Here is a 56,121-nt window from a genome sequence, read left to right on the forward strand (position 1 = left end):
CGCGTGCGGCCGGCCGTGCCGTGCGGCGGGCCGTGCCGTGCGCCGTGCCGTGCCGTGCGGCGGGCCGTGCCGTGCGCCGTGCCGTGCCGTGCGGCGGGCCGTGCCGTGCCGTGCGCCGTGCCGTGCCGTGCGGCGGGCCGTGCCCGGGCGACGCGGGCCGTACCCGCGGCGGGCCGCAGGGTCAGCCGGCGAGGACCACCACGAGCGTGCGGGGACCGTGGACGCCCTCCACCCGGTGCAGCTCGATGTCGCTCGTGGCCGACGGTCCGCTGATCAGGGTCAGCGGACGGTGCGGGTCGAGCCGGCCGATCAGCTCGGGCACCGTCTGCACCACCTGATCGGCGAGCACCACGCACACGTGCAGGTCGGGCACCAGCGAGATGGCCCGGCGGCCCTGGCCGGCCGAGCCGTCGAGCGCGATGGTGCCGGTCTCGGCCGCGGCCACGGTGCACCCGGTGAGCACGCCGTCGAAGGCGTCGAGGTCGTAAGGGGTCAGGTCGCCGGGATCGGTGACCGCACCCGGCGGGACCCACTCCGCCGGCAGACCGGGCGGCACCACGAACCGGGCCCCGGCCGGAACCGCCGACGCGACGGTCGCGGCCACCGCGTCGGCGGCGCACCGCAGCACGGTCGCCTTGTAGTCGACCAGCCGGTCGGTCAGTAGCTCGAGGAGCTCGGCCGAGCCGGGGGAGTGCTCGCCCCGCGGGCGGTAGTCGCGCGGAACGTCCACAGTGGACCGCACGGATCCCAGCGCTTCACGCACCCGTGCCAGCACCGTCTCCCGACCGGACTCAGGCATCGGTGTCTCCTCCGGAGGAGGTGCGGCGCCACCACTGGCGGAACGTCTCCTTCGGCGGCACCGGCGCGTCTCGGCTGGCGGTCCACGCCGACAGCGGCGGCGGCAGCGCGCGGATGCGGCCGCGCCGTCCGAGGAGGCGTCCGCCGCGGGCCGCGCGGCCCGCGGCGCCGAAAAGGCCGGGGGACTTCATGACCCAGCCGGCCGCGGCCATCGCGACCGCCTCGGCCGTCGGCAGCTTCTTCTCCTCCACGACCCGCGACCGCAGGTGCACCAACAGGTTCGGGATGTCGATGCGCACCGGGCAGGCGTCGAAGCAGGCGCCGCAGAGCGACGACGCGTACGGCAGCGTCGGGTTGTCGGCGACGCCGGTCAGCTGGGGACTGAGGACCGCGCCGATCGGTCCCGGATAGACCGACCCGTACGCGTGGCCGCCGGTGCGCTCGTACACCGGGCACACGTTGAGGCAGGCGCTGCACCGGATGCAGTGCAGCGCCTCGCGCCCGACCTCGTCGGCCAGCGTGGCCGTGCGACCGTTGTCGAGCAGCACGAGGTGGAACTCCTGCGGCCCGTCGCCCGGCGTGACACCGCTCCACATCGACGTGTACGGGTTCATCCGCTCGCCGGTCGACGAGCGGGGGAGCAGTTGCAGGAACACACTGAGGTCGTCCCACGTCGGCACGATCTTCTCGATGCCCATCACCGTGATGAGCGTCCGCGGCAACGTCAGGCACATGCGCCCGTTGCCCTCGGACTCGACCACCGCGAGCGTCCCGGTCTCGGCGACCGCGAAGTTGGCTCCCGACACCGCGACCCGCGCGGCGAGGAACCGGCGCCGCAGGTGCGCGCGGGCGGCCATCGCGAGCCGGCGCGGCTCGTCGGTGAGGTCGGCCGGTGCGTCACCCATCTCGCGCTGGAAGATCTCCTTGATCTCCGACCGGTTGCGGTGGATCGCCGGCACGAGAATGTGCGACGGCCGGTCGTGTCCCAGTTGGACGATCAGCTCGGCGAGGTCGGTCTCGACCGCGGAGATCCCGGCCTCTTCCAGCGCCTCGTTCAGCCCGATCTCCTGCGTCGCCATCGACTTGACCTTCACGACCTCGCGGGCGCCGGTCGCCCGCACGAGCGAGGTGACGATCCGGTTCGCGGCGACGGAGTCGGTTGCCCAGTGCACCGTCCCGCCGCGCGCGGTGACCTCGCGCTCCAGCCGCTCCAGGTGCACGTCCAACGAAGCCATCGTGGCGCGCTTGATCGCCGCGCCGGCGAGGCGCAGCTCCTCCCAGTCGGGGACCTCGCCGACCACCTCGGCGCGCTTGCCGCGGATGGTGCGGGTGGCGTGGCCGAGGTTCTTCCGCAGCTGCGGGTTGTCCAGCGCCACGCGCGCGGCCGCGGGGAACGTCTGCGACCCGCTGAGCGCGCCGACGCCGCGCGGTGCGGTGGGGAGCCCGAGGTAGGTCTTCATGGGACGCTCGCAAGGATCTCGGCGAGGTGGACTGGCTTCGTGCCGGTGCGCAGCCGCGACAGCCCGCCGCCGATGTGCATGAGGCACGACGAGTCGCCCGCGCACACCGCCTCGGCGCGGGTCGACAGCACGTTGCTCATCTTGTCGGCCAGCATCGCGGTGGACGTGTCGGCGTTCTTCACCGCGAACGTTCCGCCGAACCCGCAGCACTGGTCGGCGTCGGGCAGCTCGACGAGGTCGATGCCGCCGACGTTGCGCAGCAGCCGCAGCGGCTTGTCGCCGACCCGCAGCATGCGCAGCGAGTGGCAGGTCGGGTGGTAGGTGACCCGGTGCGGGTAGTACGCGCCGACGTCGTCGACGCCGAGCACGTCGACCAGGAACTCCGACAGCTCGTACGTGCGAGCGGCCACCGACGCGGCCCGCGACGCGAGCCCGCGTGAGCCGGCCCGCGACGCCACGGCGGAGTGCTGGTGCCGCACCGAGCCGACGCAGGATCCGGACGGCGCCACGATCGCGTCGTACGGGTCGAACACCGCGGCGTGGTGCTTGATCAACGGGACGGCCGCCCGCTGGTACCCGGTGTTGACGTGCATCTGGCCGCAGCAGGTCTGGTCGGCCGGGAACACCACCTCGTGGCCGAGGCGGCGCAGCAGGGTGGTGGTGGCTTTGCCGACGTCCGGGAACAGCGCGTCGACCAGGCAGGTCACGAAGAGTGCGATACGCACGGGGCGACCATACGCCACGTGGGGCGGCTGAAGCGATCTTGGCGGCGGGTCCCCAAGGTGAGTCTTGACTCGTGACCGCAAGCGGAACTAGCGTGCCTGTCTACTGGTTTGAATCGATTCACAGCCATCCCGCCAGACTATGTGAAACGATTCATTCTCGCCAGGTGCCGTGCCGACCAGGGAGGAGCCGCCGTGGAGCCGTCCGGTGCACTGCTCGCGCTGCGCGCGGTCCAGAAGAGCTTCGGCGCCGTGGCCGCGCTGCGCGACGGGCGCCTCGACCTGTACCCCGGCGAGGCCCATGCCCTGGTGGGCGAGAACGGCGCCGGCAAGTCGACGCTCGTGCGGATCCTGGCCGGGGTGCACCCGCCCGACGCCGGAACGATGACCCTCGACGGCAGGCCGCTCGTACTCACCGGACCGGCCGACGCGCGCGCCGCCGGCATCGCGGTGATCTACCAGGAACCGACGCTGTTCCCCGACCTGTCGGTGGCCGAGAACATCTTCATCGGCCGGCAGCCGCAGAGGTCCTGGAAGCGCATCGACACCGCGGCGATGCGGCGCAGGGCCGACGAACTGTTCGCGCGGCTCGGGGTCCGCCTCGATCCCGACCGCCCCGCGCGCGGCCTCTCGATCGCCGACCAGCAGCTGGTCGAGATCGCCAAAGCGCTGTCGTTCGACGCGCGGATCCTCGTCATGGACGAGCCGACCGCCGCCCTCAGCGGCGTCGAGGTCGAGCGGCTGTTCGCGGTGACGCGGTCGCTGCGCGACGCCGGCGCCGCCGTCCTGTTCATCTCGCACCGCTTCGACGAGGTCTTCGCGCTGTGCCAACGCATCACCGTGATGCGCGACGGCGCGTGGGTCTCCACCGACCGCACGGAGGAGACGAGCGTCGACGGCGTCGTGCGGCGCATGGTCGGCCGCGAGATCTCGGCGCTGTTCCCGCGGGTCGAGCACGTCGTCGGCGACACTGCTGTCGACACCGCCATCGAGGTGCGCCACCTCACCAGCGCCGGCGTCTTCGACGACGTCAGCTTCACCGTGCGCGCCGGCGAGATCGTGGCGCTCGCCGGGCTCGTCGGCGCCGGGCGCAGCGAGGTCGTCCGCGCGATGTTCGGGGTCGACCGGTACGACAGCGGCGAGGTGCTGGTGGCCGGCCGCCGCCTGCCGCCGGGCCGTCCCGACGCCGCGATCGCCGCCGGGCTCGCGCTCGTTCCCGAGGACCGGCGTCAGCAGGGCCTGGTGATGGACCTCTCCGTCGAGCGCAACGCGACGCTGGTGCGCCGCTGGAAGCTGAGCCGCTTCGGGCTCCTCGGGTTCGGTGCCGAGCGCCGCAGCGCGCAGACCTGGACGCAACGGCTGCAGGTCAAGGCGGAGCGGCTCGGTAACGACGTGTCCACGCTGTCGGGTGGGAACCAGCAGAAGGTGGTGCTGGCCAAGTGGCTGGCCACCGAGCCGTCGGTGCTGATCGTCGACGAGCCAACCCGCGGCATCGACGTCGGCACCAAGGCCGAGGTGCACCGGCTGCTGTCCGAGCAGGCCGCCCGCGGCGTCGCGGTGCTGATGGTCTCCAGCGAGCTGCCCGAGGTGCTGGGGATGGCCGACCGTGTGCTGGTGATGCACGAGGGCCGGCTGGTCGGCGACATCCCGCGCGAGAGCGCCGACGAGGAGTCGGTGATGTTCGCGGCGACGGGCTCGACCTCATGACGGCTCCCACGGGCGTGGTGCACCGGTTCTTCGTGGTGCGCGAGCTCGGCATCGGGTTGGCGCTGGTGCTGCTCGTCGCGGTCACCGCGATCGTCACGCCGCGGTTCCTGTCGGCACAGAGCATCAAGGACCTGCTGCTGGGCTCGACGATCCTGGCCGTGCTCGCGGTGGGGCAGGCGATCGTCGTCATCACCCGCAACGTCGACCTGTCGGTCGGTTCGGTGCTCGGCCTCTCGGCGTTCGCCACCGGCACGCTGTTCGTGAACGCGCCCGGCACGCCGATCCCGGTCGCCATCCTCGTCGGCATGGCGCTGGGCGCGGTGTGCGGCCTGGTCAACGGCGTGCTCATCGCGGCGGCGCGGGTGCCCGCGCTGGTGGTGACGCTCGGCACCCTGTACGCGTTCCGCGGTCTCGACTACACCTGGGCGACCGGCCGCCAGATCAACGCCGCCGACATGCCGCCGGCGTTCCTGCGCATGGGAACCGCGACGGTGCTCGGCATCCCGGTGCTCGCGTTGTTCGCGGTCGTGGTGCTGGTGGTCGCCGGGTACTACCTGCGGACGTTCCGCAGCGGGCGCGAGCTGTACGCGATCGGGTCCGAGCCCGCGGCCGCGCGGCTGTCGGGCATCCCGGTGGGGAAGCGTGTCTTCACCGCGTTCGTCGTGTCGGGCATGCTCGCCGGGCTCGCCGGTGTGCTGCACGCGGCCCGCTTCGGCACGATCGACGCCAACGCCGGCCTCGGGCAGGAGCTCGACGTGGTGGCGGCCGTCGTGGTCGGCGGCGTGGCCATCTTCGGCGGCAGCGGATCGGTGTACGGGGCGGCGCTCGGCGCCGTGCTGCTCACCACGATCGGCGCCGCGCTGCCGGTGCTCGGCGTCAACCCGTTCTGGCAACGGGCCGCGGTCGGCGCGCTGATCCTCGCCGCCATCGCGCTCGACAAGGTCCTCTCCGCGCGGATCGCGGCGCGGCTGCGGGTGAGGAGGGCACGTCGTGCGTAGGTCGGCCTGGGACATCGCGGTCGTCGTCGCGTTGCTGCTGTTCGTCGTGGTGGCCGGACAGACCATCGACGGGTTCGGCACCGCGCGGTTCTGGCGGTTCGTGGCGCTCGAGGTCGTTCCGGTGGCGGTCATCGCGTTGCCGCTCGCGCTCGTGGTCATCACCGGCGAGATCGACCTGTCGGTCGCCTCGGTGGTGGGCCTCACGTGCACGGTGTTCGGCAAGCTGTGGGCCGTCGGCGTCACCTCGCTGCCGCTGCTCATCGTGGCCTGCCTGGTGCTGGGCGCGGTTCTCGGCGCCGTGAACGGCGTGTTCGTCACGGTGTTCGGGCTGCCGTCGTTGGCCGTCACGATCGGAACGCTCGCGCTGTACCGCGGCCTCGCGTACGTCGTGCTGGGCGACAAGGCCGTCGCCGACTACCCGGTCTCCTGGACCAGCAACGCGATCGCGCCGATCCCGGGTCTCACCATCCCGTGGATGGTGCTGGTGGTGCTCGCGGTCGCGGTCGTGCTCGGCGTGGTGCTGCACGCCACCCCGATCGGCCGCGGTCTCTACGCGATCGGCAACAACGACGAGGCGTCGGCGTTCGCCGGCATCCGGGTCGCACGCACCAAGTTCTGGCTCTTCGTCCTCACCGGAGCGATGTCCGCCCTCGCCGGGGTGTTCTGGACGTTCCGCTTCGCCAGCGCCCGCGCCGACAACGCGACCGGGCTGGAACTGGCGGTGGTCGCCGCCGTCCTTCTCGGCGGCGTCTCGATCTTCGGGGGACGTGGTGGGCTGGTCGGCGTGCTCGCCGCGGTCGTCCTGCTCGCCACGATGCGCAACGCACTGCAACTGGCCGACGTACCCGCGAACACCCTCACCATCGTCACCGGAACCCTGCTCATCGCCTCGGTTGTGGGCCCCAACCTCGTCACCCTCACCCGCGACGGTCTACGCCGCCGTCGAACGAAAGCCCTTGCCCTGAAGGGAGCCTCCCCGTGAAGAAAGCCCTCACCGTCACCCTCGCCACGTTGCTCGTCGTCAGCCTGTCCGCCTGCGCCGAGGACGGCGACTCCGGATCCGACGGCGGCGGTGGTGAGACCACCAACGGCATCAAGTCCGGCCTGAAGATCGCCTTCCTGCCGAAGCAGGTGAACAACCCGTACTTCACCTCGGCCGGCACCGGCGGCAAGGCCGCGGTCGGCGAGTTCAAGGGCACCTACAGCGAGACCGGTCCGTCGGAGGCCTCCCCGTCGGCGCAGGTGAGCTACATCAACACCCTGTCGCAGCAGGACACCGACGTCATCGTCGTGTCGGCGAACGACAAGGACGCGATCTGCGGAGCGCTCACCGAGGCGAAGTCCGGCGGCACCAAGGTGGTGACGTTCGACTCCGACACCAAGCCCGAGTGCCGCGACGTCTTCGTCAACCAGGCCACCGCCGACGGCATCGCCAAGTCGCAGATCAAGCTCATCTCCGAAGCGGTCGGCGCCGAGGGCGGGAAGATCGCGATCCTGTCGGCGACGGCGAACGCCACCAACCAGAACGCCTGGATCGAGAAGATGAAGACCGAGCTCGCGAAGCCGGAGTACAGCAAGCTCCAGCTCGTGGCGACCGTCTACGGCGACGACAACGACCAGAAGTCGTTCCAGGAGGCGCAGGGTCTGCTCGCGAAGTACCCGGACCTCAAGGGCATCATCTCGCCGACCACCGTCGGCATCGCCGCGGCGGCCCGGTACCTGCAGGGCTCGACGTACAAGGGCAAGGTGGCGCTCACCGGTCTCGGCACGCCGAACCAGATGCGCGCGTTCGTGAAGGACGGCACCTGCAAGGCGTTCGCGTTGTGGAACCCGGAGGAGCTGGGCTACCTGGCCGCGTACGCGGCGGGCGCGTTGGCGTCGGGCACGATCACCGGCAAGCAGGGCGACAAGTTCACCGCCGGCAAGCTCGGTGAGTACACCGTCGGTGCCAACGGCGAGGTGCTCCTCGGCGACCCGACCACGTTCGACGCGTCGAACATCGACAAGTTCAACTTCTGAGGCTTCTGGAGCTCTGACATGAAGCGCGTCTGCTTCACGTTGCAGGTCCGGCCGGACCGGCTCGACGAGTACCGTCGGCGGCACGCGGCGGTCTGGCCGGACATGCTGCGCGCGTTGCGAGACGCGGGCTGGCACGACTATTCCCTGTTCCTGCGCGACGACGGACTCCTCGTCGGGTACCTGCTCACCGAAGACCTCGCCGCCGCACAGGCCGCGATGGACACCACCGAGGTGAACGCGCGGTGGCAGGCGGAGATGGCCGGGTTCTTCGTGGGTCTGGACGATGGCCGTCCCGACCTGGGTTTCCGGGTACTCGACGAGGTGTTCAACCTGGACGATCAGTTGGAGGCGATCGATGACTCCTGAGACCCGCACACGGGTGCTGGATGCATTGCGGCGGCAGCACGTCGAACTACCGTCGTGGGCGTTCGGAAACTCCGGCACCCGGTTCAAGGTGTTCCCGCAGGAGGGCGTGCCGCGCACCCCGCAGGAGAAGATCGCCGACGCCGCGACGGTGCACCGCTTCACGGGCGTCGCACCGAGCGTCGCGCTGCACATTCCGTGGGACAAGGTCGACGACTACACGGCGTTGTCGGCGTACGCCGCGTCGGAGGGCGTCGCGCTGGGCGCGATCAACTCGAACGTGTTCCAGGACAACGACTACAAGCTCGGCAGCGTCACCAACCCCGACGCGGGCGTGCGCCGCAAGGCCACCGACCACCTGCTCGAGTGTGTGTCCATCATGGACGCGACCGGCTCCCGCGACCTGAAGCTGTGGTTCTCCGACGGCACGAACTACCCGGGCCAGGACTCGATCCGCGGCCGGCAGGACCGGCTGGCCGCGGCGCTGAGCGAGGTCTACGACCGGCTCGGAGACGAGCAGCGGATGCTGCTGGAGTACAAGCTGTTCGAGCCGGCCTTCTACACCACCGACGTGCCCGACTGGGGCACGGCGTACGCGCACTGCGTCAGGCTGGGTGAGAAGGCCCAGGTGGTGATCGACACCGGTCACCACGCACCCGGCACCAACATCGAGTTCATCGTGGCGTTCCTGCTGCGCGAAGGGAAGCTCGGCGCGTTCGACTTCAACTCGCGCTTCTACGCCGACGACGACCTCATGGTCGGCGCCGCCGACCCGTTCCAGCTGTTCCGCATCATGTTCGAGATCGTCCAGGTGGGCGCGCTCGATCCGGACTACGGGATCGCGTTCATGCTCGACCAGTGCCACAACATCGAGGCGAAGATCCCGGCGGTGATCCGCTCGGTGATGAACGTCCAGGAGGCCACGGCCAAGGCCCTGCTCGTCGATGTCGAAGCGCTTACCTCCGCGCAGGAGTCGGGCGACGTCCTCGACGCGAACGCCGTGCTGATGGACGCCTACGACACCGATGTCCGCCCGCTGCTCCGCGACCTCCGCGAGGACATGGGCCTCGACCCGGAGCCGCTGAAGGCCTACGCGCGGTCGGGCTACGCCGAGAAGATCAGGGCCGACCGCGTCGGCGGTGAGCAGGCCGGCTGGGGTGCCTAGAGATCCCTGACGAAGAAGTGGTGGCCGTACACCTCGTCGTTGAAGCGCTCGACCTCGCGGTAGCCGGCCGTACGGTACATCGCGATCGCCTCCGGTAGGGCGCGGTTGGTCTCCAGCCGGACCGTCGTGTGGCCGTGCTCCCGCGCTGTTCCCTCGAGCTCGCGCAACAGGCGACGGCCGAGACCGAGCCCGCGGACCGCCGGCGAGACCCACATGCGCTTGATGTACGCCGGCTCGCCGGCGTGGAACAGCAGCGCGCCGCACCCGACCGGCTCGTCGTCGAGCGTGGCCACCAGGAGCAGCCCGTGCGGCGGCCGCAGGTCGGCCTCGCCGGTGGAGACGCTCCGGGCCGGGTCGAAGCCCTCCTCGAACCGCTCGGCCAGCTCGGCGTAGTAGGAGCCCAGGCAGAACCGGGCGTGCGGGTGGCCCGGGTCGGTCACGCCGACCCGCACCGTCGACGCGACCAGCAGCCGCTCGACCTCGCCCATCGCGGCGACGAGCCGGTCGCGCTCGGCCGGCGCCAGCCCGCCGAGGAGGTCCTCGGCCAGCTTGTCGGAGCGCCGGTCGAGCTCCGCGCGCTCGGCCCGGCCGCGTTCGGTGAGCCGGGCCGTGCGGACGCGCGCGTCGCCGGCACTGGCCTCGACCAGCACGAGCCCGTCGTCGGTCAGGGCGCGGAGCAGCCGGCTGAGGTACCCGGAGTCGAGCCCGAGGCGGGCGCGCAGGGTGCGGACGTCGACGCCCTCCGGGCCGATCTCCCACAGCACCCGCGCCTGGCCGAGGGGCCGGTCGAGGGCGAGGAACCGGTCGTCGAGGGCTCCGACGCGCTGGGTGACCGTGCGGTTGAACCGCCGCACGCGGGCAACAGCGTCCATTCTCTGACCTTAGTCAGAGGAATCCTTCCTGTCATGGAAGATTTCCGCGGACAGGCTCTCCTGGGCGAGCCGGCGCAGCCCGGCGATGAGCGCGTCGCCGAGGATCGTGCCGACCACGGCCCGGTACAGGACCATCTCCGGCTCCGCGGCCCGCACCAGGCCCAGGTCGACGGCGGCGACGTCCTCCGCGGCCTTCGCGTACCGGTCGATCACGTCGACCATCTCGGTGTTGCCGAGCCGGCGCAGCGCCGCGATCACCTCGGCGACCCGGCGCCGGGCCGGCGCGCCCTCGGACACCTGCCAGCCGTGGCGGCCGAGAAGCGCCTCGACCTCGGCCTCGGCCGCCGAGACCTCCGGGGCGGCGGCCGGCTCCGGCGCGTTCGGAGGCGCCGACTGCAGGGCGCGCCCGAGCGCGTGGTGCAGGTCGGGGTCGGGCTGGTCGAGGTCGTTCACCAGGTCGCGGATCGTGGCGACGGGCAGCCGGCCGACGTCGATCAGCACCCGGATCAGGCGCAGCCGTTGGAGGTGCCGCTCGTCGTAGCGGGCCTGGTTGGCGCGGACCGCCTCGCCGGCGGGGAGCAGCCCCTCCCGCAGGTAGTACTTGATCGTCGGCACCGCCACGCCGCTCCGGTCACTCAGCTCCGCAATGCGCATCGGCCACCCCTTGCGTCCCTCGGTCCGAACATGGATAGTCTAACTATCGATAGCGGATAGCACCGCTATCCATAAGGGGGATGGGAATGAAAGCGCCGGAACTGCACCGCCCGCTCGCCGTCACCGCCGTCGCCATGGCGGGGCTCGCCGCCGTCGCGGCCGCCGGGATGGTCCTCGACGACCGGCACCTGCTCGGGCTGCCGATCTGGACCAAGCCGTTCAAGTTCGCGACCTCGCTGGTGATCTACACCGGCACGCTCGCGTACCTGGTCGGCCAGCTGAAAGGACGGCCGGCCCGGCACGCCGGCTGGCTCGGCAACGTCATCGTGGCCGCGTCGTTCATCGAGATGGCGGTGATCGTCGGCCAGGTCGTGCGGGGCCGGCGCAGCCACTTCAACGTCGAGACGCCGCTCGACAGCGCGCTGTGGGGCGTCATGGCGGTCACGATCCTGATGCTGTGGATCGCCACCGCGCTGATCGGTGTCGTGCTGCTGAGGCACCACCGGGGCGACCGACCGACCGTGCTGGCCGTGCGGTACGGGCTGCTCGTCGCGCTCGCCGGCATGGCGGTCGGCTTCCTGATGACCCAGCCCACCGCCGAGCAGCGGGCCGGGTTCGCGACGGCGCCGCCGACCCTGGTCGGCTCGCACAGCGTCGGTGTGGCCGAGGGAGGCCCGGGCCTGCCGCTGGTTAGCTGGAGCACCGAGGGCGGCGACCTGCGCATCGCCCACTTCATCGGGCTGCACGCGCTGCAGGCCCTGCCGCTGCTGGCGTTCGGGTTGGCCCGCGCCGCCCGGCGGTGGCCGGCACTGCGCCCGGAGAACGTGCGGAGCCGGCTCGTCGGGGTCGGTGCGGCCGGCATCACCGGCGTCACGGCGATCACCACGTGGCAGGCGCTGCGCGGCCAGTCGATCGTGCAGCCCGACCGGCTCACCTGGGCCTCGGCCGGCCTGCTGGCTGCCGGTCTCGCCATGGGCGCGGCGGTCGCGCTCCGCCGGACCACCGCGCGAGCCCTGGCGGCCGCGCGATGACCGAGCTGGCCTTCACCCTCGCCTTCCCGCTGGCCGCGCCGTTCTGGGCGCTGATGATCGTGGCGCCCGGCTGGCGGTGGACGCGGAGGATCTGCGGCTCGCCGCTGATCGTGCTGGCGCCGCTCGTGGCGTACGCGTTCGCGGTGGCGCCGATCCTGCCCGAGTTCGCCGCCGAGATGGTCAACCCGGACCTCGACGGCGTCCGCGACCTCGTCGGCACCGCCGACGGCACCGCGCTTGTGTGGGCCCATCTCATCGCGTTCGACCTGTTCGTGGGCCGGTGGATGTACCTCGACAGCCGCGAGCGCCGGATCCCCCCGCTGCTGATGGCTCCGGTGCTCGTGCTGACGATCCTGCTCTCGCCGTTCGGCCTCGTCGCCTACCTGGCCCTGCGCACGAGGTGGCGGGGCCGCGCGGGAACGGACGCTACGGCGCCGTAGGCAGCCTTCACGTCTCGTGGCGGAAGTCCGGTTCCAGGTAGATGAGGCAGTCGTAGGGCACGGCCGCCCGCACGCGGGCCTCGGCGTCGTTGATCGTGGCGACGACGTCGCGCGCGGTGCCGGTCCCGTCGATCTCGATCTTCGCCGTGACCAGGAGCTCGTCGGGGCTCAGGTGCGAGGTGCGCAGGTGGATGACGCTCACCACGCCCGATCCGGCGACCAGGGCGGTCTCGATGCGGTCGGCCATCACCGGGTCGGCCGCCTCGCCGATGAGCAGGCTCGTGGTCTGCGTGGCGAGCACCACCGCGATGAGGATCAGCAGCACGCCGATGGCCGGCGTGCCGACCGCGTCCCAGGTGCCGTTGCCGGTGACCACCGCCATGGTGACGCCGAGGAGCGCGAACGCCAGCCCGAGCAGGGCACCGAGGTCCTCCAGCAGCACGACCACGAGCTCGGGTGCCTTGGTGCGCCGGATGAACTGCGGCCACGACAGGTCGCCGCGCCGCGCGGCCGACTCCTTCACCGCGGTGCGCAGCGAGAAGCCCTCCAGCCCGATCGACACGATCAGCACGGCGAACGCCCAGACCGGGTCTTCGAGCGGGTGCGGCTCGGCGAACTTCTCCCAGCTGGTTGCTGGAGTCGGCGAACGAGTGCACCGCCTCGGCGAGCATCGACGACGAGCCGGTGAACAGGTAGGCGACGAACTTGCTCACCGCGATGCCGACGTTGGCGCCGAGCGCCGCGAGGATCGCCCGGATGCCGCCCTGATCTTCCGCCACGGCGATCAGCTACCCCGATGCCGGCGGGCTATCCGGGCGGCGATCTCCGCGATCCGGTCGCGCAGCTCGGGCGGGTCCCGCACCTGGAAGTCGAACGGGATGCGCAGGACGAAGTCGGCCAGCGGCGCCAGGTCCCAGGCCGCCATCCGCACCAGCGTCGTGCTGTCGTCGACGGCCGTCACCACCGCCATCGTGGCCGGAATCACGCGCCGGACCCGGTCGTAGGGCGCGTACACCAGCACCGACCCGGTGACGGAGTACGGCGCCACGGCGGTGCCCTCCGACACCAGCTCCACCGGGTCCGGCGGGTCGACCAGCGTGTACCGCTGCCCGGTGAGCGCCGGGTCGACGACCCGGTCGACCCGGAACGTGCGCCAGGCGTCGCGGTCGCGGTCGCGGGCCACCAGGTACCAGCGGCGGCCGGTGTGCACGACCCGCAGCGGCTCCACCCAGCGCTGGGACACCGCGCCGTGGTTGTCGGTGTAGCCGAACCGCAGCCCCTCGGTGTGGCGGCAGCCGCGGGCCAGGGTCACCAGCACGTCGATGTCGATCCGGGGCACGTCGGGGCCGGGTAGCTGCACCGTGCCGGTCTGCACCGCGTCGACGCGCTCGCGCAACCGGGCGGGCAGCACGCCGTCCAACTTCGAGAGCGCGGCGACCGCCGCGGTCTCCACGCCCTCGACCGCGGTCGCCGTCGCGACCCGCAGCCCGACGGCGATCGCGACCGCCTCGTCGTCGTCGAGCAGCAGCGGCGGCAGCCGGCCACCTCGACCCAGGCGGTAGCCGCCGGCGACGCCGGGGTCGGCGTCGACCGGATAGCCGAGGTCGCGCAGGCGGGCGACGTCGCGCCGCAGCGTGCGGGAGGTGACGCCGAGCCGGTCGGCCAGCTCGTCGCCCGACCACCGCGCCCGCGACTGCAGCAGCGTGAGCAGCCGGAGCAGCCGCGCGGCACCTTCCACGATCGTCAGACTATGCGGACTCATACTGTCCGCGATAGCCGTTACGGTCGGTTCATGAGCGACCTGGAGATCATCAAGCAGGACCTGCTGCGCACCGCCGACTTCGCGTTCCAGCGGCTGCGGGCCCGGCTGAGCGGGCTCACCGACGAGGAGTACCTGTGGGAGCCGGCGCCGGGCTGCTGGTCGATCCGCGAGACCGGCGGCAGGTGGGTGGCCGACGGGTCGCCGATCCCGGTGAAGCCGGCGCCACTCACCACGATCGCGTGGCGGCTCGACCACCTGATCTTCGTGCTGGAAGGCGAACGCAACGCCACCTGGCTGGGCGCCACGCCGGTGGGCACGCTCGGTCGCGACGGCGCGGCGCCGTCCGCGGAGCAGGCGCTACGGGACCTGGACAGCGCGTACGACCTGTTCACGCGCAACGTTCAGGCGGCCGACGCGGCGGGACTGACCGCGCCGATGGGCGAGATCGCCGCACCGTACGGGTCCGACACCCGGGCGGCGTTCGTGCTGCACGAGCTCGACGAGCTGATCCACCACGGGTCGGAGATCGCGGCGATGCGCGACCTGTACCGGGCGCTGACCGCCGCCGCGAACCCCGTGGTCGCCGCCGTCGATGGGGAGGACTGGGCCGCCGTCGAGGCGCTGGTGCCCACACACGGTGGAACCCCGGTGGTGGCGGAGCTGGCCGTCGCCGAGCGGTGGGACGCCGTCCGGCGGCTCGCCGACCTCGGGTTCTCGGTGACCGCGTCGGGCGGCATCACCGCGCTGCACTACGCCGCGGTCCACGGCCAGCGCGAGATCGCCGAGCTGCTCGTCAAGCACGGCGCCGACCCGGCGACGAAGGACACCGAGTTCGAGCAGGACGCCGCCGGCTGGGCCGCGTACGGCGGGCACGAGGAGCTCGCGAAGTATCTTCGCGGGTAAGCTCCGCCGGTGACGCTGGAACAGACGATCGATCCTGATCACGTCGGCTTCGACGCGAAGCGGCTGGACCGCATCCGGTCGCACTTCGAGAGGTACGTCGACGACGGCCGGCTCGCCGGGTGGCACATCGTGGTCACCCGGTGCGGCCAGGTCGCGTTCTCCGGGGCGCACGGCACGCGCGACCTGTCCACCGGCGCGCCGGTCGAGGCCGACACGCTGTGGCGGATCTACTCGATGACCAAGCCGGTCACGTCGGTCGCCGCGATGATGCTGTACGAGGAGGGCCACTTCCAGCTGACCGACGAGATCAGCCGGTGGCTGCCCGAGTTCGCCGACCTGCGGGTCTACACGAAGGGCTCGCTGCAGGCGCCGTTCACCGTGCCGGCCATCGAGCCGATCCGGGTCTGGCACCTGCTGACGCACACGTCGGGGCTCACGTACGGCTTCATCCAGGAGACGGTGGTCGACGGGCTGTACCGGTCGGCCGGCTCCGACCTCAGCGGGCAGGGTGACCTCGACCTGGCCGAGTCGTGCGGGATGTGGGCCGGCCTGCCGCTGCTGTTCCAGCCCGGAACCAGGTGGGGGTACGGGGTCTCCACCGACGTCCTCGGCCGGCTCGTCGAGGTGATCAGCGGGCAGACGCTGGAGGAGTTCTTCGCCGAGCGCGTCCTCGGTCCGCTCGGCATGGACGACACCCGGTGGTGGGTCGACGAGGCCGACGCGCCGCGCGCCGCGACCCTCTACGGCGCCCACCCGCAGACGGGCCTGGCCACCCCGCTGCCGAAGCTCGGCGCGGAGGCGTTCCAGCGGCCGGCGCTGCTGTCCGGCGGCGCCGGGCTGATCTCCACCGCGGCCGACTACCACCGGTTCACGCAGATGCTGCTCCGCGAGGGCGAGCTCGACGGCGTGCGCCTCCTCGGCCCGCACACCGTGCGGTACATGACCCGCAACCACCTGCCCGGCGGCGCCGACCTGCAGACGTTCTCCTCGGGCGGCTTCGCCGAGACCACGATGGAGGGCATCGGTTTCGGGCTGGGCTTCGCGGTGATCGACAACCCGGTGCCGGGCAAGGTGCTCAGCGGCGCCGGCCAGTACTACTGGGGCGGCCTGGCCAGCACGGCGTTCTGGGTCGACCCCGTCGAGCAGCTGACGGCGATGCTCTTCACCCAGCTCGTCCCGTCGAGCCGCTGGCCCCTGCGCGCGCACCTACGCCAACTCGTGTACCAGGCGCTCATCGACTGACGGCCCGTAACACCGCTGTGGGAATCTTGCCTGGTGAACGTTCGGACGGTACGGCGGCGCTTCCTGCTGTCGCTGCGGCTCGCCCGGGAGTGGCGGCCGTCGGTGGCGTGGGCGCGGTCGCTGTTCCGCAGCGGCGCCACCAGCTTCGTCGTGCTCGCGGTGACGTTCTGGCTGCTGCCCGGCGTGTGGGCCAGCGGGGGACCGGCGGCGCTGGTCGAGCTCATGGTGGTGCTGGCGCTCATCGGCATGGCGATGCGCTGGGTGCTCCTGGGTGTGGCCGTGCTGGTCGGCGGCATCGGGGTCCTGGCCCTCGGTACGGTGCTGCAGGCGATCGTCATGTACACCGCGCTGCGGATCTCCGACGGCGTCTCGGTGAACAGCTTCGTCGACGCGTGGGTGGCGAGCTGGATCGCCGCGATCCTCGCCGCGTTGATCAACTGGCTGGCCGACGCCGGTAGCGACGACGTCTTCCTCCGCCAGACGCTGCGGCAGATGGCCCGCAGCCCGCTCGACGAGCCGCCGCAGCGCCCCGGCGTGCTGGTCATCCAGGTCGACGGCCTCAGCGAGCCGCTGCTGAGCTGGGCGTTGAAGGCCGGCAACCTGCCCAACCTCGGCCGGTGGGTGCGTGACGGCAGCCACGCGATGACCGGCTGGCACACCGGCATGCCGGCCACGACCCCGGCCAGCCAGGCCGGCATCATGCACGGCGACGCGAGCCAGGTGCCCGCGTTCCGCTGGTACGAGAAGGACACCGGCCGGCTCGTGGTCACCAACCGGCCGCGTGACGCCGCCGACGTCGAGAAGCGCATCTCGAACGGCCGCGGCCTGCTCGCCGACGGCGGGGTGAGCATCAGCAACGTGTTCTCCGGCGACGCGCCGGTCAGCCTGCTCACGTTCAGCAACGCCGCGCTCCCGGGCCGGTCGGCCCGCGGCTACCTGGCGTTCGTCGCCAGCCCGTACGGCCTGGCCCGGGCGCTGGTGCTGTCGATCGGCGAGATGCTCAAGGAGATCCAGCAGGCGCGCCGGCAGCGGCGGCGTGACGTGTACCCGCGGGTGTCGCGGCACGGGTCGTTCGTCGCGCTGCGCGCGGTGACGAACGTGGTGCTGCGCGACCTCAACGTCTCCCTGATCGCCGAGCAGATGAGCAACGGCGCTCCGGTGATCTTCTGCGACTTCGTCGACTACGACGAGGTGGCCCACCACGCCGGTCCGCTGCGCCCCGAGGCGATGCAGACCCTGGAAGGCCTCGACCGCGTGCTCGGCACCCTGCGCAAGCTCGCCGACAGCGCCGCCCGCCGGTACGAGATCGTCGTCGTGTCCGACCACGGCCAGAGCCAGGGCGCCACGTTCCGCCAGCGCTACGGCGAGACGTTCGAGGACGTGGTCACCAAGCTGGTCCACGAGGACCACGACGACGGCGACCCCAGCGCCGACGGCGGCCACAACGCCGAGGAGTGGGGCCGGGTCAACGTGCTGCTCACCGGGATGGCCCACCAGCGCAGCATCAAGGGCGCGGCGATCCGGGCCTGCGCGCCCGAGCAGCGCCGCGAGCACCTCGGCGTCGGCCGCGCCGTGCGCGAGGACCACCCGATCGTCACCGTCGCCTCGGGGAACCTGGCGATGGTCTACCTCACCGGGCATCCGCGCCGGCTGACCCTGGAGGAGCTCGACGACGGGTACCCCGACCTCGTGCGGGGCCTGGCCCGGCACCCGGGGGTCGGGTTCGTCGTGGTCGAGTCCGCGGCCGACGGTCCGGTCGCGATCGGTGAGCTGGGACGCCACCGGCTGCGCGACGGCCACGTCAGCGGGCTCGACCCGCTCTCCCGGTACGGACCGCACGCCGCCCGCGACCTGCTGGAGCACCAGCGGATCGCCCACGTCGGCGACGTGGTGGCGGTCAGCCGGCTCGACCGGGGCACCGACGAGGTGGCGGCGTTCGAGGAGCTGGTCGGCTCACACGGCGGCATCGGCGGCTGGCAGACCGAGGCCGTGCTCGTGTACCCGGCGGGCTGGCACCGCGAGCAGGAGGAGATCCACGGACCAGCGGCCGTCTACCGTCAGCTGGTCGCCTGGCTCGACGAGCTGGGGCTGCGCACCACCCCGGATCCCGAACCGGAGTCGGAGGCCGAACCGCTGTCGGTCTGATCACGGCGCTTCTGGACCATCGACGCGACCTGCGTGACGACCAGCACGAGCAGGATCACGGCGACGATGCCCTGCCACGGCTCCGGGAACACCGACCCGCCGAGCACGCCGACCGCCGCGTACGACGCCGACCACAGCAGGCACGCCGGCCAGTTCGCCACCAGGAACTGCCGCCACGGCAGCTTCACCAGCGCCGCGGCGAGCAGCACGGGGATGCGGCCGGCCGGGATCAGCCGCGACACCAGCAGCACGGTGACCGGCCGCTTCCGCAGCCGGTCGCGCACCGCCTCGGCGGCCTTCACCGGCTTCGCCGACAGGTGCAGCCGCCTGGTGACGGCCTCGCCGCCCCGCCGGCAGATCCCGAACACCACGGCGTCGCCGAGGTACGCGGCGAGCGCGGCCACGGCGACGACCAGCATGGGCGTCACCGGGTCACGGTGCAGCGCCACGACGGCGGTAGCGCTCACGACGGCCCCGGTGGGCACGACGGGCACGATCGAGCCGATCAGCACCAGCGCGAAGGTCGTCCCCAACGCCGCCAGTACGGCTCCGACAGTGTTCACGGCGTGGTTCTCACATCGTCCAGTTGAAGGCTCGAACCCGGCGGCAGCACGCGGACCCGGACCTCCGGCGCGACCTCCGCCGTGAACCGCGCGAACTCCGGGCCGGGCTCGGTGAACCGGTCGGGCCGCATGCGCGCGCAGCCGACCGGCCACAGCGTGCCCCAGTGGATCGGCACCGCCCAGCCGGGCGCGACCCGGCGGACCGCCTCGGCCGCCTCCCGGGGGCCCAGGTGGCCGGGGCCGAGCGTCCAGCTCCAGCCCCATACCGGTACCAGCGCCAGGTCGACGGGGCCCAGCTCGCTCAGGCCGTCGAACAGGCCGGTGTCGCCGGCGAACCACACCGTGCGCTTGCCGCTGACCAGGTAGCCGACCGCCTTCGCGCGCCACCTCGAGCCCGGCGACCGCCCGGCCGGGTGCACCGCCGGTACCGCGCGCACGCGCAGCCCGCCGACGGTGATCTCGTCGCCGGCGACGACCTCCCGGAGGTCGCGGTCGCCGCCGAGCTTGCCGTTGAGGAACGCGCCCGCGCCTTTCGGCACGATCAGGGTCGTGGACGCGGGGAGCCCGCGCAACGAGCCGACGTCGCAGTGGTCGGCGTGCAGGTGCGAGATCACCACCGCGTTCGGCGCCGCCATCCGGGGAGCGGGGCCGCGCCGGCGGTACAGGTGGGCGAGCCGGCTGCGCAGCACGGGGTCGGTGAGCACGGTCGTGCCCGCGTCGTCGATCGCGACGGTGGCATGACCCCACCAGGTGACCCGCATGTGTTCAAGTTTTTCATGCCGGGCCGGCCGATACACCCTGCACAGGGATGATCTTCGTGCGCCGCCGACCGCATACCGTACGTTCCGTGACCCCAGCGGACGAACTGACGGCGATGGGCGAGGCCGACCTCGCCCTGGCGCAACAGGCCATGAACAGCGACGACGTGGCCGTCCAGCAGGCCTGGCGGCGCCTGACGGCGACGCACGCCGACCGCCTCACCGGGATCCTCGACGAACACGGCTGGCCCGCCTGGGGTCCCGAAGCCGCCTACGCCGCGTGGAAGATCGCCCAACACGCCGACCGGCAGCTCGACGTCCAGCGCCGGGTGCTCGCCCTCATCGAGGACGCGGCGGAACCCGGTGTCGGCGCGCGGGAGATCGCCATGCTGCGCGACCGGGTGCTCGTCAACGAGGGCCGCGACCAGATCTACGGCACCCAGGTGGCCGGGGTCGTCGACGGCAAGCCGGTGCTCTGGCCCTGCGCGGACCCGGACGGCCTGGCCGCCCGCCGGGCCGGGGTCGGGCTCCCGCCGCCGCTCTAGCGTGAGCGGGTTCCCCAGTGGACCGTGCGCGCCTCCACGTGGAACAGGTCGTCGCGGGTGCCGAGCCACTCCGGCGCCGACGGGTCGAGCAGGGTCCGCCAGGTCGCCGCGTCGGCGTCGGTGAGCAGGCCCAGCTCGTGGAGGCGGGGCACCCGGTGCGCGAACTTGTCGGTGATCGCGGTCGGGTCGGGCGCCGGCTCCAGGAGCCAGGAGCGGCTCGTCACCGACGTGAGCCCGGCCCGCCGTAGCGCGGCGGACCAGCCGTAGGGCATCCGCACCGAGCCGGGCAGCCGGGCGCGCATCCCGTTGAACCACGCCTCGTTGGCCGCCTGCAGCCGGCCCTCGAGGCCCGGTTCGCCCACGCCGACGTCGTACGGCAGGTGACGCGCGGTCAGCCCGCCCTCGGCCAGCGCCAGCCGGCCACCCGGCCGGAGCAGCGCGGCGAGCTCGTCGACCGCGGCCTGCTGGTCGCCGAGGTGGTGCACCGACGCCGACGCCCAGACGACGTCGGCGCCGTCGGGCACGACGTCCCGCAACGGCGCCATCCCGTGGTGCAGGTCGGCCTCCACGAACTCGACCGTCCCGGCGGCCATCGCCCGGGCGCGGTCGAGCACGTCGGCCGCGCCGTCGACGCCGACGACGCGTCCCTGCGCACCGATCGCCGCGGCGAGCACCGCGGCCATGCCTCCACCACCGCACCCGACGTCGACCGCCACCCGGTCGCCGGGCGTCACGAGCACCGCGGCCACCGAGCGGTACCAGTCGGCGTCGGTGCGGGCCGCGGACGCGAGCCGGTCGGCGGCCTCCGTCCAGTCGACCTCGAAGTGATCGTCCACGCCGTCATTATCTCGACGGGAACCGGAAGCGGGGGTACGGGCAAGAACGGGGTGTCACGACCCGAACGAGAGGCCAAGGATGAGTACATCGACCGGAGTCACCGTGGATGACGCGAGCGTCATCGAGCGGTCCCGGGATGAGCCCGAGTACTTCGCCCTGCTCTTCCGTCGGCACGCCCCACTCCTGCAGCGGTACGTCACGCGACGGCTGGGGCCGCAGGCCGCCGAGGACGTCGTCAACGAGGTCTTCCTCGTGGCGTTCCGGCAGCGCCGGTCCTACGACCTCGCCCGCACCGACGCCCGTCCCTGGTTGTACGGCATCGCCACCAACCTGGTCGGCCGGCACCGGCGCGGCGAGGTCCGCGCCCTGCGGGCGCTTTCGGTCACCGGGGTCGACCCGGTCACCGAGGGGTTCGCGGACCGCAGCGACGCCCGCGTGGTCGCGTCGGCGAACAGCCGCCGTCTGGCCGCCGCACTGGCGACGCTGAAGGCGCCGTTCCGCGACGCGCTGCTGCTGGTGGCGTGGGCCGACCTGACGTACGAGGAGACGGCCGCCGCCCTGGGGGTTCCCGTGGGCACGGTGCGGTCGAGGGTGAGCCGGGCCCGAAGCACGATGCGGGCCGCGCTTGGTGGGGTCGATCCCACATCGATCGACGAGGAGCACTACCGGTGAACGAGATGCAGGCACTGCGCGACATGCGGTCCGAGGTACCGCTCGACCCTCCGTCGCGCGAGGCGGAGGCCCGGCTGGTGGCGGCCCTCCGCGACGAGCCGGCCCGCCCACGGCGCCGCTTGCGAGGGGTCGCCTGGGGCGCCGGCCTCGCGACCGGCCTGGCCGCGGCGGTCGCGGTCGGCCTGGTCCTGGCACAGGGTGGTGGCGGCGGACCCGTTACCCCGCGGCCCGGCGACAACGGGGTCGCCGCGGCCCCGTTGAAGCTCACCTCGGCGGCCCAGGTTCTCGACCTCGCCGCCAGCGCGAAGGGCCAGCCGGAACTCATACCCCGCCCCGACCAGGCCATCATGATCAAGTCGACGACGATGTACATCGCCGAAAGCCGGGACTACCGGTACCTGTACCGCACCGACCGCGCCGTGTGGTGGCCGGCCGCCCCCAACCGCGACGGGGCGATCGAGATCACGTCGCTGGAGCCGAAGTCGTTCCCGGGGGAGCCGCTGCCACCGGTGGCGCGCCAGGGGATCGGCGAGACGTCGCGGCACGTGGCGAAGTACTGCCCCGGCCGACCGGAGTTCTCGCGCACCGACTTCGCCTACGTGAGCGGCCTGCCGACCACGCCGGAGGCGATGCTGGCCTACCTGCGGACGGCCGCGGGTGGCGAGAACACCAAGAAGGGCGGGAAGCGGACCCTCGACGAGATGGCGTTCACCGCCGCCGGTGACCTCATCCGGGAGAGGTACCTGCCGCCGGCTCAGCGTGCGGCGGTGTACCGGGCGCTGGGGTCGCTGTCCGACCTGCGGCTGATCGAGGGCGCCGAGGACGCCGCCGGCCGCAAGGGTGTCGCCGTGGCCTACGACGATGCCACGACGGGCGTCCGCCGGGAGCTGGTCTTCGACCCGTCGACGTTCCTCTACCTGGGCGAGCGCGCGTTCGTCACCGACGCGGACAAGGCGGGCACCGCGGTCGGCACCCAGGTCGCGTCGACGGCGCTGCTGTCGGCCGAGGTGGTCGACACCGTGCCGGCGGTCGAGCTCGGTCCCAAGGGCGGGGAGACCTGCGGCTAGCGGGGGATGAGCGAGCGCACCACGGCCACGAACGCGTCGACGTCCGCGGCCGTGGTGCGCCAGTTCACGATCGCCGGCCGCAGCGCGACCCGGCCGTCGTACACGGTGGTGCCGGCGAAGACCCGGCCGTCGGCGAGCAGGTCGGCGCCGAGCCGGCGGTTGAGGTCGTCGAGGTCCTCCTCCGGAACGCCGGGCGGCCGGGCCCGGAAGCACACGATGCACAGCGGCACGTCGGCCAGCCGCTCCAGGTCGGGCGCCTCGTCGACCTTCGCGGCGAGCCGCTGAGCGAGGTCCAGGTGGCGCTCGACCATCTCCCGGTACCCGTTCGAGCCATACGCCGCGAGCGTGGCCCAGATCGGCATCGCCCGGCTGCGCCGCGAGGACTCCGGCCCGAACAGCCCGTAGCCGCCGCCGGCGTCGTTCGCACTGGGGAGGTACGGCGCGCCGGGCATGCCGAACGCCCGTCCCAACCGGGACGGCTCGCGGATCAGCGCGAACCCGCTCTCGTAGGGCACGTTCAGCCACTTGTGGCCGTCGGCGGCGATCGAGTCGGCCCGCTCGATGCCGTCCACCAGGTGCCGCGACCGCGGTGACACGGCCGCGAACAGCCCGAACGCGCCGTCGACGTGCAGCCAGGCGCCGTAGCGCCCGGCGAGGTCGGCGAGGTCGGCGACCGGGTCGAAGTCGCCGGCGTTGACCTCGCCGGCGTTCGCGATGATCACGGCCGGCCCGCACCCGGCCAGCCGCCGTTCGAGTGCGGCCAGGTCGACCCGCCCGACGCCGTCGCGGGCGAACACCTCGACCGTGTTCCGGCCGTGTCCGAGCATCTGCAGCGCCTTGCGGGAGCTGGAGTGCACGTAGCCGCCGGAGAGCACCGGCATCCGGGGCAGCCCGACCAGCCCGTCGTCGGTGACGTCGACGCCGTGCCGCTCGCCCCACCAGTGCGTCGCGCACGCCAGCGAGGTGAAGTTCGCGAACGTGGCGCTGCCCACCAGGGCGCCGCCCCAGCCCTCTGGCAGCCCGACGAGCTGACGCAGCCAGTCGAGCGCGACCGTCTCGACCTCGTGGGCGAGCGGGGAGCTGATCCGGGCGAACGCGTTCTGGTCGAGCAGGGCGGCGGTCCAGTCGGCGGCGAGTGCGGCGGGTGTGGCGCCGCCGGTGACGAAGTGGAAGAACCGGGGACCCGACGACGCCGTGGCCGCCGCGGTGCCGATGCCGAGCAGCCTCTCGACGGTCGGCGTTCCGCCGGCGCCGGTCTCCGGCAGCGGCCCGCCCAGCCCGTCGAGCAGCTTGAGGGCGTCGGGGTCGGCGACGGGACGGGTGGCGAGCGACGCCAGGTACGGCGCTGCGGCCTCGTGGACCGGGGCGAGCGGCTCGGCGGCGGAGGCAAGCTCGTGCAGCGGGTCGGCCATGGGTCCGATCATGCCCGGCACCCGTCGCGGCGCCACCCACCTCACCGCTCAGGGAAGGTCGGGAAATGGACAACCCCCGGGGCTGGCCGCCGGAACGGAACGTCCGTTCGAGCGGGCCGGCTGGACTAGCCGGCACCCCGGGGGTCGGGTAGCAGTCGTGGTTTCACAAGCCGCCGTGCGGCCCATTACTGCAAAAGTGGGACGGACGGGGGCTAGTGGACAGCCACCTCACGAGTCCAATAACTATACAACTTTGGACCACCTCCTTTCGCGTGTACCGCCAACTTAGCGCTCGAAGCGATCAGCGACAACGGTGATTAACGCGAGGTGAACACGGGGTAGTACCCGCGTGTGTCCCCTCCTGAAGAACCCCACCACCACATGCGCGACGAGTCGACCCTCGAACGCGCCGACCGCAACTACAACGAGCTCCTCCAGGAGCTGCGGGTAGCCCAGACCGGCGTGCAGATCCTGTTCGCCTTCCTACTCACGATCCCGTTCCAGCAGCGGTTCGGTGAGGAGGTCGGCGCCGGGCTGCGCGGGGAGTACCTGGCCACGCTGCTGGTCACCGGGATGGCCACCGCGTTCCTCATCGCGCCCGTCACCATGCACCGGCTGCTGTTCCGCCAGGGGCTGAAGCCGCAGCTCGTCACCGCGGCCGACTGGATGGCCAAGGGCGGCCTCGCCTGCCTGGCGGTCGCCGTGCTGCTGGCGGTGTTCCTGATCGTCGCGGTGGTGTCGAGTCAGAGCCTCGCGTTCTGGTTCGTCGGCGGGCTGGGCGCGCTGTTCGCGGTCACCTGGCTGATCGTCCCGATCTACGTGCGGACGAAGTACTGACGCACCGAAACGGTCACCCCGGCTGCTCCGGGTCGGGGCCGGCGCCGGTCGTCGGGCGCTCACCCGGCGCCGTCGGCTGGTCGCGCCCGAGCGGCGCCGGCGCGGAGCCGGCCGGCACCTGCGCCGGCGCGGAGCCCGCCGGCGCCGCCACCTCGGCGCGGAGCCGGGGGAGCGCGGCCGGGTGCTCCAGCCGGATCCACTCCACCAGCCGTTCCCGCACGTCGCAGCGCAGGTCCCACAGGGTCGGGGCGTCGTGCGCGCTCACCAGGGCGCGAATCCGGACGAACGAGCCCGTCGCGCCGGTGACCTGGAGCACGCACGTACGCCCGTCCCACCGCTCGTTCTCCTTCACGGACAGCTCGAGCACCGAGCGCAGCGCCTCGACCGGAACCGTCCAGTCGAGGTCGAGCTCGACGGCGCCGATGACGGCGGCCTCGGTGCGGGTCCAGTTCTGGAACGGCGTGGTGAGGAAGTACGAGGTCGGCAGGACGAGGCGGCGGTCGTCCCAGATGCGGACCACCACGTAGGTGAGCGTGATCTCCTCGACGCGGCCCCACTCGCCCTCGACGACCACGACGTCGTCGAGGTGCAGGGCCTCGCTGAACACGATCTGCATGCCGGCGAAGACGTTGCTCAGCAGGCTCTGCGCGGCCAGGCCGGCGATCACGCCGGCGATGCCGGCCGACGCCAGCACCGACGCGCCGGCGGCGCGGAACGCGGGGAACGTGAGCAGCATGGCGCCCATCGCGACGACGGCGAAGCCCGCGATCCCGATGCGCCGGATGACGCTCACCTGCGTGTGGATGCGGCGGGCGTGGCGGTTGTCGCGGACGTCGGTGCGGTAGCGCGACAGTGCCAGGTCCATGATGATCATGAGGGCGGCGGCCGCGGCCCACGCCAGCACGCCGATGTCGGCGAGGTAGAGCACATGCCGGGCGCCGCGGTGCCAGTCGGCCCTGGGCAGGCCGTTCAGGGTCGCATGCAGGGCCAGCAGGACGACACCGACGTGGGCCGGCCTGCGGGCGTGCCGGGTGACGGCGGCGGCCCACGGCGCGCGCCGGGCCGCCCTGACCAGGAGCCGGTGCAGCACCCACAGCACCGCGAAACCGGCCACCAGGATGCCCAGGCCCACGCCGATGGGCAGAAGTGCGTCGGACATCGTTCCTGACTACCCAATGAAAGGTTCCAGGCGCCAGTGGGCGTGAACTAGGACTCAGGCTTGTGATCGAGTGACGAACGCCGATAGGTTCCGCCCACGGAATCGACCTCGGGAGGCGCCGTCATGCCCTACACTCTGCCGGCGTTTCCGGTGCGGGTCCGGTGGGGCCGCGGGTTCCGGGTCGTGGTCGCGGTGCTGGCGATGCTCCTGGTCGGTACGCCGGTCACCGCCGCGCCGGCGGACACCGACGGGTACCTCGTCGTCCACTACCAGCGCCCGGCGGGTGACTACACCGGCTGGCTGCTGGAGGTCGGCGGCGTCACCTACCCGTTCGCAGGGGAGGACACCTACGGCCGGTTCGCCTGGGTCGCCAACCCCGGCGGCAGCGTCGAGATCGGCGTGGTCGACGCGAACGGGGTCACCGACCTCACCGCCGTCGTCGACACGTCGCGGTCCGCCGAGGTCTGGCTCCGGCAGGGTGACCGGGACGCGCACGCCTCCCGCGCCGCCGCGACCGGCACCGTCACCATCCACTATGGGAGGGCCTCGGGGCCGGCGTCGCCTGGACTGAGGAGTGCAGGGAGCGTAGCGACCGGAGCGACGAGGGAAGGCGGCGCCGCGGAGGCCCCGAGGCACGCGCCCGCGGGGGCGGGCGCATTGGGCACGGAGCTCGGTTGGGGTCTGCACCTGTGGGGTGACGGGGTGGCCGCGGAGGCGCGTACCGACTGGGCGGCGCCGCGCCCGCCCGACGGCACCGACGCGTTCGGCGCGTACTGGAACGTGCCGGTGGGCGACCCGGCCGCGGCGTTCAACTTCATCGTCCACAGTGGAGACATCAAGGACCCGGTGAACGACCTCACGCTGACGCCGGAGCGGCAGGGGGAGGCGTGGGTGAAGCCGGGTGACCCGGCGGTGCACCGGAGCGAGGCCGCGGCGCGGAACGAGGCCGTCCTCCACTACCGCCGCGCCGACGGCGACTACGCCGGTTGGGGCCTGCACGTGTGGGACGGCGCGGCCGGTCCCACGACCTGGACGGAGCCGCTGCCACCCGAGCGGATCGACGGTTTCGGTGCGGTGTTCCGGGTACCGTTGGCGAGCGGCGCCACCACCCTGGCATACATAGTTCACAAAGGCGACACCAAGGACCTCCCGGACGACCAGTTCCTCGACCTGGCCGGGGTCGGCTCCGAAGTGTGGATCCTGTCCGGCCAACCGAGGTACCTGCTCCCCATGTCGTTCGACGCCCCCGACACCGACATCACCCGGCAGCGCGCGGTCTGGCTCGACCGCGACACGATCGCGGTCCGCCCGGGAAACGGCACAGACCACACCGACGGTAGGCGGTACGAACTGCGCTACGACCCGGCCGGCCGGATCTCCACTGTGGACGGTCAGCTCGTCGGCGGCACCCCGATCCGGCTGCAGCCGGCCGGCGCGCTCACCGAGGCGCAGCGGCGGAAGTACCCGCACCTGTGGGCGTACACCGCGTTCAGCGTCGACCCGGCCGACCGCGACCGCGTGGTCGAGGCGCTGCGTTCGCAGCTGGTGTTCGCGGAGTACGAAGGCGGGAACCTGACGCTCGCGACCGGGGTGCAGATCCCCGGCGCGCTCGACGACGTCTACCGGCGGGCCGCCACCGAGCGGCTCGGCCCGCAGTTCCACAGTGGACGGCCGTCGCTCGCCGTGTGGGCGCCGACCGCCCGCACCGTGGAGCTCGAGCTGTTCGACACGCCGTCGGGAAGCGCCGCCGTGCGGCAGATGCGGCGCGACGACGCCACCGGCGTCTGGAAGGTCACCGGCGAGCGGGCGTGGAGCGGGAAGTACTACCGGTTCAAGGTGACCGCGTGGCAGCCGGCCGCGCAGGCAGTGGTCACGGCGAGCGTCACCGACCCGTACTCCGTCGCGCTGTCGGCGAACTCGACGCACAGCCAACTGGTCGACCTCGCCGACCCCGCGCTCGCCCCACCGGGATGGCGCGGGCTGCGCAAGCCGGCGCTGCCGGCGCGGCCGCAGATCCAGGAGGTGCACGTCCGCGACTTCTCGGTCGCCGACGACTCCGTGCCGGCCGGGCACCGCGGCACCTACCTGGCGTTCGCCGACCGCGACAGCAGGGGCATGCGGCACCTGCGGAGCCTCGCGCGGGCCGGCGCCAACTACGTGCACCTGCTGCCGGTCTTCGACATCGCGACGATCCCCGAGCGGCGCGGCGACCAGCAGCAGCCGCCCTGCGACCTCGCCGCGCTGCCGCCCGACTCCGAGCAGCAGCAGGCGTGCGTCGAACAGGTCAAGGACACCGACGGCTACAACTGGGGCTACGACCCGTTCCACTACAACGCACCGGAGGGCTCGTACGCCACGAACCCCGACGGTCCGGCGCGCACCCGGGAGCTGCGGCAGGCGGTCGCCGGGATCAACCAGGCGGGCCTGCGGGTCGTGGTCGACGTGGTCTACAACCACACGCCCGCGGCGGGCACGCACCGGTACTCGGTGCTCGACCAGATCGTGCCGGGGTACTACCAGCGGCTGCTCGACGACGGCACGGTCGCGAACTCCACGTGCTGCGCCAACACGGCACCCGAGCACATGATGATGGGCAAGCTCGTCGTCGACTCGGTGGTGCTGTGGGCCCGACAGTACAAAGTGGACGGTTTCCGGTTCGACCTCATGGGTCACCACCCGAAGGCGAACATGCTCGCGGTGCGCAAGGCCCTCGACGAGCTGACCCTCCAGCGCGACGGCGTCGACGGCAAGCGGATCCTGCTGTACGGCGAGGGCTGGGACTTCGGCGAGGTGTCCGGCAACCAGCGGTTCGAGCAGGCGACGCAGCGGAACATGGCCGGCACCGGCATCGCCACGTTCTCCGACCGGCTGCGCGACGCGGTGCGCGGCGGCGGCCCGTTCGACGCCAACCCGCGCCTGCAGGGCTTCGGGTCGGGCCTGTTCACCGACCCGAACGGCGACCCGGTCAACGGATCCGAGACCGACCAGCGCAACCGCCTCCTGCACTACCACGACGTGGTGCAGCTGGGGCTGGCCGGAAACCTGCGCGACTACCGGTTCACGGCGTCGGACGGGCGCACCGTCACCGGTGAGCAGGTCGACTACAACGGTTCCCCCGCCGGGTACACGGCCGCGCCGGCCGAGGCGGTGACCTACGTCGACGCGCACGACAACGAGATCCTGTACGACGCGTTGGCGTTCAAGCTGCCGCAGGGCACCGGCGCGGCCGACCGGGGGCGGATGCAGACGCTGTCGCTGGGTACCACCGTGCTCGGCCAGGGCACCGGGTTCGTCACCGCCGGGTCCGACCTCCTGCGGTCGAAGTCGCTCGACCGCAACTCCTACAACTCCGGTGACTGGTTCAACGCGATCCGGTGGAACTGCCGTGACGGCAACGGGTTCGGCCACGGGCTGCCGCCGGCGCCCGACAACGCCGACAAGTGGCCGTACGCGCGTCCCCTGCTCGCCGACCCGGCCCTGGTGCCAGGCTGCGGCGAGGTCACCGCGAGCGCCGAACGCTACGCCGACCTGCTCGCGGTGCGCTGGTCGTCGCCGGTGTTCGCGTTGCCGACGGCCGCCGAGGTCCAGCGGCGGCTGGCGTTCCCGCTCGCGGGCCCGTCGGCAACGCCAGGGGTGATCACGATGACGCTCGACGCGCGCGGCGTCGACCGGCGGTGGAAGAGCATCGTGGTGGTGTTCAACGCGACGCCGCGGGAGCAGACGCAGCGCGTCGAGGCCCTGGAGAGCGCCCGCGTCGCGCTGCACCCGGTGCAGGAGAGGGGCGCCGACGCGGTCGTGCGGCGGGCGCGGTTCGAGGCGGGCACGTTCACGGTGCCGGCGCGGACGGTCGCGGTATTCGTCCAAACCTGAGTTTTCTCGCAGTTTCGCCGTCAGGCTAGAGGGGCGATGACGGACGCACAGTTCGCGGTGCGGCACGCCGGCCCCTCGGGGTCGGCGCTGCTGATGCTGCTCGAAGAGGTCGCCCGCGCGGCGAACGAGGCCGACTCCGTCGAGGAGGCGGGCGGCGTCGCGCTGCACGCCGTCTGCCGGTTCACCGGCTGGCCGGCCGGCCACCTCTGCGTCCCCGAGGCCGACGACCCGACGACGCTCGTCTCCAGCGGCATCTGGGCGCTGCCGAGCGCCGGCGCGGCCGACTTCGGCGCGCTGCGCCGGGTGACCGCGAGGACCAGGTTCCCGCTGGGCGTCGGGCTGCCCGGCATGGTGGCGGTGAGCCGGACGCCGGAGTGGTCGGCCGACGTCGTGGCCGATCCCGACTTCGTCCGCTCCAAGGGCGGCGAGGACCTCGGCATCGCGTCGGCGATGGCGTTCCCGGTGCTCGGCGGTTCCGGTGTCGTCGCGGCGCTCGAGTTCTTCAGCCAGGTGCGGATGGAGCCCGACGCGGATCTGCTCCGGGTCCTCGGCACGATCGGCGCCCAGCTCGGCCGGGTGGCCGACCGGGTGCAGAGCCAGCGCGACGTGGAGGCGGGCGCCCGCCGCCTGGAGGAGATCATCGAGACCTCCGCCGAGGCGTTCGTCGAGATGGACGCCGAGGGCATGATCCGGGCCTGGAACGCCGCGGCCGAGCAGATGTTCGGGGTGCCCCGCGACCTGGCGCTCGGCCAGTCGCTGGCCGAGACGATCGTGCCGCCGGCCCTGCGCGACGCCCACCGCAGCGGGATGGCCCGGTTCCTCGCCACCGGCGTCAAGAAGGTGATCGGCACGCGGATCGAGGTGCCCGCCTGGCGGCCCGACAGCGGCGAGTTCCCGGTGGAGCTGGCGATCTGGGCCCGCCGCGACGGCGACACCTGGACGTTCAACGCGTTCCTGCACGACATCCGGGCCCGCAGGCGGGGTGAGGAGGCGCTGCGCGAGGCGCTGGAGCGGGAACGGGCCAACGCGACCCGCCTGGAGGCGCTCGACCAGGCCAAGGACGACTTCGTGGCGACCGTGTCGCACGAGCTGCGCACGCCCCTGACCAGCATGAGCGGCTACCTCGAGCTGCTGCTCGACGGCGACGCCGGCGACGTGCCGGTGCACCAGCAGCGGATGCTGCAGACGATGGCCCGCAACGCCGGCCGGCTCCGGGCGCTGATCGAGGACCTGCTCCTGGTCAACCAGATGGACGCCGGCAACCTGCACCTGGACCTCGAACCCACCGCGCTGCCGGAGCTGGTGAACCGCGTGGTCTCCGGGGTGAGCGGGCTGGCCGAGGCCCGGTCGCAGCGCATCGAGGTCGGCATCGACCCGGACCTCGACCCGGTGCTCGCCGACGCGCCGCACCTGGAGAAGGCCGCCCGCGCCCTGCTGACCAACGCGGTGAAGTTCAGCCCCGACGGCGCCGCGATCCGGGTCTTCGTCAGCCGCACCGACGGCGAGGTGGAGCTGGCCGTCGTCGACGAGGGCGTCGGCATCGAGGAGGACGACCTGCCCCGCCTCTTCGACCGGTTCTTCCGCACCAGCCAGGCCACCCGGGCCGCCGTGCAGGGTGCCGGGCTCGGGCTGACGATCGCGCGGCGGATCGTCGAGGAGCACGGCGGGTCCATCACGGTCTGCTCGAAGCTCGGCCACGGGTCGACGTTCCGGATCCGGTTGCCGCTCTCCACATGAAGAAAGGGACCCGCCTGAGCGGGTCCCTTCCTCTCTGCAAGCCTTAGGGCTGGACGCTGGGCTGCGAGCCCGCCTTCAACGGGACGCGGGCGCCGGTGTTCAGGTCGACCAGCGTGACCCACGAGCGGCCCTGGTGCTTCGCGGTCACCAGCGCCTTGCCGGCGTCGACGTAGGCGAGCTCCCGGTCGTTGCTGGCGCCGATCTGGCGGCGCTGGGTGCCGTCGGCGGCGGCCTCGGTGATCGTCATCGCGGTGCCGTCGTACGTGGTCCACGCGACCTTCGCGCCGTCGGGGCGGTACGCCGGCACCACCGCGAAGCCGTCGTCCGAGCCGCCTCCGCCGAAGCCGGCCAGCGCGCGCTCCATGCCGGTCTCGATGTTGCCGAGGCTCAGGCAGTCGTCGAAGACGCTCTCGCAGTCGCCGCCGCGGAACGCGATCCGCTTGCCGTCGGGGGCCCAGGCGATGGCGTCGTCGGTGCGCAGGCGCTCGGTGAGGGCGGTCGCGTCCGTCGTGGTCGGTGCGGTCGGCGCCGGCAGTTCCTGCTCGCGGCAGGCGGCGGGGAACAGAACCTCCGGGACCCCGTGCGGCGCGGCCGCGCGCACCCGGTAGACGCCGGGACCGCCGAGGCACGCCGGCGCCGAGTAGGCGATCCACTGGCCGTCGGGGGAGAAGGCCGCCCCGGCCGCCCGGCCCTCGGTCACCCGGTGCTGGGCGGTGCCGTCGGCGTTCATCTGCCACAGTTCGCCGGCGTGCACGTAGGCGATCGTGCGGCCGTCGGTCGACCAGCGCGGGCGGCTGTTCCGGTCGGCGGCGGTGAGCCGGGTCTCGTCGGCGCCCTTGCTGGTGTAGATCGCGCCGTCCCGGGCGTAGGCGACGGCCTTGTCGAGGGTCACGGGGGTCGCGGGGGTCTCAGCGGCCTGCGCGGGCGCGCCGACCAGGAGGGCGGTGCCACCGGCGAAGACGCCGGCGGCGGCGATGAGCGTGATGCGGAGGTTCCTGAACATCGCTTCGTTCCCCTTACGTGCGACCGGCTCGCAACCGTCCTGCTCGCCTTCGCCCAGAGCTTCGGCGCACCCCTGTGCGACCTGAAGCAAACCGCGCGGCAACTTCCGCCATCGTCGTCTGACGGGGCGTCGGAGATGGGCGTTTTGCGGTGCTATCGGCCGTTCAGTTGGCCGGGGGCGTCTGTTCGGGGCAGCGCAGGCGCAGCTCCCGGTAGCCGAACGGCGCGTCCACCAGGTGGCAGTGGTGCGGAAGGTTCGTGCCGGGGTGCGCGTAGCCGTCGAAGTAGCGGCAGGTCAGGCAGATCCGCGTGACCGGGATGCGGCCGGCCCGCTGGAGCTGGGCGATCTGGTCGGTGACCAGGTTCAGCACCTTCTCCTGCGCGGCCTCGTCGAGGTTCTGCACCTCACCCAGCAGGGCGTCGGCCCAGTTCGCCAGGTCGGGAACGGCGGCCCGGCCCTTGGCGGTCAGGAAGATCCGCACCTCGTCGGGCGCGTAGGACGGGCTGGGCCGCATCTGCACCAGCCCTTCGCGGGCCAGCGCGCCGCTCGTGGACACGGCCGTCCGCACGGTCATGCCGAGCAGGTTGGCCAGCTCGGTGAGCCGGTAGGTCTCCGCGCGCCGGGCCAGCAGAAGCAGCATCTGCTGCTGGGCGACGGTGCGCTCGACCTCGGGGTCCTCGCCCGGCGCCACGGTGTCGGTCTGCGTGGTGACCGCGACGCGGACCAGCCCGGCGGCGAGCCGGCTGGTGAGGGAGTCGGCGTCCACGGTTCCCCCCAGGAAGATCATGGCTTTGAGTGATCAACGAACTGCGAACAGTGGAAACTTTCGTCACTGTAGTTGCGTCGATGACCTGTGTCGAACCTAGGGCGTGTCCGGCAAGGATCCACCGGACACGCCCTAGCGGCGCACCCCGGTCCGCTTGTCCGACATAAGCCGACCGTCGGCGAGGGTCAGTACCCGGTCGGCGGCGGAAATCACCGCCTCGTCGTGGCTGGAGATCAGCACCACGTTCCCGGCGTAGGCGTGCGCCCGCAGGATGCCGATCACAAGCTCGATGCGGCCGCGGTCCTGGTGGCCGGTGGGCTCGTCGCCCAGCAGCAGCGGCGGATGCAGGCGCAGCGCCCGGGCCACCGCCGTGCGCTGCTGCTCGCCGCCCGAGGTCATCGACGGGTACCGGTCGGCCAGGTGCCCGATCTCGAACCTCGCCAGCAGGTCGTCGGCGGGCTCGCCGCGCTCGGCCGCGGCCGGCGGGTCGAGGAGTGCCGGCAGGTCGACGTTCTCGCGCACGCTCATCTCGTCGAGCAGGGCCAGCGCCTGGGGGACGAACGCCAGGTCGCGCCACGTCATCGCCAGCGGGTCGGAGCCGGTGGGCAGCGGCGAGTCGAACCGGACCGTGCCGGCGTCGGCCGTCTCGAAGCCGGCCATGATCGACAGCAGCGTGGTCTTGCCGGACCCGGACGGCCCGGCGGCCACGGTCAGCTCGCCCGGCGCGAGCACCAGCGAGACGTCGTCGAGCGCGGTGACCGTCTCCGACCCGCGCCGGAACCTCTTTGTGAGGTTCTCCACCACGACCGTCATGTGACCACCTGCCCGTCGCGCATCTGGATCACCTGGTCGGCCCGGCTCGCCACGGCCGGGTCGTGGGTGGCGGCGACCACCGCCACGCCGGTCTCGGCGAGGACGGCGAACGCCGCGAGCACCGAGTCGACCGTGCCGTGGTCGAGCTGGCCGGTGGGCTCGTCGGCGACCAGCACCGCCGGTGGCCCGATCGCCGCGAACCCGATCGCCGTGCGCTGCTGCTCGCCACCGGAGAGCTGGTGCGGCAGGTGGTCGGCCCGGTCGGGCAGGCCGAGGCGCTCCAGCATCGCGGTCACCTCGCCCTTGTAGCCACGCAGACCGCGCAGCCTCGCGCCCAGCTCGAGGTGCTGGCGCACCGTGAGGTACTCGAGCAGGTTGTCGGCCGGGCTCTGGAACATGTAGCCGATCCGCTTGCGCCGCATCTTCACACGGCGCCCACGCGAGAGCCGGGTGACGTCGGTGCCGTCGATCAGCACCTCGCCGTTGTCGGCGCGGTCGACGCACGCGAGCAGCCGCAGCAGCGTCGACTTCCCCGACCCCGACGGACCCACCAGCGCCGTGAACGACCCGCGCTCCAGAACGAGGTCGACCCCGCGCAGCGCCGGCACGTCGGTGGCGTCGAGGTGGTAGGCCCGCTCCACGCCCCGGCACGTCACAGCTTCAGGCGACTTCACGTAGCACCTCCGCGGGAGTGGCCCTGCCTACCCGGCGCTGGGCGTAACCGATGGCGAGCAGCGCGATGACGGCCACCGCCGCCGCCGTCACGGCCAGCACCGGATACGGAACGGCGACGACCGTACCCGGTGGCAGCGTCGTGTTGATCTCGAACTCGTCGGACACGACCGACACGATTCCGAACGCCAGCGCGGTCCCGCCGGCGAGCCCGGCCACGAGCGGCGCCGACAGCTCGACGGCGAGCGCCGCGCGATGCGACCGCGGCCGCAGTCGCATCCGGCGCAGCAACGCGTACCCGCGGCGGTGCGCCGGTGCCCGGCTCTCCAGGTACAGCAGCAGCCCCACGGCCGTGATCAGGCCGGTGAGCAGCGACAACGCGGCCAGGTAGTCGAACGTGTAGGTGACCGCCTCGAACACGGTGTCGCCGTAGAGCTCCCGCGCCACCGCGATGCGCGCCACCGGCAGCCCCGACCCGGCAAGCGCCTTGCGGATCTCCGCCGCGTCGCCGTGGATCCATAGCTGCGGCGTGCCGCGCTGCACCAGGTCGCCGGCGGTCTCCCGGGAGACCAGCATCGTGGGGTAGCTGCCCTGGCTCGCCATCAGCAGGTCGACCCGGGTGACCCGCATCGACGGGTACTCCCGCCCCACGTACGTGAGCTGCTGCTCGCCGCCCTTCAAGGGACGGGCACCGACCGCGCCACCGTCCCGGACGATCCTCATGGCCTCGTCGTCGGCAATGCCTATCGGACGGTCGTCCCACGCGGAGCGGCGGGTGAACGTCGCCGGGTCGATTACGAGGATGTCGGTCTGCACGCCACCGACCAGGACGCCGCTCACGCGCGTCACCTCGGTGGTGCTGTCCGCGAGCGACGGCGGCACGGCCGCCGGCTGCGCGAGCGTGACCACGACGTCGGCACCGACCATGAACCCGGCCTCGGCCTGCAGGGTCGCGCGCACCGAGCCGTTCACCGTGGCCCCGTACGCGGCGAACGCGATCGGCACGGCCGTGGCGCCGGCGAGCATCGCGGCGATCGCCGCCTCCCGGCTGAGCCGCCGGCCCGCCAGGAACAGCGCCGGCCGCGTCGACCCGGGATGCCTGGCCCGCCGCCGCAGCCACCGGGTGCCGAGCCGGCCACCGAACGCGGCCAGCCCGATGATCACCAGGATCGGCACGATGAGCAGCCGGCCGGGCACCTGCGCGACCGTGCCGAACCCGTCGGCCTTCACCTCGGTGCTGTCGCTCAGCAGGAACCAGGCGCCGACCCCGGCCGCCACCAGGAGCAGCTCCCACGGCAGCCGGAACAGCTGGACGCGCCGGTGCCTGGTCACCACGTCGGTGAGCCACCGCGACCGCATGCCGGCCGCGACCGCGACCACCGCGAGCGCCGCCGCCAGCGCCGCCGCGGCCGCCAGCAGCGACCGCGGCCGGGCGTCGGCGGTGAGGACCGGCGACGGCCCGACGTTGCGCACCAGCAGCAACGCCGACCACCAGCCGAGCGCCGCACCGGCCACGAGCGCCGGCAGCGCCTCCAGCAGCGCCTTGAAGCCCAGCGGAACCGGGCCCACGCCGTGCGCGGCCAGCACCGTCAGCTCCCGGCGCCGCCGCTGCACCCAGAACATGGCCGCGGCCGCGACCACCAGCAGGCCCACGGCGACGCCGGCCGCGGTGATCGCCACCACCGGCGGCACGAGGCTGCGGCGCACCAGGTCGGTGCGCGGCACGTACTGCGACATGTAGCCGATGAACGTCAGGCCCGCGTTGGTCATCGGGTCCTTCTGCAGCTCCTGCCGCATGTGCTCGACCCCGGCCGCGAGGTCGGCGGCCCGGCCGACGTCCAGCCCGGGGTCGCGCAGCAGGTAGTCGGCCTCGTGCCGGATCTGCGGGGCGCTGACCGCGAGCGCCTGGCTCATGTAGGTCGGCTCGTCCATCAGCACCAGCGGAGCGATGGGACGGTTGGAGAACTCCTGGCCGGGCTCACCCTCGTACAGCACCCGGTGGGCGCACCAGTACGGGTCGAGCGGGAAGCTGCGCAGGTCGGTGTAGATCGCCGCGACCGGCACCGTGGCGTTGCGCGCCGCCTGCGTGCCGCCGCCGGCCCCGACGGTGCTGCGGCTGTAGCCGACGATCGTGAACTGGTCGCCGACCTTCAGCCCGTTCTGCTCGGCGAAGCGGTTGGGCAGCCACACGCCGGGACCGGTGCCGCCGCTGTCGACCCGCACGTGGTCGGCGAACCCGTCCCGGGTCATGACGTTGACGGGGCCGAGGTCCTTGGTGCCGCTGGCGCCGCCGGTGGTCATCCACACGCTGTTCACCGGGTCGCCGAGCCCCTCGGGCTTCAGCGCGGCCATCTTGTTCTCCCGGTACGCGATCAGCTCGGCGGGGCTGCCGGGCGCCGCGGTGCCGGGGGGCAGCTGGCCGAACCCGAGCGTCGCGGTGACGTGCGCGCCGGCGCTCCACTGGCACGACTGGGAGATCTGGTTCGAGAGCGCGGCGTTGCGCGCGGAGGAGAGGAACAACGGGGCCGCCGCCGCGGGCAGTGTCGCGACGAAGGCGGCGGCCAGCAGCGCGAACGCTACGCCGGGACGGGTGAACAGCAGTAGCGGTGCGCGGAGCCAGGGCGTCATCGTCCTCCTATCACTGGTCTTGTAGTGACTCGCTCCTGTGCGCGCCGGCTGCGTCCGATATCAAAACGTGACCCACGCCGCGCGGTAATTGACCCCGCGCCTGCCCGGCCGTCCCGAGAGGACTATTCTGCGGACGACAGCAGAACCGCAGTTCAACGCGCCGGGTGCGGGGAAATCCCGGTGCTTGCGCGCAGGAGGCCGTTCGTGACCACCGTCGCACCAAAGCCGATCCAGACCCGGCCCTATCCGGTCCGGCGGGCCGTGAAGGGCTCGATGGTCGGCCGGTTGCTGCGCACCACCGACGCCAAGCTGATCGGCCTGATGTACCTGGTCACGTCGTTCGTCTGGTTCTTCGTGGGCGGGTTCCTGGCGCTGCTGATGCGCGCCGAGCTGGCCCGGCCCGAGCTCCAGATCTTCTCGGTCGACCAGTACAACCAGCTGTTCACGATGCACGGCACGATCATGCTGCTGTTCTTCGCGACGCCGATCGTGTTCGCCTTCGGCAACTTCGTGGTGCCACTGCAGATCGGCGCGCCCGACGTGTCGTTCCCGCGGTTGAACTCGTTCGCGTACTGGCTCTACGCGTTCGGCAGCACGCTGGCCGTGCTCGGCTTCTTCACGCCGGGCGGCGCCGCCAACTTCGGGTGGACGGCCTACACCCCGCTCTCCGACGGCACGCACTCGCCGGGCGTCGGCGCCGACATGTGGATCGTCGGTCTGGCCCTGTCGGGTCTGGGCACGATCCTCGGCGGCGTCAACATGATCACCACGATCCTCACGCTGCGGGCGCCCGGCATGACGATGTTCCGGATGCCGATCTTCACCTGGAACATCCTCATCACCAGCCTCCTGGTGATCATGGTGTTCCCGCTGCTCGCGGCCGCGCTGTTCGCGCTGGAGGCCGACCGGCGGCTCGGTGCGCACGTGTTCGCCACCGAAACCGGCGGACCCATGCTGTGGCAGCACCTGTTCTGGTTCTTCGGCCATCCCGAGGTGTACATCATCGCGTTGCCGTTCTTCGGCATCATCAGCGAGGTCATCCCGGTCTTCAGCCGCAAGCCGATCTTCGGCTACAAGGGCCTGGTCGGCGCGACGATCGCCATCGCGGGCCTGTCGCTGGCGGTGTGGGCGCACCACATGTTCGCCACCGGCCAGGTGCTCCTGCCGTTCTTCTCGTTCTTCACGTTCCTGATCGCCGTGCCCACGGGTATGAAGTTCTTCACCTGGATCGGCACGATGTGGCGCGGCCAGCTGACGTTCGAGACGCCGATGCTCTTCGCGGTCGGCTTCCTGGTGACGTTCCTCTTCGGTGGCCTGTCGGGCGTGCTGCTCGCCAGCCCGCCGATCGACTTCCACGTGTCCGACAGCTACTTCGTGGTGGCGCACTTCCACTACGTGCTCTTCGGCACGATCGTGTTCGCGGTGTTCGCCGGCGTCTACTTCTGGTTCCCGAAGATGTTCGGCCGCATGCTCGACGAGCGCCTAGGGAAGATCCACTTCTGGCTGACCATGATCGGGTTCCACACCACGTTCCTGATCCAGCACTGGCTGGGCAACCGCGGCATGCCCCGCCGGTACGCCGACTACCAGGTGGGCGACGGCTTCACCACCTGGAACATGATCTCCACCGTGGGCGCGTTCATCCTCGGCGCCTCGACGCTGCCGTTCATCTGGAACTGCTACAAGTCGTACAAGGCCGGCCGGGTCGTCGAGGTCGACGACCCGTGGGGTCACGGGATGTCGCTGGAGTGGGCCACGAGCTGCCCGCCCCCGCTGCGCAACTTCGACCGCATGCCGCGGATCCGCTCCGAGCGGCCCGCCTTCGACGCGAAGTTCCCCGAGCACGCTCCCGGCCACTCCCTGAAGAGCCCACCGCCGGGTGGTGCCAAGCCCCTGTCCTCCGAGAGCGACGGTGGTGCCACCTACGAGGAGGACACGCCGTCCCGGCACTGACGTGAAAGGCCCCCACCGAGGTGGGGGTCTTTTCGTTTCCGGGTTCGGGGTGCTCCGGCGGGCGACCGCCGATCGCCGCCGAACCTCCATGATCGTCATTTGAGGAAAGAACCTGCAGTGGGACTTCACTTTCCTTCCTCAGAACACGATCTTGAAGTGGTCGCCGGGCCCGGGCGGCGTCACCCGTCCGGTGACATCCGGTAGCCGGCCACCACCGGACCGACCGTTCACCCGAGGACCGGGACAGCCGCGGCACGGTCGTGCCGATCGCCGACGCACCTCCGAGGCGGCCAGCCCCGAGGGGCCGTATCGGTCGGTGTGGCGTGGCCCTCACGGTCGGTGTGGCGCGGCCGGTGCACCGCGTCGTTCCTCGGCGCGCAGTCGCCGACCCCGACATCCGCACCGTCAGTCGAAGTAGTTGACCTTCCCCCGTGCCCGACCGGTGAGGTCGTTGGTCCAGGTCACCACGCCGTCCGGGGAGGCGCCGAGCAGGTTGCCCCCGACCGGTGCCGACCAGCGGCTCACCACCTCGAACGGCTCCTCGACGGACGGCCGCACCGTCACCAGCAGCGGCGGCCCGTCGGGCATCGGCGCGAACGGAGCGGAGAACCCGACGTCCGGACGCGTGGTCAGGTCGACGACGCCCCCGAGGTCGTGCTGCCACCGCCGGTTGCCGGCCAGGTCGTAGGCCACCACCATCCGCCGGGAGCCGGCGGCGTCGTCGACGTACACGCCGGTGGGCGTCACCCGCGCGACGGGCGAGGCCGAGCGGACCGTGCCGCGCTCGGTGCCGGTGGTGAGATCGACCAGCGTGAGGTGGTCGCGGTCCCGGACGACCAGTGTGGTGCCCGTGACCGCCACGACCTCGGCAGTCGCCGCGGCGGGGGCCACCTGCCGCCAGCGCACCGCGCCGTCGGACCGGGCGAGAACCACCACCCCGGTCTCGCCCTGCACGACGACCGCGTCGCCCGTGGCCTGGCCCGACCGGGGCCGGCCGAGGTCGGCGGGCACCTCCACCGACCAGACCGGCGTGCGCCGGTCTCCGCCGTCGACCCCGGCCGGCGCCGCGTCGAGCGTGCACGCGGCCGCCGGCGCGACCGTGAGCAGGGCGGCGACCAGCGCGTTCGTGCGGACCCGGGGCATGGTCGCCGACCGTATCAGCGGAAGTCGATTTTCCGGATCGGGCCGGACCGGCGGCCACCCGTCCGGGTCATTATCTGAGAACTCACAGGAAACCCGGGAAGTAGACGGTGATCGACGATCGGAAGGTCTCGACCCGCGGAATGCGCTGATCATGGGGGTTGTGGAAGCCGCCGAACCGCCAAATCGTCGGTGATCTCGTTGTGGGGTGTCGCCGGAGCGTGACGGTAATTGACCCGGAGGGTGACCGTGCGTGATTCCGATGCTGGCGCGGGGGGCGGGCGTCCGCTACGCTCACCTTTCCTAGGGCACCAACCCTGGTGAACGTTTCCTCGGGAGCGAACGCAGTGAGTTTGTCGATCAAGACAGGCGCGCAGGCCGACCGCACCTTCGTCATCACCCTGCGCGGCGAGGTGGACTACACCACCGCACAACAGTTCCGCGAAGAGGTATCCGCGCTGCTGGCCGCCGGCGAGTTCAAGGTGCTCGTCGTCGACCTGAAAGAGGTCTCGTTCCTCGACTCCACGGGAGTCGGCACGCTGGTCGTGGCGAGCCGCATCTGCGCCGACTTCGGCGTACGCATGCTGCTCCGCGACGTCAACCCGTTCATCGCGCGGCTGTTCTCGGTGCTCGGGGTGTCCGACGTTCTCGGGGTACCTGCTCCGGCGGGCGTCGTCGCCCAGCGCCGGCTACCCGGCCAGGTGGTTCCTGGCCAGGCAGCCATCCAACCGGTCTAGCACCGGATCACGCGTCGCCTCGGGCCGGTCCGCCGGCCTGAGGCCTTCTCTTTCCGGCCGCCCGCGCCGCGCCCACCGTCGGTGCCCGCGCCGCGCCCGCGGCCAGCACCGGGGGCCGGCTCAGGACCGCACGATCGGGGTGCCCACCAGGGTCACTCCCGCGTCGCGGAGCTGGTCGAGTGCCGTCGACACCGTCGCCTCCGCCACCCCGGCGGTGTGGTCGAGCAGCACCGTGGTCGCGAAGCCCTCCCGGGCCGCGTCGAGTGCCGTGGCGCGCACGCAGTGGTCGGTGGCGATGCCCACCACGTCGACCTCGGTGACCCCGCGCTCGCGCAGCCACGAGGCCAGCCTCTGCGAGCCGTTGAAGCCCTCGAACCCCGAGTACGCGGCGGCGTGCTCGCCCTTGGTGAACACGGCCTCCACCCGGTCGGTCGACAGCGCCGGGTGGAACTCCACCCCGCCGGTGCCGACCACGCAGTGCACCGGCCACGAGTCCACGAAGTCGGGCGGGTTGCCGAAGTGGGCGCCCGGGTCGACGTGGTAGTCCTTCGTCGCCACCACGTGGTCGTACGAGCCCATCAGCGACGACACCGACGAAGCCACCGACGCGCCGCCGGCCACGGCCAGCGAGCCGCCCTCGCAGAAGTCGTTCTGTACGTCCACCACGATCAGTGCGCGGGTCATCTCACGAACCTCCTGAGGGCACAACCGTCACGGGAACCGCCGGGTCGCCAGCCGACAGCTTGAGACCTTCCCACGGAATCGAGATCAGATTCTGCCGCAGCAGTTCCCTCGACTCCGCGAGCGTCGGCAGGTCCTGGAACTCGCCGGCGCGGATGAACGACCGTTGCAGGGCGCGGTCGTGGGTCATCGGGGTCGGCGTGCACTGCGCCGCCACGACCTCCTCGACGGCCGTGCCGGTCGGCTTGTGCCGCCGGACGGCGGTCTTCCGCCCGCCGACCGTCGCCTTGTTCTCCGACCGCTTCACCACCGCCCTGCCGGCGACCTCGACCAGCTTGTACACCAGCCCGGCCGTGGGGGCGCCGGAGCCGGTGACCACCGCCGTGCCGGCGCCGTACCCGTCGACGGGCTCGGCGGCCAGCGCCGCGATCGCGTACTCGTCGAGGTCGCCCGACACGATGATCTTCGTTTCGGTGGCGCCGAGCGAGTCGAGGAGCTCGCGCGCGTGCCCGGCCAGCACCGACAGGTCGCCCGAGTCGATGCGCACCGCGCCCAGCGCCGGGCCGGCCACCGCCACGGCGTTGCGGATGCCCGCGGTGATGTCGTACGTGTCGACCAGCAGCGTCGTTCCCGGTCCGAGCACGGCGACCTGTGCGGCGAACGCGGCCGGCTCGTCGTCGTGCAGGAGCGTGAACGCGTGCGCGGCGGTGCCCGCCGTGGGAATGGCGTACCGGGCGCCGGCGGCGAGGTTCGACGTCGTCGCGAAGCCGGCCAGGTACGCGGCCCGCGCGGCCGCGACGGCGGCCTCCTCGTGCGTGCGCCGCGAGCCCATCTCGATGATCGGCCGGCCCCGCGCCGCGGTCACCATGCGGGCGGCGGCCGCCGCGATCGCCGCGTCGTGGTTGAGGATCGACAGGATCAGGGTCTCGAGGACGACGCACTCGGCGAACGTTCCGCTGACGGTGAGGATCGGCGACCCGGGGAAGAACAGCTCGCCCTCGGCGTAGCCGTCGATGTCGCCGGAGAACCGGTAGTCCGACAGCCACGCCAACGTCTCGTCGCCGACCACGCCGGCCGATCGCAGGAAGTCGATCTCGTCGGGCCCGAACCGGAAGTTCGCGACCGCCTCGACGACGCGGGCGGTGCCCGCCACCACCCCGTACCGCCGCCCCGACGGCAGGCGCCGGGCGAACACCTCGAACACGCAGGGCCGCTCCGCGGACCCGTCGCGGAGCGCGGCGCTGAGCATGGTCAACTCGTAGTGGTCGGTCAGCAGAGACGTGATCACGTCTCAGAGCCTAATCACTCCTCAGGAGCCGCCGGCGAGATCGGGGAGGGCGCGCAGCGCGGTGGCGAGTTCGCTGCGTCCGCTCACGCCGAGCTTCGCGTAGACGCGCATCAGGTGGTTGTCGACCGTGCGCGAGGACAGGAACAGCTGCTCCGCGATCTCCTTGCTCGCCACCCCGTCGGCGGCCAGCAACGCGATCTCGCGTTCCCGGTTGGTGAGGGCCGGCTGCTTGACGCGCAGTGCCGGGGTCCGGGCGCCGGCGCACGCGGCCAGCAGCGCGGCCAGCTCCTCGGCGGCGCCGCCGGCGGCGGCCGAGCGGACCGCCCGGAGCAGGCTCACCGCGGCCGCGGCGGCTTCGGCCGCGTACAGGGTCATCCCGAGCCGCTGGAAGCGCTCCATGGCACCGAGCAGCGCTGGCCCGTCGCGGCGGGCCATCGCGTCGGCGTACCAGGTGACCGTCTCGGCGAGGGCGTTGTCGGAGTAGGCGGCCAGCCACTGCACCCGCCGGGCCACGTCGCCGGCGGCGCCGAGCCGCACCAGGTCGAGCTGGGCGAGCAGTTCGTGCCCGTGGAACCCGTCGTCGGCGAGGCGGGTGGCGAGGCGGCGCAGCACCGCGACGCCCTCGGCCTGCTCGCCAAGAGCCACCGCCACCCAGGCCCGGGCGTGCTCCAGCCAGGGGTCCAGCACCGCCATCGCGGGCACCCGCTGCGCGTCGGCCTCGGCCAGGGCGGCCTGTGCGAGCGTCGCGTCCCCGCACAGCGCGGCGATGTGGGCGCGCTCGGCGTGCGCGAGCGCCGCGTACGCGCGTCCCGGAGACAGCAGCGCGCACGCCTCGGCCGCGAGCCGGCCGGCGGCGGCGAGCCGGCCGCGGAGCCGCGCCGCCTGCGCGGCGAGCACGGCCCGGTATCCGGCCCGCACCGTGACCCCGTCGCCGTCGGAGGCGCCGGCCAGCGCGTCGATGGCCGCCAGGTCACCGGCGATGACCAGGGCCGTTCCGTGCGCGAGCTCCGCGGCGAGGCCCAGGTACGGGTTGCGGGTGTCGATCGTGGCCACCATCGCGCGGGCCCGCGCCGGTGCGCCGCCGGCGGCGAGCAGATGGGCCAGCGCCGCGCGGGCGACGGCCCGCGCGCCCGGCCCGCTCGCCGGCTCGTCGAGGACCTCGCCGGCGAGCCGCCGCGCGGCGCGGGGTTCGCCGTGGTGCAGGCGCATCAGCGCCTCCAGCGCCCGCGTCCAGCTCAGTTCGATGGGACGCACGTGCGGGTGGCCCGGGTACGTACCAGCTTCGCGCGCCCCGCCGTGGAAGCAACCCCAGTACGACACGGCCCGGTGCAGCAGGCTCCACCGCAGGCGATCGGCCACGCGGCGGGTGGGCCAGCCGCTGGTTCTGTCACCTGGCCTGTCGCCCGGGCTGTCACTTCGCCCGCCGCCCGGGCTGTCGTCGAGCGCGGCGAGGGCGTCGCCCGGCCGGTCGGTGAGAAACAACGCGGTCGCCAGCACCTCGGTGGCGCCGAAGCCGCCGCCGGCGGCGAGCGCGGCCCTGCTGAGCCGGGCGGCCAGCGGCAGGTCGTTGCCCAGGAACGCCGACCGGGCGGCACGCAGGAGCCGGCCCGGATCGGTGGCGGTGTCGCTGTCGACCCGCCAGGCGGCGATGCGCAACGCGTCGCCGGCGCGGCGGGCACCGGTGGCCTCGATCAGGTGGGCGAGGTCGGCCCGCAGGCGCCGCGCCCGGGTGAACGGGCACCGCCGGCGGACGACCTCGCCGTAGAGCGGGTGCGCCAGCCGGACCGTGGTGCGGCGGTCGTCGCGGGTCACCTCGATGAGGCCGCGCTCCTCGGCCTGCTCGGCGGCGGCGCTGTCGGTGGCCTTGACGAGCAGCGGCAGCCCGATCGGCGCGCCGAACGCGACCAGTTCGAGCACGTCGCGCACGGCCGGGTCGAGCGGGCCGATGCGGTGGTCGACGACGTCGGTGAGGGTGGGCGTGAGCGCGAACCCGCCGGTCCAGCGCCAGACGCCGTACGCCTCGACCAGCTCGCCGCCGGCCCGCGCGGCGGTGACGAGTTCCCGCAGCAGCAGCGTGTTGCCGGTCGCCAGCCGCCACAGCCGGCCGGCCGAGCGGGGCTCGACCGGGCCGCCGAGCACGGCTTCGAGCAGCTCGGTGGTGTCGCCGGCGGTCATCGGGCCGAGGTCGACGCGGTCGACGAGGTCGTCGATCCACAGCGCCCGCACCGGGTCGGGTGTCGGCGCACCCGAACGGACCGTGCCGATCACCGTGGCCTGGCGGGTGCGGGCGAGGTGGTGCACCAGCGCCGCCGACAGCGGGTCGAGCAGGTGGGCGTCGTCGACGGCGACGACGACCGGCCGGCCGCCGCCGAGGCGGTGCACGGCGTCGAGCGCCCACCGCACGAGCCCGGCGTGGCTCGCGACGACGTTGGGACCGGCACCGTTCTGGGCGCTGATGACGAGGTCGCCGGGCAGCGCCGGGGCGAGGCTGGCCAGCGGAAGCGCGGCGGTGGCGGCGGTACCGGTGACCGATACGAGCGGGTACCGGGCCGGGTCGAGCGCCTCGGTAACCGATCTTAATAATCGACTCTTGCCAATTCCTGATGCGCCACCAATGATCAGTCCCCGACCGGTGGCACCCGTGGCGGCATCGGTGAGGTGACGCGCTTCTTCCGCACGTCCGACGAATGTCCACGGGGCCACGGGCGGAGCATATAGACATTGCCATCACTCTGCGCGCCCGCACGTGTACCCAAGTGACTCGCGGCATGGTACTAATGAGCGGGCCGAGCAGCGGTTGCAAATTGCGGTTTTCATCGTTGAACATCAATGTGCCGTCGGGAGGCGTGGCTATGGCCCCGGTCGTGCTGTCGGGAAAGTCGGTGCCTGCCCCGCCGGGTGGTGACGGCTCCGCCGGTGACGCCGACGGTGAGGACGGTCCGACGGGTGCTCCGATGAACCTCCCCCTCAACCGCCCCGCGCCGGCACGCGCCGGCAGTGCCGTCGAGCCGCCGCCGGTGCGTCCCACGGTGGTGTTCGCCGGCACCGGCCAGCACGAGTACGCGGCCGGCCTGCTCGGCGCCGCGGTGCCCGAGAGCGCGCCGGCGGCGTACGTGGTCTTCCGGCACGGGCCGGCCGGTGCGCGGGCGTTCATCCCCGGTCACCGCGAGCCCCGCGACATCGCGGCCGGCACCGGTCCGCTCACCCGGCCGCCGCGCCGGGTCGCGCTGTCGGTGCCCGCGCCGACCCTCGAGTACGTGCACCTCATCGTGGCGCCGGCGGGCACGCCCGGTCCGGCCCGCACCACCGTCCTCGCCGACGCCGTGCGCTGCGCCGACGGTCTGGTCTACCTCCTCGACGCGGGCGAGCCGCTGGTGGGGGAGCGCAGGTCCGAGCTGGCGGCGCTGGCCGCGGTGGCCGGCCGGGTCGTGCTGGTGGCCACCCGCGACGCGGGTCCCGCCGACCGGGCCGCCGTCGAGGCGCAGGTCCCGGCGCTGGCGACGGCCACCTGGTACCACGTCGACGACGCTGCCGCCGTCGCCGCCGACCTGCGGTCGCCGCAGTGGCTGGCCCGCCCGGCCATCCCCGCTCAGCGGCCGGCGTCGTCTGGACTGAGGAGCGCAGGGACGAGGGAAGGCGACGCCTCGTGGGCCGCGGAGCCCGCGCGAGCGGAGGCGAGCGCATCCAGCAGGGTCTCGGGCGACGACGTCGCCTGGCGGCAGGTGCTGGCCGAGCGGCTGAGCGAGCACCGCACGGCGGTCAGGGACCTGTTCGCCGACGACCTCGACGCGCTGGTCGAGCGCTGCGCCGTCGACCCGCTGCGGCTGCCCGACACGTTCGACACCGAGCTGCACGCGCTGTCCCTGCGCGCCTCGGCCTGCCTCGACATGGCGGCCCGCGACCTCGTGGCTGCCGTGTTCTCGACGGTCGTCGAGGGCCGGTTGCGCGAGTCCGACCTGGTGCGGGTCACCACGGCGCTGTGGCGGCGGGTCGAGCCCGACGACCGCACGCTGCTGGTCACGGCGACGGCCGGCGTGGCGGCGGTGTCCGGTGCCGCCGACGCCGTGTCGGCGACGGGGCTGTTCTCGCCGAGCCTGCTCCCACAGGTCAGCCTGGCCGTCTCCGGCAACTGCCACCTCAGCTGGCACTACCGGGGCGTGCCCGACCCGGCGGCCGCCCGGGAGTGGCTGTACCACGCGGCCGGGTCGGTGCGCGACGCGGTCGGTGTGGCGATCGAGGACCGGTTCGCCGCGCTCGCCGAGGCGGTCGGCGCGCTCGCCGGCGACGCGGTGGATCACGGGGTCCTGCTCGCCTGAGCGTTAAGGTGGAGGCCATGGCCGCACCGCTGACCAGTCCGGTCGAGACGCCCGACGTCGACCTCGATGCCGACGGGGTTCCTGACGCCGACCGGCCGTGGATGACGATCGTGCACAACGACCCGGTGAACCTGATGAACTACGTCACCTGGGTGTTCCAGAAGCTCTTCGGCTACAGCAAGGAGAAGGCCGAGAAGCTGATGCTCGACGTGCACCACAAGGGCCGCGCGATCGTGTCGAGCGGCGCCCGCGAGCGCATGGAGCACGACGCGTCGCGGCTGCACGCCTACGGGCTCTGGGCGACGGTGTCGCGCTCTTGAAGACTCGAGCCTGATGAGCATGTTCTACCGGCGCGGGTCGGGCTGCGTCGCCACCCTCGACGCGGTCGAGTCCGACGTGCTGCGCGACGTACTGAGCCAGGTCATGGAGCTGGTCGCCGACGACGACCTCGACCGGGCCGACCCGGTGGTCGCGCGGCTGTTCCCCGACCACTACCCCGACGACCGGGAGATCTCCACCGACCTGCACCGCTACACCGACGACGACCTGAAGGCGGCCAAGCTGGAGCAGGCCGGCACGGTGGTCGGCGCGTTGCCGCGCGGAGGCGGCACGGTGCACCTCGACGAGGAGCAGGCCGAGACGTGGCTGCGGGCGCTCACCGACGCCCGCCTGGCGCTCGGGATGCGGATCGATGTGCGCGACGACACAGATCTCGAGGCGGAGATCGACGAGGCGGTCCTGGCCGATCCGACTTCGCCCCGTGTGCAGCAGTTATCCGTGTACGCCTTCCTCACACTGCTGCAAGCATCACTGGTCGAGGCGCTGGCCGGTTATTAGATCCGGCCCGCCCGCAGGGTAATCTGAACGGCGTGCTGACCATCGACCTCACGATCCTCAAGGCGATCGTGGCCCACGCGCGTCGGGACCATCCCGACGAGGCGTGCGGTGTCGTGGCCGGCAAGCTCGGTACCGACGTGCCGGAGCGGCTGATCGAGATGGAGAACGTCGAGCGGTCGAGCACGTTCTACCGGTTCGACTCGATGGAGCAGCTCAAGGTCTGGCGTGAGATGGACGACCGCGACGAGGAGCCGGTGGTGATCTACCACTCGCACACGGCCACCGAGGCCTACCCGTCCCGCACCGACGTCTCCTACGCCGGCGAGCCGAACGCCCACTACCTCCTGGTCTCCACGCGTGACCCGGAGGTCACCGAGGTGCGGTCGTACTCCATCGTCGACGGCGCGATCACCGAGGAGCCCGTGCGGGTGCTCAACGCCTCGGTCGACCCGCACGCGGTCCAGAAGTATCTGTTCGGGCAGAGCCCGACAACTGTCGACTACGAGTGTCCGGCCTAGCTGTCGCTCACCCGTTTCCAGTTGTCGTCGTTTCCGAAAGGCTCTGAAGAGAAATGTCTATCGACGTCCGCGTTCCCACCATCCTGCGCTCCTACACCGGCGGCTCGAAGGCCGTGCAGGGCTCCGGCGACACCCTCGCCGACCTGCTCACCGACCTCGACGCCCAGTACCCGGGCATCCGTGGCCGCCTCATCACCGACGAGGGCGCGCTGCACCGGTTCGTCAACATCTACGTCAACGACGAAGACGTGCGGTTCCAGGGTGGGCTCGACGCCAAGCTGAAGAGCGGTGACGAGGTCACCATCCTGCCGGCCGTCGCCGGTGGCGCGTTCGCGTTCGCGGCCGCGCACGCCCTCAGGGGGTAACGGCGTGACGCGCTACGACTCGCTGCTCGACGCGTGCGGCAACACGCCGCTGGTGGGGTTGCCCCGGTTGTCGCCGTCACCCGAGGTGCGGCTGTGGGCCAAGCTGGAGGATCGCAACCCCACCGGCAGCGTGAAGGACCGGGTGGCTCTGCACATGGTGCGGGCCGCCGAGGAGGAGGGCCGGCTCAAGCCGGGCGACACCATCCTCGAGCCGACCAGCGGCAACACCGGTATCGGACTGGCGATGGTGGCCAAGCTGCGCGGCTACCGGGTCGTGTGCGTCATGCCGGAGAACGTGTCGTCCGAGCGCGTGCAACTGCTGCGCATGTACGGAGCGGAGATCATCTTCTCGCCCGCCGAGGGCGGCTCGAACCGGGCCGTCGCGGTGGCGAAGGAGATCGCGGCCGAGCATCCCGACTGGGTGATGATGTACCAGTACGGCAACGCGGCCAACGCCCGTGCCCACTACGAGGGAACCGGTCCGGAGATCCTGCGTGACCTGCCCACGATCACGCACTTCGTGGCCGGCCTCGGCACCACCGGCACCCTGATGGGTGTCGGCCGCTACCTGCGCGAGAAGGTCGACGACGTGCAGATCGTGGCCGCCGAGCCGCGCTACGGCGAGCTGGTCTACGGTCTGCGCAACCTCGACGAGGGCTACGTACCCGAGCTGTACGACGGCTCGGTGCTCACGCGGCGCTTCTCGGTCGGCACCCGCGACGCGGTGCTCCGTACCCGCCAGCTGATCGAGGTGGAGGGCCTGTTCGCCGGGTTCTCCACCGGCGCCGTCCTGCACGCGGCGCTGGCCGTGGCCCACGAGGCGGTCAAGGCCGGCCGGCCGGCCGACGTGGCGTTCCTCGTGGCCGACGGCGGCTGGAAGTACCTGTCGACCGGCGCCTACGGCAGCACCCTCGCCGACGCCGAGCAGGCTCTGGAGGGTCAGCTCTGGGCCTGAGCTCCGCTCGTACCCGGTGTCCTGGGTCGCTTGTTCGCGTGCACTACGACGGTCGGGTGTGCCGGTCGCCCGTCGCGGTCCTCTTCCTCAGAGCCAGTTTGGGATCTGGGACGATCGCCGGAGTCGGGCCGGGAAGGGTTACTCACGGTGGCATCGTCCGGGCGACACGGCATCGGTGATCAACTTCTCTGGAACGAACGTGAAGTCACGCTGCACTTTTCTTCCAGAGAAGTTGATCATCCCGGAGTATCAGGTCGTTGAATCCGACCGAACCGGACGCCGATGTTCCGGCGAACCGGCTGCGGCGAGCACCGGGGGTAACGCTGCGCGATAGCCGCATGCGCACACCGCCGCCGCCCAGAATCTCAAACAGGCCTTCAAACAGCGACCTTGAACCCTCTTAGACGGGGCCGGCTCCCTCCGTTCGGAGCGCGGGGTAGCCGACTCCACGATCAATCGGAGTCGAGCAGGTCGGACCGACAGCGGCTGGGCTGGTGCGGCTGGGCTCGTTCGGCTGGGCTCGTGGGGGTGGGCCCGTGCGGCTGCGCCGTGCGCGAGGCGGTCCTTTGATAAACGACGCTCTATCCAGTGCGGCTTTTCGGCGTGGGAGCGCACTGGATAGAGCGTCGTTTATCTGAAAGCCGAGGCGTCGGCGCCACCAGGACGATGCGCCAGCCGCTCGCCCACGCCCCATCGCACCCCAGGCCCGTCGTGCCCGGGCCCGTCGTGCTCGGGCCCGTCGTGCTCGGGCCCGTCATTCCCGGGCCCGTCGTGCCCGGGCCGTCGCGCCCGGGTCCATGCCATGCCCGGGATGGCTGCCGTGCCCGGGATCAGCGGGTCGCGGTCAGCACCACGGCCAGGGCCAGAGCCGCCGTGCCGATCCACAGGCCGATCCAGGGGGCCCGTCGGCGGTGGATGCTCGCGAACGCCCCCGCCGTCGCGCCCACGCCCACGAGACCGATCAGCAGCATCACCGGGAAGTACCAGCTCAACCCCGGCCGGAACAGATCGACCAGCACCGGCAGCGCGACCATCACCCCGGCCATCCCGAGCACGCCCGCCCATCCGGCCACCAGGGCGAGCCGCCGGCTGTCGGGCGCCGGGTCGCCGTCCAGGGGAAGGCGGAACCGCACGCGGACCGCATGCTTCGTGCGGTCGTGGAACTCGCTGTCCCGGTACTGCTGGACGAGCATGCCGGGACGCGTCTGCTGCCACGACTGGTTCGCGGCGTGCAGCGTCTGGCCGGCGAACCGCAGCCGTTCCTGGATGCGGGCGTGGGCCTCGGCGCGCAGCCGGTCCTGGAGCGGGCTCTGCAACCGGGCCTGCAACCGGGCCCGGAACCGGTCGTGCACGTCCTGCTGGCGGTCGCGGGTGTCGGTCCGCATCTCATGTCTCCTCGGTGGTGCCTCACCCAGAGCAACGGCCGAGGCGACCATGGGTGACTGATCCACGCCAACCATGTCGATTTGGTGACTTACCTGCTGAGAGCGACCCTTCACAGCCGGATTCACGGCGTAGGCTGCGCGACGTGATGGACGCGCCGATCGGGATCTTCGACTCCGGCGTCGGCGGGCTGACCGTGGCCCGCGCCATCCTCGATCAGCTGCCGGGCGAGCAGGTCATCTACGTCGGCGACACGAAGCACGTCCCGTACGGCCCGAAACCGATCGCCGACGTGCGGCGCTACGCTCTCGACTGCCTCGACCATCTGGTCGAGGAGGGCGTGAAGCTGCTGGTCATCGCGTGCAACAGCGCCGCGGCGGCGTGCCTGCACGACGCGCGTGAGCGGTACCCGATCCCGGTGGTCGAGGTCATCCGGCCGGCGGTCCGCAGGGCGGTCGCGGCCACCCGCAACGGGCGTATCGGCGTCATCGGCACCCAGGCGACGATCACCAGCCGGGCGTACGAGGACGCGTTCGCGGCCGCACCCCACGTGAAGGTGACGAGCGCCGCGTGCCCGCAGTTCGTCGAGTTCGTCGAGCGGGGCATCACGTCGGGGCGGGCGCTGCTGGGCCTGGCCCAGTCGTACCTGGAGCCGTTGCAGCGCGCCGAGGTCGACACGCTGGTGCTGGGCTGCACCCACTATCCGCTGCTCGCCGGCATGCTCGGGCTGGCGATGGGCGACGAGGTGACGCTGGTGTCCAGCGCCGACGAAACCGCGCGCGACGTGTACCGGGTGCTCGTCGAGCGCGACATGCTACGCCCGGAAGGGGCGACGGTGCAGCACCGCTTCCTGGCTACGGGTGACGTGGAGCCGTTCGCGCGGCTCGCCTCCCGGTTCCTCGGCCCGGTGGCGGCTAACGTGGGCTCCCTGGCGAGGTCCGCCGGGGTTGGGGCGATCTAGGAGTGGTTGTGAGCGCGAAGAGCGGGATGTCGTGAGGCTCACCGTGCTGGGCTGCGCGGGCAGCTTCCCAGGGCCGGACTCCGGATGTTCGTGCTACCTGGTCGACGCCGACGGGTTCCGGATGCTTGTCGACTTCGGAACGGGATCGATGACGGCGGTGCAGCGGTTCGCCGGCCTGTACTCGATCGACGCGATCGTGCTGACGCACCTGCACCCCGACCACATGTTCGACGCCTGCTCCTACGTGGTGGCGCGGCGGTACTCGCCCGACGGGCCGCTGCCGCAGATCCCGCTCTACGCGCCGGCCGGTGCCGAGCAGCGGCTCGCCCTGGCCTACGCCGGCAACGACACCGAGAAGCTCGACGACGTGTACGAGTTCCACGACCTCACCGCCGGCACGACCCAGATCGGGCCGTTCACCGTGCACGCCGAGAAGGTCAACCATCCGATCGACACGTTCGGGCTGCGCATCGAGCACGACGGGCGGTCGCTGGCGTACTCGTCCGACTCGGCGCCGTGCGACGCGCTGATCCGGCTCGCGCTCAACGCCGACGCGTTCCTGTGCGAGGCCAGCTACCTCGACGACATGGACAACCCGCCCGACCTGCACCTCACCGGCCGCGAGGCGGGCGAGCACGCGAGCAAGGCCGGCGTCGGTCGGCTGCTGCTCACCCACATGGTGGCGGCGTGGGGCAGCGAGTTCATGACCCAGGACGCCGCGGCGAGCGCCTACAGCGGCCCGATCGACATCGTGCGGCCGGGAACGCGCTACATCATCTAGCCGCCGACGTGTGGCTGCGCGTCGATCCCCGGTTAACCCGCGACCCCGATGGTGAACTCATGCGCGTCGCCATCGTGACCGAGTCGTTCCCACCCGACGTCAACGGGGTCGCGAACTCCGTGGTCCGGGTGGCCGATCACCTGCGTGCCCGCGGCCACGAGCCGCTCGTCGTCGCCCCCGCGCCGTCGGCCGGGTGCCGTGACGTCACCGGCCGGCTGCCGTACCCGGTGGTGCGGGTGCCGTCGGTGCCGATGCCGGGGTACCCGAACTTCCGGCTCGGGCTGCCCAGTCGCCGCATCGCGGCCGCCCTACGGGAACACCGCACCGACATCGTGCACCTGGCGAGCCCGTTCTTCCTGGGCGGCACCGGTGCGCGGGTCACCGCCCGGCTCGGGTTGCCGTCGGTGGCGGTCTACCAGACCGATGTGGCCGCCTACGCCCGCCTGTACCGGTACTTCGGCTGGGGCGAGAGTACGGCGTGGCGCTGGCTGCGCCAGATCCACAACGGCGCCGGCCGCACGTTGGCGCCGTCGACGGCCGCGGCGACCGCCCTGCTGGCAAACGGAATCAGGCGGGTGTGGCTGTGGCGGCGCGGCGTCGACGCGGCCCGCTTCGACCCGTCCCACCGCAGTGCCGCCCTCCGGACGGCCCTCGCCCCGAACGGTGAGGTGATTGTCGGCTACGTGGGCCGGCTCGCCGCGGAGAAGCGGATCGACCTGCTGGCTCCCATCGCGAGGCAGAAGGGCGTGCGCTTCGTCGTCGTCGGCTCCGGCCCGGCGGAGGAGCCGTTGCGCCGCGCGCTGCCGGGCGCGGTGTTCCTCGGCGCCCGCAGGGGCGGCCAGCTCGCCCGGCTGTACGCCAGCTTCGACGTCTTCGCCCACGCCGGGCCGTTCGAGACGTTCGGCCAGACCATCCAGGAGGCGATGGCGTCGGGGCTTCCGGTGGTCGCGCCGGCGGCGGGTGGTCCCGTCGATCTGGTGACCCACGACAGAACCGGATTCCTGGTACCTCCGTTCGACGCGGAGGCCCTGGGTGCCGCGGTGTCGAAGCTCGTCGAGGACCCGGAGCTGCGCAGGGAGTTCGGTGCCGCCGGCCGCGCGGAGGTCGGGTCCCGCACGTGGGCGGCGGTCGGAGACGAGCTGATCGGGCACTACGTGGCTGTTCACAGCGGGATCCTGCCGGTGCCGCCCCGCGTCTCGTTGCACGGCGAGGCCGCCTAGGGTGGGACGCATGTCTCGTCCCGATGACCGCGCCCCCGACCAGCTCCGCCCGGTGACCCTCAACCGCGGCTGGACCGTTCATCCGGAAGGGTCGGTGCTGGTCGAGTTCGGGCAGACCCGGGTGCTGTGCACCGCCAGCGTCACCGAAGGGGTGCCGCGGTGGCGCAAGGGGTCGGGGCTGGGCTGGCTGACGGCCGAGTACGCGATGCTGCCCCGGTCGACGAACACCCGCAACGACCGGGAGAGTGTCCGCGGAAAGGTGGGCGGCCGTACCCACGAGATCTCCAGGCTCATTGGACGCGCGCTGCGCGCCACGGCCGACCTGAAGCTCCTCGGCGAGAACTCCATCGTGATCGACTGCGACGTGCTGCAGGCCGACGGCGGCACCCGCACGGCGGCGATCACCGGTGCGTACGTGGCCCTGCACGACGCGGTCCACTGGCTGGCCGGTCGCCGCAAGCTCGCCGGTTCGCCCGACGACGTGCTCAAGCGCTCGGTCGCGGCGGTGAGCGTCGGCATCATCGGCGGCGAGCCGCGCCTTGACCTCTGCTACGAGGAGGACGTCGTCGCCGACGTCGACATGAACATCGTCTGCACCGGCGCCGGCGACTTCGTCGAGGTGCAGGGCACGGGGGAGCAGGGTGTGTTCAGCCGCGACGAGCTGAACGCGCTGCTCGACCTCGGCATCGCCGGCTGCCTGGAGCTCACCGAGCTCCAGCGGAAGGCCGTCGCGTGAAATACCTCCTGGCAACCCGCAACAGGAAGAAGCTGGTCGAACTCCAGCGGATCCTCACCACCGTGGAGGTCGTCGGCCTCGACGACGTTCCGTCCTATGTGGAGGTTCCGGAGACCGGGCTCACGTTCGCCGACAACGCGTTGCTGAAGGCCCGCGAGGGCGTGAAGCACACCGGCCTGCCGACGATCGCCGACGACTCCGGCATCGCGGTCGACGCCCTCAACGGCATGCCGGGCGTGTTCAGCGCGCGGTGGTCCGGGAAGCACGGCGACGACCGGGCCAACCTGGAGCTCCTGCTGGCCCAGGTCGGCGACGTTCCGGAGGAGCACCTCGGCGCCGCGTTCGTCTGCGCCGCCGTGCTGGTGCTGCCCGACGGCCGGGAGCTGGTCACGCACGGCGAGCAGCGTGGCCGCCTGGTCCGCACGCCGAAAGGCGACGGCGGCTTCGGCTACGACCCGATCTTCCTCGCCGACGGCCAGACGCGGACGAACGCCGAACTGACGCCGGAGGAGAAGGACGCGATCTCCCACCGTGGCAGGGCCTTCCGCGATCTGGCCGCCCAGCTGCCTAGCTGAGCGGTCCGCCGGCGGCTTCTTCGACCGCGGCCCGCAGGTCCGGGCCGGCGATCAG

General features: G+C 72.3%; 53 protein-coding genes and 1 pseudogene (1 of these 54 only partly in view). 30 read left to right on the forward strand and 24 right to left on the reverse strand.

Features of this window, described 5'->3' with window-relative positions; all coding sequences use genetic code 11:
• Positions 1-181: 181 nt before the first annotated feature.
• The 3 genes from Voc01_RS33925 to Voc01_RS33935 are packed head-to-tail and all read right to left on the reverse strand — an operon-like array spanning position 182 to position 2,983.
• Positions 182-799 carry a LutC/YkgG family protein gene (locus Voc01_RS33925; protein ID WP_203931730.1) on the reverse strand — a complete coding sequence of 206 codons (618 nt, stop codon included), beginning with the start codon at positions 797-799 and terminating at the stop codon, positions 182-184.
• On the reverse strand, positions 792-2,258 hold the full coding sequence (locus tag Voc01_RS33930) for a LutB/LldF family L-lactate oxidation iron-sulfur protein (protein ID WP_203931731.1): 1,467 nt from the start codon (positions 2,256-2,258) through the stop codon (positions 792-794). The genes Voc01_RS33925 and Voc01_RS33930 overlap by 8 nt, the downstream gene beginning before the upstream one ends.
• Positions 2,255-2,983 (reverse strand): (Fe-S)-binding protein, encoded by a 729-nt coding sequence (locus tag Voc01_RS33935; protein ID WP_203931732.1) that lies wholly within the window; start codon positions 2,981-2,983, stop codon positions 2,255-2,257. Before Voc01_RS33935 ends, Voc01_RS33930 begins: the two co-directional genes overlap by 4 nt.
• Before the next feature lie 192 nt (positions 2,984-3,175).
• Between Voc01_RS33935 and Voc01_RS33940 the strand changes: the two genes are divergently transcribed.
• Genes Voc01_RS33940 through rhaI form a run of 6 tightly spaced genes read left to right on the forward strand, consistent with a single transcriptional unit; the run spans position 3,176 to position 9,232 of the window.
• Positions 3,176-4,687 carry a sugar ABC transporter ATP-binding protein gene (locus Voc01_RS33940; RefSeq protein ID WP_203931733.1) on the forward strand — a complete coding sequence of 504 codons (1,512 nt, stop codon included), beginning with the start codon at positions 3,176-3,178 and terminating at the stop codon, positions 4,685-4,687.
• Complete coding sequence (locus Voc01_RS33945) at positions 4,684-5,685, forward strand: ABC transporter permease (RefSeq protein WP_203931734.1); 1,002 nt, start codon at positions 4,684-4,686, stop codon at positions 5,683-5,685. Before Voc01_RS33940 ends, Voc01_RS33945 begins: the two co-directional genes overlap by 4 nt.
• The gene (locus Voc01_RS33950; RefSeq protein WP_203931735.1) at positions 5,678-6,667 is read left to right on the forward strand and encodes an ABC transporter permease; all 990 of its coding nucleotides are present in this window, start codon (positions 5,678-5,680) and stop codon (positions 6,665-6,667) included. The genes Voc01_RS33945 and Voc01_RS33950 overlap by 8 nt, the downstream gene beginning before the upstream one ends.
• Positions 6,664-7,704: a rhamnose ABC transporter substrate-binding protein gene (gene rhaS, locus Voc01_RS33955; protein WP_203931736.1), complete on the forward strand. Its 1,041-nt coding sequence runs from the start codon at positions 6,664-6,666 to the stop codon at positions 7,702-7,704. The genes Voc01_RS33950 and rhaS overlap by 4 nt, the downstream gene beginning before the upstream one ends.
• A gap of 18 nt (positions 7,705-7,722) precedes the next feature.
• Entirely contained in the window at positions 7,723-8,070 is a 348-nt protein-coding gene (locus Voc01_RS33960) for an L-rhamnose mutarotase (RefSeq protein WP_203931737.1), read from the forward strand.
• A complete protein-coding gene (gene rhaI, locus Voc01_RS33965; RefSeq protein WP_203931738.1) occupies positions 8,060-9,232 on the forward strand; it encodes an L-rhamnose isomerase in 1,173 nt (390 codons plus the stop codon). Before Voc01_RS33960 ends, rhaI begins: the two co-directional genes overlap by 11 nt.
• On the opposite strand, the gene Voc01_RS33970 is transcribed toward rhaI, so the two are convergent.
• Both Voc01_RS33970 and Voc01_RS33975 read right to left on the reverse strand, forming a co-directional pair.
• Entirely contained in the window at positions 9,229-10,104 is an 876-nt protein-coding gene (locus Voc01_RS33970; RefSeq protein ID WP_203931739.1) for a bifunctional helix-turn-helix transcriptional regulator/GNAT family N-acetyltransferase, read from the reverse strand. The two genes, rhaI and Voc01_RS33970, sit on opposite strands and share 4 nt — an antisense overlap.
• A 9-nt stretch (positions 10,105-10,113) precedes the next feature.
• Entirely contained in the window at positions 10,114-10,758 is a 645-nt protein-coding gene (locus Voc01_RS33975; RefSeq protein WP_203931740.1) for a MerR family transcriptional regulator, read from the reverse strand.
• An 86-nt stretch (positions 10,759-10,844) separates the two neighbouring features.
• Between Voc01_RS33975 and Voc01_RS33980 the strand changes: the two genes are divergently transcribed.
• Positions 10,845-11,789: a hypothetical protein gene (locus tag Voc01_RS33980; RefSeq protein ID WP_203931741.1), complete on the forward strand. Its 945-nt coding sequence runs from the start codon at positions 10,845-10,847 to the stop codon at positions 11,787-11,789.
• On the forward strand, positions 11,786-12,229 hold the full coding sequence (locus Voc01_RS33985; protein ID WP_203931742.1) for an ABA4-like family protein: 444 nt from the start codon (positions 11,786-11,788) through the stop codon (positions 12,227-12,229). Before Voc01_RS33980 ends, Voc01_RS33985 begins: the two co-directional genes overlap by 4 nt.
• Positions 12,230-12,236: 7 nt before the next feature.
• Here Voc01_RS33985 and Voc01_RS33990 read toward each other — a convergent pair whose 3' ends face one another.
• The 3 genes and pseudogenes from Voc01_RS33990 to Voc01_RS33995 form a co-directional block, all read right to left on the reverse strand.
• Positions 12,237-12,791, reverse strand: a complete 555-nt coding sequence (locus Voc01_RS33990; RefSeq protein WP_373873905.1) for a cation diffusion facilitator family transporter — start codon at positions 12,789-12,791, stop codon at positions 12,237-12,239.
• Between the two features lie 121 nt (positions 12,792-12,912).
• Positions 12,913-13,008, reverse strand: a pseudogene (locus Voc01_RS54785) (cation diffusion facilitator family transporter); the annotation flags it as partial.
• A gap of 5 nt (positions 13,009-13,013) precedes the next feature.
• Entirely contained in the window at positions 13,014-13,991 is a 978-nt protein-coding gene (locus tag Voc01_RS33995; protein ID WP_203931743.1) for a helix-turn-helix transcriptional regulator, read from the reverse strand.
• 30 nt (positions 13,992-14,021) lie between these two features.
• Between Voc01_RS33995 and Voc01_RS34000 the strand changes: the two genes are divergently transcribed.
• The 3 genes from Voc01_RS34000 to Voc01_RS34010 are packed head-to-tail and all read left to right on the forward strand — an operon-like array spanning position 14,022 to position 18,281.
• Positions 14,022-14,894, forward strand: a complete 873-nt coding sequence (locus Voc01_RS34000) for a DinB family protein (protein ID WP_203931744.1) — start codon at positions 14,022-14,024, stop codon at positions 14,892-14,894.
• A 9-nt stretch (positions 14,895-14,903) separates the two neighbouring features.
• On the forward strand, positions 14,904-16,136 hold the full coding sequence (locus Voc01_RS34005; RefSeq protein WP_203931745.1) for a serine hydrolase domain-containing protein: 1,233 nt from the start codon (positions 14,904-14,906) through the stop codon (positions 16,134-16,136).
• A gap of 33 nt (positions 16,137-16,169) precedes the next feature.
• Entirely contained in the window at positions 16,170-18,281 is a 2,112-nt protein-coding gene (locus tag Voc01_RS34010) for a phage holin family protein (RefSeq protein ID WP_239160661.1), read from the forward strand.
• On the opposite strand, the gene Voc01_RS34015 is transcribed toward Voc01_RS34010, so the two are convergent.
• Together Voc01_RS34015 and Voc01_RS34020 are read right to left on the reverse strand one after the other, a co-directional pair.
• A complete protein-coding gene (locus Voc01_RS34015; RefSeq protein WP_203931746.1) occupies positions 18,194-18,844 on the reverse strand; it encodes a DedA family protein in 651 nt (216 codons plus the stop codon). The genes Voc01_RS34010 and Voc01_RS34015 overlap by 88 nt on opposite strands.
• Positions 18,841-19,605, reverse strand: a complete 765-nt coding sequence (locus Voc01_RS34020; protein ID WP_203931747.1) for an MBL fold metallo-hydrolase — start codon at positions 19,603-19,605, stop codon at positions 18,841-18,843. The genes Voc01_RS34015 and Voc01_RS34020 overlap by 4 nt, the downstream gene beginning before the upstream one ends.
• 86 nt (positions 19,606-19,691) lie before the next feature.
• Here Voc01_RS34020 and Voc01_RS34025 point away from each other — a divergent pair, with 86 nt between their 5' ends.
• Complete coding sequence (locus tag Voc01_RS34025) at positions 19,692-20,147, forward strand: DUF6624 domain-containing protein (RefSeq protein ID WP_203931748.1); 456 nt, start codon at positions 19,692-19,694, stop codon at positions 20,145-20,147.
• Here the strand turns inward: Voc01_RS34025 and Voc01_RS34030 are convergent.
• Positions 20,144-20,983, reverse strand: a complete 840-nt coding sequence (locus Voc01_RS34030) for a class I SAM-dependent methyltransferase (RefSeq protein WP_203931749.1) — start codon at positions 20,981-20,983, stop codon at positions 20,144-20,146. The genes Voc01_RS34025 and Voc01_RS34030 overlap by 4 nt on opposite strands.
• Positions 20,984-21,086: 103 nt before the next feature.
• Between Voc01_RS34030 and Voc01_RS34035 the strand changes: the two genes are divergently transcribed.
• Both Voc01_RS34035 and Voc01_RS34040 read left to right on the forward strand, forming a co-directional pair.
• Positions 21,087-21,656: an RNA polymerase sigma factor gene (locus tag Voc01_RS34035; protein WP_239160662.1), complete on the forward strand. Its 570-nt coding sequence runs from the start codon at positions 21,087-21,089 to the stop codon at positions 21,654-21,656.
• 5 nt (positions 21,657-21,661) lie between these two features.
• On the forward strand, positions 21,662-22,723 hold the full coding sequence (locus Voc01_RS34040; RefSeq protein WP_239160666.1) for a CU044_5270 family protein: 1,062 nt from the start codon (positions 21,662-21,664) through the stop codon (positions 22,721-22,723).
• Here Voc01_RS34040 and Voc01_RS34045 read toward each other — a convergent pair.
• A complete protein-coding gene (locus tag Voc01_RS34045; protein WP_203931752.1) occupies positions 22,720-24,147 on the reverse strand; it encodes a pyridoxal phosphate-dependent decarboxylase family protein in 1,428 nt (475 codons plus the stop codon). The genes Voc01_RS34040 and Voc01_RS34045 overlap by 4 nt on opposite strands.
• A 369-nt stretch (positions 24,148-24,516) precedes the next feature.
• Between Voc01_RS34045 and Voc01_RS34050 the strand changes: the two genes are divergently transcribed.
• Positions 24,517-24,972 carry a DUF6328 family protein gene (locus Voc01_RS34050; RefSeq protein ID WP_203931753.1) on the forward strand — a complete coding sequence of 152 codons (456 nt, stop codon included), beginning with the start codon at positions 24,517-24,519 and terminating at the stop codon, positions 24,970-24,972.
• A gap of 13 nt (positions 24,973-24,985) precedes the next feature.
• Here the strand turns inward: Voc01_RS34050 and Voc01_RS34055 are convergent, their stop codons facing one another.
• On the reverse strand, positions 24,986-26,131 hold the full coding sequence (locus tag Voc01_RS34055; protein ID WP_203931754.1) for a mechanosensitive ion channel family protein: 1,146 nt from the start codon (positions 26,129-26,131) through the stop codon (positions 24,986-24,988).
• Positions 26,132-26,254: 123 nt separating this feature from the next.
• Here Voc01_RS34055 and pulA point away from each other — a divergent pair, with 123 nt between their 5' ends.
• Positions 26,255-30,001: a pullulanase-type alpha-1,6-glucosidase gene (gene pulA / locus Voc01_RS34060; RefSeq protein WP_239160663.1), complete on the forward strand. Its 3,747-nt coding sequence runs from the start codon at positions 26,255-26,257 to the stop codon at positions 29,999-30,001.
• Positions 30,002-30,037: 36 nt separating this feature from the next.
• Entirely contained in the window at positions 30,038-31,738 is a 1,701-nt protein-coding gene (locus Voc01_RS34065; protein ID WP_203931755.1) for an ATP-binding protein, read from the forward strand.
• Positions 31,739-31,781: 43 nt separating this feature from the next.
• Here Voc01_RS34065 and Voc01_RS34070 read toward each other — a convergent pair whose 3' ends face one another.
• The 5 genes from Voc01_RS34070 to Voc01_RS34090 form a co-directional block, all read right to left on the reverse strand.
• Positions 31,782-32,741 (reverse strand): TolB-like translocation protein, encoded by a 960-nt coding sequence (locus tag Voc01_RS34070; protein ID WP_203931756.1) that lies wholly within the window; start codon positions 32,739-32,741, stop codon positions 31,782-31,784.
• A 163-nt stretch (positions 32,742-32,904) separates the two neighbouring features.
• Entirely contained in the window at positions 32,905-33,528 is a 624-nt protein-coding gene (locus Voc01_RS34075) for a winged helix DNA-binding protein (RefSeq protein ID WP_203931757.1), read from the reverse strand.
• A 111-nt stretch (positions 33,529-33,639) separates the two neighbouring features.
• Positions 33,640-34,320 carry an ABC transporter ATP-binding protein gene (locus Voc01_RS34080; protein ID WP_203931758.1) on the reverse strand — a complete coding sequence of 227 codons (681 nt, stop codon included), beginning with the start codon at positions 34,318-34,320 and terminating at the stop codon, positions 33,640-33,642.
• Entirely contained in the window at positions 34,317-34,961 is a 645-nt protein-coding gene (locus tag Voc01_RS34085) for an ABC transporter ATP-binding protein (RefSeq protein ID WP_203931759.1), read from the reverse strand. The genes Voc01_RS34080 and Voc01_RS34085 overlap by 4 nt, the downstream gene beginning before the upstream one ends.
• 19 nt (positions 34,962-34,980) lie before the next feature.
• The gene (locus tag Voc01_RS34090) at positions 34,981-37,620 is read right to left on the reverse strand and encodes a hypothetical protein (protein ID WP_203931760.1); all 2,640 of its coding nucleotides are present in this window, start codon (positions 37,618-37,620) and stop codon (positions 34,981-34,983) included.
• Positions 37,621-37,824: 204 nt separating this feature from the next.
• Between Voc01_RS34090 and ctaD the strand changes: the two genes are divergently transcribed.
• Positions 37,825-39,573 (forward strand): aa3-type cytochrome oxidase subunit I, encoded by a 1,749-nt coding sequence (gene ctaD, locus Voc01_RS34095; RefSeq protein ID WP_203931761.1) that lies wholly within the window; start codon positions 37,825-37,827, stop codon positions 39,571-39,573.
• A gap of 405 nt (positions 39,574-39,978) precedes the next feature.
• Here ctaD and Voc01_RS34100 read toward each other — a convergent pair whose 3' ends face one another.
• Positions 39,979-40,716 carry an outer membrane protein assembly factor BamB family protein gene (locus Voc01_RS34100; protein ID WP_203931762.1) on the reverse strand — a complete coding sequence of 246 codons (738 nt, stop codon included), beginning with the start codon at positions 40,714-40,716 and terminating at the stop codon, positions 39,979-39,981.
• Positions 40,717-41,066: 350 nt separating this feature from the next.
• Between Voc01_RS34100 and Voc01_RS34105 the strand changes: the two genes are divergently transcribed.
• The gene (locus Voc01_RS34105; protein ID WP_203931763.1) at positions 41,067-41,450 is read left to right on the forward strand and encodes an STAS domain-containing protein; all 384 of its coding nucleotides are present in this window, start codon (positions 41,067-41,069) and stop codon (positions 41,448-41,450) included.
• 120 nt (positions 41,451-41,570) lie between these two features.
• Here the strand turns inward: Voc01_RS34105 and Voc01_RS34110 are convergent, their stop codons facing one another.
• The 3 genes from Voc01_RS34110 to Voc01_RS34120 are packed head-to-tail and all read right to left on the reverse strand — an operon-like array spanning position 41,571 to position 46,122.
• The gene (locus tag Voc01_RS34110) at positions 41,571-42,134 is read right to left on the reverse strand and encodes an isochorismatase family protein (RefSeq protein ID WP_203931764.1); all 564 of its coding nucleotides are present in this window, start codon (positions 42,132-42,134) and stop codon (positions 41,571-41,573) included.
• A 1-nt stretch (position 42,135) separates the two neighbouring features.
• On the reverse strand, positions 42,136-43,416 hold the full coding sequence (locus tag Voc01_RS34115) for a nicotinate phosphoribosyltransferase (protein WP_373873906.1): 1,281 nt from the start codon (positions 43,414-43,416) through the stop codon (positions 42,136-42,138).
• Between the two features lie 24 nt (positions 43,417-43,440).
• Positions 43,441-46,122 carry a helix-turn-helix transcriptional regulator gene (locus Voc01_RS34120; RefSeq protein ID WP_203931766.1) on the reverse strand — a complete coding sequence of 894 codons (2,682 nt, stop codon included), beginning with the start codon at positions 46,120-46,122 and terminating at the stop codon, positions 43,441-43,443.
• 251 nt (positions 46,123-46,373) lie between these two features.
• Here Voc01_RS34120 and Voc01_RS34125 point away from each other — a divergent pair, with 251 nt between their 5' ends.
• From Voc01_RS34125 to Voc01_RS34150, 6 genes are read left to right on the forward strand one after another with little or no spacing between them, the layout of a single operon-like run.
• A complete protein-coding gene (locus Voc01_RS34125) occupies positions 46,374-47,735 on the forward strand; it encodes a hypothetical protein (RefSeq protein ID WP_203931767.1) in 1,362 nt (453 codons plus the stop codon).
• A 17-nt stretch (positions 47,736-47,752) separates the two neighbouring features.
• A complete protein-coding gene (gene clpS, locus Voc01_RS34130; RefSeq protein WP_203931768.1) occupies positions 47,753-48,055 on the forward strand; it encodes an ATP-dependent Clp protease adapter ClpS in 303 nt (100 codons plus the stop codon).
• 13 nt (positions 48,056-48,068) lie between these two features.
• Positions 48,069-48,572, forward strand: a complete 504-nt coding sequence (locus tag Voc01_RS34135) for a DUF2017 family protein (protein WP_203931769.1) — start codon at positions 48,069-48,071, stop codon at positions 48,570-48,572.
• Positions 48,573-48,604: 32 nt separating this feature from the next.
• Positions 48,605-49,090 carry a M67 family metallopeptidase gene (locus tag Voc01_RS34140; RefSeq protein ID WP_203931770.1) on the forward strand — a complete coding sequence of 162 codons (486 nt, stop codon included), beginning with the start codon at positions 48,605-48,607 and terminating at the stop codon, positions 49,088-49,090.
• 53 nt (positions 49,091-49,143) lie between these two features.
• Positions 49,144-49,455, forward strand: a complete 312-nt coding sequence (locus Voc01_RS34145) for a ubiquitin-like small modifier protein 1 (protein WP_203931771.1) — start codon at positions 49,144-49,146, stop codon at positions 49,453-49,455.
• Positions 49,456-49,459: 4 nt separating this feature from the next.
• Positions 49,460-50,410 (forward strand): PLP-dependent cysteine synthase family protein, encoded by a 951-nt coding sequence (locus Voc01_RS34150; RefSeq protein WP_203931772.1) that lies wholly within the window; start codon positions 49,460-49,462, stop codon positions 50,408-50,410.
• Between the two features lie 830 nt (positions 50,411-51,240).
• Here Voc01_RS34150 and Voc01_RS34155 read toward each other — a convergent pair.
• Complete coding sequence (locus Voc01_RS34155) at positions 51,241-51,795, reverse strand: hypothetical protein (protein ID WP_203931773.1); 555 nt, start codon at positions 51,793-51,795, stop codon at positions 51,241-51,243.
• Between the two features lie 146 nt (positions 51,796-51,941).
• On the opposite strand from Voc01_RS34155, the gene murI reads away from it, so the two are divergent.
• Genes murI through rdgB form a run of 5 tightly spaced genes read left to right on the forward strand, consistent with a single transcriptional unit; the run spans position 51,942 to position 56,066 of the window.
• On the forward strand, positions 51,942-52,754 hold the full coding sequence (gene murI / locus Voc01_RS34160) for a glutamate racemase (protein ID WP_239160669.1): 813 nt from the start codon (positions 51,942-51,944) through the stop codon (positions 52,752-52,754).
• 31 nt (positions 52,755-52,785) lie between these two features.
• Positions 52,786-53,535, forward strand: coding sequence for an MBL fold metallo-hydrolase (locus Voc01_RS34165; RefSeq protein WP_203931775.1), 750 nt, complete (start codon positions 52,786-52,788; stop codon positions 53,533-53,535).
• A 59-nt stretch (positions 53,536-53,594) separates the two neighbouring features.
• Positions 53,595-54,755, forward strand: coding sequence for a glycosyltransferase family 4 protein (locus Voc01_RS34170; RefSeq protein ID WP_203931776.1), 1,161 nt, complete (start codon positions 53,595-53,597; stop codon positions 54,753-54,755).
• Between the two features lie 10 nt (positions 54,756-54,765).
• A complete protein-coding gene (rph, locus tag Voc01_RS34175; RefSeq protein WP_203931777.1) occupies positions 54,766-55,491 on the forward strand; it encodes a ribonuclease PH in 726 nt (241 codons plus the stop codon).
• Complete coding sequence (gene rdgB, locus Voc01_RS34180) at positions 55,488-56,066, forward strand: RdgB/HAM1 family non-canonical purine NTP pyrophosphatase (protein WP_203931778.1); 579 nt, start codon at positions 55,488-55,490, stop codon at positions 56,064-56,066. The genes rph and rdgB overlap by 4 nt, the downstream gene beginning before the upstream one ends.
• Here the strand turns inward: rdgB and hutH are convergent.
• Positions 56,059-56,121, reverse strand: the 3' portion of a protein-coding gene (gene hutH, locus Voc01_RS34185; protein WP_203931779.1) for a histidine ammonia-lyase. It continues 1,479 nt past the right edge of the window; 63 of the gene's 1,542 nt are visible here — the last part of the coding sequence; its start codon lies beyond the right edge, outside the window; it ends in the stop codon at positions 56,059-56,061. The two genes, rdgB and hutH, sit on opposite strands and share 8 nt — an antisense overlap.

It is taken from the genome of Virgisporangium ochraceum, assembly GCF_016863655.1.
Classification (GTDB): domain Bacteria; phylum Actinomycetota; class Actinomycetes; order Mycobacteriales; family Micromonosporaceae; genus Virgisporangium; species Virgisporangium ochraceum.

Excerpts from the sequence above, each read along its gene's own strand:
- Voc01_RS34000 (WP_203931744.1), top strand. The coding sequence starts at position 14,022 with ATGAGCGACCTGGAGATCATCAAGCAGGACCTGCTGCGCACCGCCGAC.
- Voc01_RS34065 (WP_203931755.1), top strand. The coding sequence starts at position 30,038 with ATGACGGACGCACAGTTCGCGGTGCGGCACGCCGGCCCCTCGGGGTCG.
- Voc01_RS34125 (WP_203931767.1), top strand. The coding sequence starts at position 46,374 with ATGAACCTCCCCCTCAACCGCCCCGCGCCGGCACGCGCCGGCAGTGCC.
- Voc01_RS34090 (WP_203931760.1), bottom strand. The coding sequence starts at position 37,620 with ATGACGCCCTGGCTCCGCGCACCGCTACTGCTGTTCACCCGTCCCGGC.
- Voc01_RS34020 (WP_203931747.1), bottom strand. The coding sequence starts at position 19,605 with ATGCGGGTCACCTGGTGGGGTCATGCCACCGTCGCGATCGACGACGCG.
- Voc01_RS34070 (WP_203931756.1), bottom strand. The coding sequence starts at position 32,741 with ATGTTCAGGAACCTCCGCATCACGCTCATCGCCGCCGCCGGCGTCTTC.
- Voc01_RS34145 (WP_203931771.1), top strand. The coding sequence starts at position 49,144 with ATGTCTATCGACGTCCGCGTTCCCACCATCCTGCGCTCCTACACCGGC.
- Voc01_RS33960 (WP_203931737.1), top strand. The coding sequence starts at position 7,723 with ATGAAGCGCGTCTGCTTCACGTTGCAGGTCCGGCCGGACCGGCTCGAC.
- Voc01_RS33970 (WP_203931739.1), bottom strand. The coding sequence starts at position 10,104 with ATGGACGCTGTTGCCCGCGTGCGGCGGTTCAACCGCACGGTCACCCAG.
- Voc01_RS33980 (WP_203931741.1), top strand. The coding sequence starts at position 10,845 with ATGAAAGCGCCGGAACTGCACCGCCCGCTCGCCGTCACCGCCGTCGCC.
- pulA (WP_239160663.1), top strand. The coding sequence starts at position 26,255 with ATGCCCTACACTCTGCCGGCGTTTCCGGTGCGGGTCCGGTGGGGCCGC.
- clpS (WP_203931768.1), top strand. The coding sequence starts at position 47,753 with ATGGCCGCACCGCTGACCAGTCCGGTCGAGACGCCCGACGTCGACCTC.
- rph (WP_203931777.1), top strand. The coding sequence starts at position 54,766 with ATGTCTCGTCCCGATGACCGCGCCCCCGACCAGCTCCGCCCGGTGACC.
- Voc01_RS33930 (WP_203931731.1), bottom strand. The coding sequence starts at position 2,258 with ATGAAGACCTACCTCGGGCTCCCCACCGCACCGCGCGGCGTCGGCGCG.
- Voc01_RS33925 (WP_203931730.1), bottom strand. The coding sequence starts at position 799 with ATGCCTGAGTCCGGTCGGGAGACGGTGCTGGCACGGGTGCGTGAAGCG.
- murI (WP_239160669.1), top strand. The coding sequence starts at position 51,942 with ATGGACGCGCCGATCGGGATCTTCGACTCCGGCGTCGGCGGGCTGACC.
- rhaI (WP_203931738.1), top strand. The coding sequence starts at position 8,060 with ATGACTCCTGAGACCCGCACACGGGTGCTGGATGCATTGCGGCGGCAG.
- Voc01_RS33985 (WP_203931742.1), top strand. The coding sequence starts at position 11,786 with ATGACCGAGCTGGCCTTCACCCTCGCCTTCCCGCTGGCCGCGCCGTTC.
- Voc01_RS34155 (WP_203931773.1), bottom strand. The coding sequence starts at position 51,795 with ATGCGGACCGACACCCGCGACCGCCAGCAGGACGTGCACGACCGGTTC.
- Voc01_RS33945 (WP_203931734.1), top strand. The coding sequence starts at position 4,684 with ATGACGGCTCCCACGGGCGTGGTGCACCGGTTCTTCGTGGTGCGCGAG.
- Voc01_RS34050 (WP_203931753.1), top strand. The coding sequence starts at position 24,517 with ATGCGCGACGAGTCGACCCTCGAACGCGCCGACCGCAACTACAACGAG.
- Voc01_RS33975 (WP_203931740.1), bottom strand. The coding sequence starts at position 10,758 with ATGCGCATTGCGGAGCTGAGTGACCGGAGCGGCGTGGCGGTGCCGACG.
- Voc01_RS34055 (WP_203931754.1), bottom strand. The coding sequence starts at position 26,131 with ATGTCCGACGCACTTCTGCCCATCGGCGTGGGCCTGGGCATCCTGGTG.
- Voc01_RS34080 (WP_203931758.1), bottom strand. The coding sequence starts at position 34,320 with ATGACGGTCGTGGTGGAGAACCTCACAAAGAGGTTCCGGCGCGGGTCG.
- Voc01_RS34100 (WP_203931762.1), bottom strand. The coding sequence starts at position 40,716 with ATGCCCCGGGTCCGCACGAACGCGCTGGTCGCCGCCCTGCTCACGGTC.
- Voc01_RS34135 (WP_203931769.1), top strand. The coding sequence starts at position 48,069 with ATGAGCATGTTCTACCGGCGCGGGTCGGGCTGCGTCGCCACCCTCGAC.
- Voc01_RS33995 (WP_203931743.1), bottom strand. The coding sequence starts at position 13,991 with ATGAGTCCGCATAGTCTGACGATCGTGGAAGGTGCCGCGCGGCTGCTC.
- Voc01_RS34075 (WP_203931757.1), bottom strand. The coding sequence starts at position 33,528 with ATGATCTTCCTGGGGGGAACCGTGGACGCCGACTCCCTCACCAGCCGG.
- Voc01_RS34170 (WP_203931776.1), top strand. The coding sequence starts at position 53,595 with ATGCGCGTCGCCATCGTGACCGAGTCGTTCCCACCCGACGTCAACGGG.
- Voc01_RS34040 (WP_239160666.1), top strand. The coding sequence starts at position 21,662 with ATGCAGGCACTGCGCGACATGCGGTCCGAGGTACCGCTCGACCCTCCG.
- Voc01_RS34110 (WP_203931764.1), bottom strand. The coding sequence starts at position 42,134 with ATGACCCGCGCACTGATCGTGGTGGACGTACAGAACGACTTCTGCGAG.
- Voc01_RS34045 (WP_203931752.1), bottom strand. The coding sequence starts at position 24,147 with ATGATCGGACCCATGGCCGACCCGCTGCACGAGCTTGCCTCCGCCGCC.